Genomic DNA, 57,671 nt, shown 5'->3' with positions numbered 1-57,671 from the left:
TAAAAAGTGATGCAATGATGGCAGAAATCAAAAGTGATTTCCTGCAATCTGACGAATGTGGATTTCGCTTCGCCTCCTCATCTCCTGTGCAGCCCGGATTCAACATCTCTCAGCTGCACGATCCCGGATCAGCTGCGTTTCCTTCAGCCGGAGAACGGGATTCCAATCACTCTCACCCGGCCCGCACACTGATCACAGACATCGTCCGGGAACAAGTGAAAACACGTTTCTCGAGTTTCCCCTTGTTATCGCGACAGTCGCCAGGTTCTCGCGCAAGCGCGGACTTTGGCTCGTTGTTCGCGTAAATCATAAAAAGTTGCCGTACGCGGACACTCACTGCACGCGCACGGCAACTGATCAAGTTCTCACTCTTCCGTATTTTCCTTCTGTTCTTCCTGCTGCCTTTCTTTCTCAAGCTCCTGCTGCTTCAAAGTCTCCGAAAAATCCACCCGGATCTCCGTTCCTTTTCCTGCCTCGCTCTCCAGGGAAAGCTTCGCACCGTGCTGTGCCACGATATGTTTGACGATCGCAAGGCCAAGTCCCGTACCGCCGGTCGCCTTCGAGCGGCTCTTATCAACACGGTAGAAACGCTCAAAAATCCGCTCCTGATGCTCCGGCGAGATCCCGATCCCGGTATCCTTTACAGAGAGGAAGGTATGTCCGTTCTCCGTTCCCGTCGTCACCGTCACCGATCCGTCCTTCTTGTTATAACGGATCGCATTGTCGCACAGGTTGTAGATCAGTTCCTCCATAAGCTGCCGGTCCGCAAAGACAGGGGCAGCCCCGCCGCGGACGCTGATCGTCACATTCTGCTTCTTCGCGTTCATCTGGAGCATGTCCACGCATTCCTTTGCAAGCGGGAACAGATCCAGATCTTTATACTCCACATCCTTTTTCCCGCCATCGAGCTGGGAAAGCTGGATGATATCGTTGATCAGTGAGAGCAGTCTCGATGCATTCTTGTGGATCTCCGCGGCGAACCGCTCTGCGTTGTCCCCGGCCATCCCATGTTCGATGAGCTCCGCGTATCCGGAGATTGCCGTGAGCGGCGTCTTTAATTCATGGGAGACATTTGCCGTGAATTCCTGGCGCACCTGGGAACTTTTTAAGATGTCCTCATGCTGCTGCCGGATCTTGTTCATAAACGGGACCAGCTCCTTGTAGGCAGCCTGCGTCCCGGGTTCCGAGAGATTCTCCGCCATCTTCTCGATCGGTGCCACCAGATTCTTCGTAAAGTAATTGGACATCAGGATACAGAAGAAGAACAGGAACACAAACACGCCGACAACTGTCAGCATCATGTTCTGGGTCAGAGCAAAAATATTGTCGCCTTCCCTTGCGATCCGCAGGATCCGGCCATTGTCCAGACGGATCGCGTAATAGAACATGTTTTTATCCAGTGTGGTCGAGCGGCGGGTATCGCTTCCTTCCCCGTTTTCCAGCGCCATATGGATCTCCGGACGGTCCTCATGGTTCTCCATCGCGGTAAAGTCCGCATTGCTGTCAAAGATCACATTTCCGCTGGCGTTGATCACCGTGATGCGCAGCGTATCGGGATTCAGATCATAGGCATCCGGGTGCAGATCCGAGATACTGTCAAAGATATGCATATTTTTCATGACAAGTGCATCCGCCTTCAGATCCCCGATCACCTGTTTCTGATAGACCCCGTAAAAAACGAATAAAACACACAGCAGTGTCAACAAGATTGAAAACACTGCCGTGGCAAGAAGTTCTATATGGATTTTTCTTTTCATTCGATCATGTACCCCACATTTCTCACTGTACGGATCATGGAACCCGCCTCGCCGAGTTTCTGTCTGAGCGTCCGGATATGCATATCCAGAGTTCTCGACTCTCCTTCAAAATCGATGCCCCAGACACGCTCCAGGATGATCTCACGCGTCACAACGATCCCGGCATTGTGGAGCAACAGCTTTAAGAGTTCATATTCCTTGAAGGTCAGGCTGCATGGGGCATCCTTCACATACACCATGTGCTTCTCATCATCCAGGAAGATATCCCCCAGGGTCAGGAACTTGTCCTCCTCCATCGTTCTTCTGAGCACCGCCTTCACTCTCGCGATAAGCTCCATCACACCGAACGGCTTTGTCAGATAATCATCCGCGCCGACATCGAGTCCCTTCACCTTGTCGATCTCGGTGCTCTTTGCCGTCACCATGATCACCGGAAGTTTCTTCGTCTCCGGGCGGCGGCGGAGCTTCGCTACGATCTCCAGTCCGTCCTCATCCGGCAGCATGATGTCCAGGAGGACAAGATCCGGCTGCTTCTCTTCCAGCTTTTTATAAAAATCATGAGCGCACTCAAAGCCCTCTACCTGATATCCGCTGTTTTTCAGTGCGAACATCTCAATTTCCAGAATATTTTTATCATCTTCCACTGCATAGATCAGAGCCATGTTCTTCTCCTCCTGTCTTAATTTCTGTCATTTTCCGTCATCGGCCTGATTCAGATCATGATTTTTATTTCACGATCCATAGTGCCGGACAGCTATGCGTTCCCACGGCATACCGCCCTTTTCTCCTACTATCTTACTACACATTTTCCTAGACTGGAAGCGCGTATTTATCACGATACTGTTCCACCATCGCCGCAAACTGCGGATCTCCGTCTCTCTTTAAATTTTCCAGATATCCGTGGGCATCAAAACCATCGCGCTCGATCTCGATCACGCTGATCGCGATATTGGAACAGTGATCGGAAACACGCTCCAGATTCATAGAAATGTCAGAGAGGACAAAGCCCTGCTCGATCGTACATTTTCCCTTCTGGAGTCTCTTGATGTGATTTGCCTTCACCACGGTATTGATATCGTCGATGACTTCCTCTAACGGCTCCACCTTTGACGCCTCATCCGTATTATTCGTCTCGAACGCATCAATGGACATGTCCAGGATCTCCTTGACGGCATCTAAAAAGATTTCCAGCTCTTTGTCTGCCTTGCTTGAAAAATGCATCTCTTTCTCTTGCATCTCCTTCGCGGAATCCTTTAAATTCATGCCATGATCGGAAATACGCTCAAAATCACCGATGCAGTGAAGGAGCAGGGATACCGTATGGCTGTCGTTTCTGGACAGATTTTTTCCGCCGAGCTTTACCATATAGGTTCCGAGTTCATCCTCATAACGGTCTACAAGGTTCTCCAGCGCCTCCACGCGCTCTGCCTTTTCTTCTGAAAATTCCTTTAAAAGTTCTACTGATGTAAAGAAGCATTCCTTCGCCAGCTTTGCCATCTGGATCGTTGTCTGACGGCACTGCTCTACTGCGAAACCAGGAGTGTCGAGGAAACGCGGGTCGAGAAGACGGAACGCACTCTTTTCCTGCTCTGCGACAGGAACTTCCTTCTTCTGCTCATCCGGGATCGTGAGACATGCCAGTTTTACAAGTCCGTTGCCAAACGGAAGGAGCAGGATTGTCGCCGCAATGTTGAAGCTGCTGTGGATCACTGCGATCCCCATCGCATTTGCCGCTGTATCGAGGAACGAAAAATGAACGACCGCATTGATCGTGTAAAAGACGATCATAAAGATCACGGTGCCGATAATATTAAAGTACAGGTGAACAAGCGCTGCACGTCTCGCATTTTTGGAGGCGCCGATACCGGAAAGCATTGCAGTCACACATGTTCCGATATTCTGTCCCATGATGATCGGAAGAGCCGTGCCGAAGTTGACTGCTCCCGTTGCACATAACGCCTGAAGAATTCCGACCGATGCAGAAGAGCTCTGGATGATCGCAGTGAGGACAGCTCCGGCGATCATTCCAAGGACCGGATTTGAGAACATGGTCAGGATCCCTGTGAATTCCGGTACATTCGCAAGCGGTTTTACAGCACCGCTCATGGTCTCCATTCCGGTCATCAGGATCGCGAAGCCGATCATGATCGTTCCAGCATCTTTCTTCTTCTCCTTTTTGGAGAACATGATAAGGCAGACACCGATGAGTGCAAGGGCCGGTGAGAACGATGTCGGTTTTAAAAGACGTACAAAAAAGTTTCCGCTCTCAATTCCTGTAAGGCTCAGGAGCCAGGAAGTAGCAGTCGTTCCGATGTTGGCGCCCATGATGATGCCGACCGCCTGCGTCAGCTTCATGATGCCCGAGTTTACAAAACCTACGACCATGACGGTAGTCGCGGAAGATGACTGGATCACCGCTGTGACTCCGGCACCTAAAAGGACCGCCTTGATCGGATTTGATGTCAGTTTTTCAAGAATTCTTTCCAGTCTGCCGCCGGAAAGCTTTTCGAGACCATTTCCCATGGTCTCCATTCCGTAAAGGAACAGCGCGAGCCCGCCAAGCATCGTCAATACTCCAAAAAAGTCCATAAAATTCCCCTCTTCAAAATTTTGATCATTCATTAACTTTTTACATTTCTTTCTTACCATGTATCAGAATATCAAGGAAATGTAAAATGCTTGACAGGGATTATGTAAAATCTGTGTAAAATTGTGTGTTTAAAAAATGAGATGTTTTTATACTGGAGTCGATTGATAGAATCTGTAGATTATGGTAGAATTTTCTCATGGTGTCACCATAACGGTAGGCGGTTGGTCCCCGAATTACATAGAACCTGTAAATGCAAAAAAATAACCGCCCCGACCTAGCAAATCGAACGGTTATTTTTTTACTTAATGTCTAGGATCACCCGTCTATCGGTGACACCTCTTTATAAACAATATAACATACTCGCAACAACATTTCAATATGTTTTCGTTTGCTATCTTTATCTCTCAAGCATTTTCCCCACATCCAACAGTCCCCATCCCTGCTGGTTTCTCGGCAATCCGATATCCACCGAACTTTCCCGCAGTCTCAGTTTCACATCCTTATTTGACATGTCCGGAAAGCGTTCCAATAAAAGAGCGACAGCTCCGGAGACGATCGGTGTGCTCATGGAAGTGCCGCTCTTGATCGTATACTTGTCGGCTCTGCTGGAGCAGCTCACAACGCTGCAGCCCGGTGCAACGAGATCCGGTTTGCAGATGCAGGCCGCCGTGGGGCCGCGGCCGGAATAATCCACCATCCGGTTTCCACCGACCAGTACCTCCCGGTCATCGTCCGAACAGCCGACCGTGATCACCTTCCGGCTGATCCCCGGCGTCGTGATGCTCATGGTCCGCGGCCCATTGTTTCCGGCCGCCACCACGACCACAAGCCCGGCGTCCCATGCCCGGTTCACGCCTTTCACGAGGGCGGAATTCTCACTCATCCCGCGTTTCGAGCAGGCGCCCACCGATATATTTAAGATCCGGATGCCAAGCTGTTCCTTTCTCTCCAGAACCCAGGAGATCCCCGCCAGAACATCCGAAGAATAGCCATTTCCTTTTCGGTCCAGGACTTTCACCATGATAAGATTACACCCCGGTGCAATCCCGCTGTACCGCCCGCCGGACATTCGCCCGCTGCCGCCGATGATCCCGCAGATATGCGTCCCATGCCCGCAGTCATCATACGCAAAATTCCGCCGGTTCACCATATCCGCGAAACCGGTCACCCGGCTGTCAAAATCCCGGTGAAGAAAGATCCCGGTATCCAGAACGGCCACGCCGATCCCCTTCCCGGAAAGCCCCATCCGATATGCGCGCTCACAATGGATCTGATCTTTGATATGATTCACATGCAGGATTCCTCCATGCATTCTCTCTTACTTATAAAATATTCTGTCTGCCTGTTTTGTGCGCCCTGCCGCTTTCCGATCAGTCCGAATCCATCACCGGAACTTTCCGGTCTGTGCATATCTTCTGACAGCATTCCCTGTCTTTTCTTTGTTTTCCACATTCTTCAGAATTACGGTCAAATCTTAAAGAAATCTTAATAATTCATTCAAAGAATATACAATCATTTTCCGGCCCGGTGTGCTATACTTTAACCATAAGAAATGCACGAGATATTTTAAATCCTTTATCCTAAACCTTTTTGAAATTGAAATCCTAAATGATGAATCCCTGTACGAGATGTACAGGGTTTTTTCATATCTTTTTGTTCTGGCAGACCTGACACCCACAAGACAAAGCATGATTCTCTATTGCCCATGCGGTCACCTGAAATCGGTCCCAATTTCGCGTAAACGACAAGAGACGGTACCGTTCACCAGGAACCATACCGCCTCTTTTTTCTTTTAACTGACCGCCTGTCATTTTTCAGATCCTGCCCGCCGGCATGGATCCGGCCGCACACCATCTCATATGATCAGGCTTTTCTTTTTTCCCTTACACGTTTCTGACATTCTTAAGAATATCGCAGAAATCAAATGTAGCAAAGTAATCCTTCGGAGTCTCTGCACGGCGGATCATCTGAACGCTGCCGTCCTCCTTGAGGAGAAGCTCTGCGCTCTTTAACTTTCCGTTGTAGTTGTAACCCATCGCGAATCCATGTGCACCCGCATCGTGGATGAATAAAAGGTCACCCATATCAATCTTCGGGAGCATGCGGTCGATCGCAAATTTATCGTTGTTCTCGCAGAGGGAGCCTGTCACATCGTACTTGTGATCACACGGCTCGTTCTCCTTGCCCATCACAGTGATGTGGTGGTAAGCGCCGTACATTGCCGGACGCATCAGGTTTACCGCGCAGGCATCCACACCGATATACTCTTTGTAAGTGTGCTTCTCATGGATCGCTCTTGTGACAAGCGCACCGTACGGAGCCAGCATGAAACGTCCAAGCTCAGTGAAGAGCGCAACATCGCCCATTCCTGCCGGAACGAGAACTTCCTCGTAAACTTTTCTTACGCCCTCACCGATAACCTTGATATCGTTCGGCTCCTGGTCCGGTCTGTACGGGATTCCGATTCCGCCGGAGAGGTTGATGAACTTGATGTCAGCGCCGGTCTCTTTCTTTAACTTCACGGCAAGCTCAAAAAGAACCTTCGCGAGAAGCGGATAATACTCATTTGTCACAGTGTTGCTTGCAAGGAACGCATGGATACCGAAGTTTTTCGCGCCCTTTGCCTTTAAGATCTTGTAAGCCTCCGTGATCTGGGCCTCCGTCATGCCGTACTTCGCATCACCCGGGTTATCCATGATATCAGTTGTTACCTTGAATAATCCGCCCGGATTGAAACGGCAGCAGATCGTCTCCGGGATCGTTCCGATCGTCTTCTCCAGACACTCGATATGTGTGAAATCATCCAGGTTGATGATCGCACCGAGGTCGTAAGCCAGTTTGAACTCTTCCGGCGGGGTATCGTTGGAAGAGAACATGATGTCATGACCAGAAAAACCGCATGCATCGGACATCAGAAGCTCTGTCTTTGAGGAACAGTCCGTTCCGCATCCAAGCTCCTGCAATGTTTTTAAGATGAACGGGTTCGGGGTTGCCTTTACTGCAAAATACTCTCTGAAGCCTTTATTCCAGGAAAATGCTTCCTTTAATTTCATCGCATTCTCACGGATTCCCTTTTCATCATAAAGATAGAAAGGAGTCGGATAGGTCTTTGCGATCTCTTCCAGCTGTTCCTTCGTTACAAACGGTTTCTTCTCCATGTACGTTCTCTCCTTATCAGTCAATATATTCCGCACCCTGAGACGCTCGATCCTGTGCTGTATACACCATGCACTACAGACAGCCGCGCCCGGTGCAAAGCCCGGCAGGCCGGACTCTTTCTTTTAGTCGATATTTACTACACGCATGATATTGGTGGAAGCCGCTGGCTCATGTCTTCTCGCATAATCCACAACTCCCGCAGTCACGACCGCGATATCGCCTGTTTTTACAATACCATTCTCTTTTAAAATGTCAATACTGTTCTCAATTAAAGTGTCAGTGGATTCCGCTCTCTTTGCCTGGAACGGAGTTACACCCCAGTAGAGCATCATCTTTCGGACTGCGGAGATACTCGGGGACATTCCTACAAGTTTTGTTGACGGATGCCACTTGGAAAGCATTCTCGCCGTATAGCCGCTGATGCTCGGTGCAATGATAACCGCTGCATCAAGGGACTGTGCCGTTGCGACGGACGCATAGCTCACCGCATTGGAAATATTGTGGCGGTTATCATCGGATACGGTTCTCTTCTCGTAGAAATCACCGCTCATATGGGACTCGGTCTCCTCAACGATATGAGCCATCATCTTTAATGCCTCGACCGGATATTTACCGTTTGCAGTCTCACCGGATAACATAACGACGTCTGTTCCGTCATATACAGCGTTCGCAACGTCAGAAACCTCCGCACGGGTCGGTCTCGGGTTACGGATCATGGAATCCAGCATCTGGGTCGCTGTGATAACGACCTTACATGCGGCGCTGCACTTTTTGATCATCATTTTCTGAAGGTGCGGAAGCTTCTCCGGTGCAATCTCAACTCCCAGATCTCCGCGGGCTACCATGATTCCGTCGCTGGCCTCGATGATCTCGTCAAGGTTCTCAAGTCCCTCAGCGTTCTCGATCTTCGCGATGATTCCCATTGAGGAACCGCCCTCGTCTAACATCTGGCGGATCTCACGGATCGCATCTGCGGAACGGATGAAGGAAGCCGCGATATAGTCGAACCCAAGCTCGATACCGAAACGGATATCTTCCTTATCTTTATCTGTTAACGCCGGAAGCTTGATCTTTACGTTCGGAACGTTTACGCCCTTTCTCTCTCCAAGCTCGCCGCCGTTCATGATCCTGCAGTAGATCTCGGTTCCCTCAACACGCTCAACATGAAGCTCGATCAGGCCGTCATCGATCAGGATCACGTTGCCCTCTGTTACGTCCTCATTTAAGCCATTGTAATTGATGTGGACTCTCTTTGCGTCACCGACGATATCCTCTGTTGTAAGGATGATCTCCTCGCCTGCTGTCAGGGTTACCTTCTTTCCGTCCTTTAAAACACCGGTACGGATCTCCGGTCCCTTTGTATCAAGAAGAGCTGCTACCGGTTTTCCAACCTCTTCCGCAACCTCGCGGAGCTGTTTGTAGCGGGCTCTCTGCTCATCGTGTGTTCCGTGGGAGAAGTTAAAACGGGCAACATCCATTCCGTTTAAGAGCAGCTGTTTCATGACCTCTCTGTCATCGCTGTTCGGTCCCATGGTACAGATAATTTTTGTTTTCTTCATGTTATGCCTCCTGATTGCTGTTTGCCTGTCTTGGATCCATCCCGCCTTTTGTTACATGTTTGTGGGTATACAGGTGGTCCTGACAGTATTCATAGTCGCCTTCGCACTTGGAGCAGTAGCGGAATACAAGATTCGGGTCGTCCTCCTCGGTACGTCCGCATACAGCACAGCGGTGGCGTCCGATCTTTTCCGCTGTCTTCTGCGCCTCGCGCATCTGTGAGTGAAAGACCTGTTTTCTCCGAATTTCCTTTGGATTCAGACGGCTCCCCCTGGACATGAAGAGGTATACGATAAAATTAAGTAAAGACATAACGATCGCAATTCTCTGCGACATGCCGCCGAAAAGGAATCCATAGACGAAGTAGAGTCCATCAAAAAGTGCCAGATACTTCGCCTTGATCGGAAGTACAAAAAACAGGTAAAACTGCATTTCCGGGAATGTGGCCGCAAATGCAAAAAACAGGGAAAAGTTCAGATAATCTGTGGTGAGAATATAGACCTGCCCTGTAATGATGTAGATCAGCAGCGCCGCAAGGACATGGCCGATCACACCCATAAAAAAGTACACATTAAACCGGAAGGTTCCCCAAACCCGCTCCAGAGTCATTCCCAGATTGTAGTAAAGGTAGATCGCTATCAGGTTGAAGAAAAGACGGCCAGACGGCGGCCAGATCATAAATGTAACGACTCGCCAGATCTGTCCGTGAAGGATCGCCCTCGCATCCAGCATCAGGTACTGGATGTAGAATGCCGGTGCCATCATCTGGACCAGTACGCCCACCGCATACAGGATCACGATATAATACATGAGATTCGGAATCGCGTACCGTCCGAATTTCCGCTCCATCTTGTTCATAAAATTCATTGAAGCTTTCCTTTCCTAATAGAAATATCTATTTCTCCTACGCCCCGTATTATAATTCCCAACCGTTTCTTTTGTCAAACGCTTTATGATATCGTTACTGGAATGTCTATCCATCCCCGCAACGCTTTCTTCTAAAATCTTTACACATTCTTTACAGAATTTTAACCGTTTTTAACCTCAAGATGCCAGTTCCGTCAATTGTATTTCCTTTTTTAATGTGTTATACTATGTGCGGAATTTTGACATAACAGTTCAGCTATGTGCCGATTCCGGCAGAAAATTGTATGGCTGAACGGTTCGGCATGTTGATGCCCGCATTCCGGCTGGCTGCCTGCTTTTTGCGGACGGCTCGTTTTTTTCTGTTGAAAAGGAGGTATGGGGAGAACTCCCCGCTCGTATGAATCAATGCTATCGTCTTGGAATCGATATCGGTTCCACTACAGTAAAAGTTGCCGTGATCGACGACAACAACAAAATTTTATTCGCGGATTATGAGCGGCATTACGCCAATATCCAGGAAACCCTGGCCTCGCTTCTGAAAAAGTGTAAGGGAGAACTCGGTGAACTCTCTTTACGGCCCAATATTACAGGTTCCGGCGGACTCACTCTGTCGGGTTACTTACATATTCCATTTGTCCAGGAAGTCGTAGCGGTTGCGACCGCACTTCAGGACTACGCTCCGCGGACGGATGTCGCCATCGAGCTTGGCGGCGAGGACGCGAAGATCATCTACTTTACAGGCGGGATCGACCAGCGTATGAACGGGATCTGCGCCGGCGGTACCGGTTCCTTTATCGACCAGATGGCTTCCTTATTACAGACGGATGCTGCCGGTCTGAATGAATATGCAAAGAATTATAAGGCGATCTACCCGATCGCTGCCCGCTGCGGCGTGTTCGCAAAGTCCGATATCCAGCCGCTGATCAACGACGGCGCGACCCGTGAGGACCTTGCAGCCTCTATTTTTCAGGCGGTTGTAAACCAGACCATCAGCGGTCTTGCCTGCGGAAAACCGATCCGCGGAAACGTAGCGTTCCTCGGCGGTCCGCTGCACTTTTTACCGGAGCTTCGAAACGCCTTTATCCGCACCTTAAATTTAACCGGTGATGCGATCATCGCCCCGGACCACTCCCATCTTTTCGCTGCCGTCGGCGCTGCCATGAATGCGAAGGATCGCGCGGAGATCTTCTCTCTTGACAAGCTGATCGCAGATCTTTCCGGCGGCATCAAGATGAAATTTGAAGTAAAGAGAATGCAGCCTTTATTTAAGGATGAGGCAGATTATAAGGAATTCACCGACCGCCATGACCAGTACAAGGTCCGCCGCGGCGACCTCGCCACCTATGAGGGAAATGTATTCTTAGGAATCGATGCCGGTTCCACCACAACGAAGGTGGCACTCGTCGGCGAGGATGGTTCCCTGCTCTACAGCTTTTACAGCAGCAACAACGGTAGTCCGTTGGCGACCGCGATCTCTTCCATAAAGGAGATCAAGTCCCTGCTTCCGGACAGCGCAAAGATCGCCTACTCCTGCTCCACCGGCTACGGCGAGGCCCTCTTAAAGGCGGCCTTCATGCTGGATGAGGGCGAGGTCGAGACGATCTCCCACTACTACGCGGCGGCATTCTTCGATCCGTCCGTAGACTGCATCCTCGATATCGGTGGTCAGGATATGAAATGTATCCGCATCAAGGACGGCACCGTGGACAGCGTCCAGCTCAACGAGGCATGTTCCTCCGGCTGCGGTTCCTTCATCGAGACCTTCGCAAAATCCTTAAACTACAGCGTTCAGGATTTCGCAAAGGCGGCACTTTTTGCCCAGAATCCGGTGGATCTCGGAACGAGATGTACCGTATTCATGAACTCCAACGTAAAACAGGCGCAGAAAGAGGGGGCTTCTGTTGCGGATATCTCCGCCGGCCTCGCCTACTCTGTCATCAAAAATGCCCTGTTTAAAGTCATCAAGATCACTTCCGCCGGCGACCTCGGAAAGAATGTCGTTGTCCAGGGCGGAACCTTCTACAACGACGCAGTCCTCAGAAGCTTTGAACGGATCTCCGGCTGCGAAGCTGTCCGCCCGGATATCGCAGGTATCATGGGTGCCTTCGGAGCTGCTCTTATCGCCCGTGAGCGCTATATGCACCGCCCGCATGAGACGACAATGCTCTCCCTTGATGACATTATCAACTTAACCTATACGACCACCATGAGCCGCTGCCGCGGATGCGTGAACCACTGCGTCCTGACGATCAACCGCTTTGAGGGCGGCCGTCAGTACGTTTCCGGAAACCGCTGTGAGCGCGGACTCGGTGTGGAAAAAGCAAAACGCGATATCCCGAACCTGTTCACCTGGAAATACCACAGAATCTTCGACTATGAGCCGCTGACTGCCGACAAGGCGACAAGAGGCATTGTCGGGATCCCGCGTGTCCTCAACATGTACGAGAACTTCCCGTACTGGGCAACTTTCTTTAAGGAGCTCGGCTTCCGCGTGATGCTGTCCCCGCAGTCCAGCCACCAGATCTATGAGCTGGGCATCGAGACGATCCCGAGTGAGTCCGAATGTTACCCGGCAAAACTCGCACACGGCCATATTTCCTGGCTGATCAAGCGCGATGTTCCATTTATCTTCTATCCGTGTATCCCGTATGAGCGGAAAGAAGTTCCGGGTGCCGGAAACCACTACAACTGCCCGATGGTCACCTCCTATTCGGAGAACATCAAGAACAACATGGAGGAATTAAAAGAAAAGAACGTGAAGTTCTTAAATCCGTTCATGGCGTTCACAAGCGAAGAGATCCTTTCCAGGCAGCTTCAGGAAGTCTTTAAGAAGGAATTCGATATTCCAGAATCCGAGACGAAGAAGGCCGCTAAAAAGGCCTGGAATGAACTCGCCCAGGCGAGAACCGATGTGGAGAAGAAAGGCGAGGAAATCTTACAGTACTTAAAAGATACCGGAAAACACGGAATTGTTCTCGCCGGACGTCCATACCACATCGATCCGGAGATCAACCACGGAATCGCCGACATGATCACCTCCTACGGCTTTGCAGTCCTGACCGAGGACTCCGTCTCCCATTTAGGAAAAGTGGAGCGCCCGCTCGTCGTCACTGACCAGTGGATGTACCACTCTCGCCTCTATGAGGCCGCTTCCTTCGTGAAGACGCAGGATAATCTGGATCTCGTCCAGTTAAACTCCTTCGGCTGCGGTCTCGACGCCGTCACCACCGACCAGGTCAGTGATATTCTCACCCGGTCCGGCAAGATCTATACCGTTTTAAAGATCGATGAGGTCAACAACCTCGGCGCGGCAAGGATCCGTATCCGTTCCCTGATCTCCGCCCTCCGTGTCCGCGAGGAACGCCGCTACACGAGAACGATCGTGTCCAGCGCTTACAACCGCGTGATGTTCACGAAGGACATGAAGAAGAACTACACGCTGCTCTGCCCGCAGATGTCCCCGATCCACTTCGAGCTCATCGAACCGGCAATCCGCAGCTTCGGCTACAACCTTGTCGTTCTCCAGAACGATGACAAGACAGCCGTCGATACCGGATTAAAATATGTAAACAACGACGCCTGCTACCCGTCCCTGATCGTCATCGGACAGATCATGGACGCGCTCCTCTCCGGCAAATATGACCTCGACCACACGGCCGTGATCATGAGCCAGACCGGCGGCGGCTGCCGTGCGTCCAACTATATCGGCTTTATCCGCCGTGCTCTCGAAAAGGCCGGCATGGCACAGATCCCTGTCATCTCCATCAACGCAAACGGCATGGAGACCAATCCGGGATTCAAGTACACGCCGTCCATGCTCGTGAAGGCCTTACAGGCCGTTGTATACGGTGATGTATTCATGCGTGTTCTCTATGCGACAAGACCTTACGAGGCCGTTCCCGGCTCCGCAAACGCTCTCCACGAGAAATGGAAGAATATCTGTGTCAAAGCACTCTCCACAAAGAGCGCCGGAATGATGACCTTTGTGAAGAATATCCGCGGCATCATCCACGACTTCGATAACTTAGAGCGCACGAATGTCCACAAACCGAAGGTCGGAATCGTCGGAGAGATCCTCGTGAAATTCTCACCGACCGCCAACAACCATATCGTGGAGCTCTTAGAGTCCGAGGGCGCTGAGGCGGTAATGCCGGATCTCATGGATTTCCTGCTTTACTGCTTCTACAACAGCAACTTCAAGGCAGATAATCTGGGAATGAAGCGCTCCACGGCGCATCTCTGCAACATGGCGATCTCCCTTCTGGAGTACATGAGAAAGGCCGCAAGAATTGCTCTTGAAAAGAGCACTCACTTCACTCCGCCTTCAAGGATCAAGGATCTGGCAGTGATGGCAAACGGCTTTGTCTCCCTCGGAAACCAGACCGGTGAGGGCTGGTTCCTGACCGGTGAGATGCTGGAGCTCATCAAGAGCGGTGTCAACAACATCGTCTGCGTCCAGCCTTTCGGCTGCCTGCCGAACCATATCGTCGGAAAAGGTGTCATCAAGGAGCTTCGCTACGCGAACCCCAAGGCAAACATCATCGCCGTCGACTACGATCCGGGTGCCAGTGAGGTTAACCAGCTGAACCGTATCAAGCTGATGCTTTCCACAGCACAGAAGAATCTTGAGAAAGAGGAGTATGTAGATCCGAATCTGGCGAAGACGTTAAAAAAGGTGGAAGAGCTTTCTTCCAAGCGGGTCAATAAGTGCCGGTTGTAATTTCACATTCCATAGACTTCTAAATACAAATTCGTCTCAGTCGAAAACTGACTTCCACTGAGACGAATTTGCTGTTACTACCACCTGAAAAAGGTGGGATTCTTATCGAACCTGAATAAAGCACATAAAAACAGCGGCAGATATCGTTTCAGATACCTGCCGCTGTCTGTTATCTTCCGATCAGCGCCCCGGATGCTCCGACATGATAGCCATCCGGCGTCACTGCACTTACGTACATTGCGCCCTCCGGTATCGGATTTCCACCCGGATCAAGGACTCCTGCCATCGGATTCAGGTAATACCAGACTCCGTTCACAAGGATCCAGCCGATCGCCATATCTCCGTCCGCGTTCAGATAGTACCAGCGTCCGTTCACAAAGATCCAGCCCGCTGCCATATCTCCGTTCTCATTCAGATAGTACCACTTTCCGTTCACGGATCTCCAGCCTGTTGCCATTCTTCCGTCCGCATCCAGATAATACCACTTTCCGTTCACGGATCTCCAGCCTGTCGCCATTCTTCCGTCTGTGTCCAGATAGTACCAGCGTCCAGATGCATCGAGCAGCCATCCGATGTGGGTGTATCCGTCTGCGTCACCGTAATACCAGTGACCGTTCTTAAATACCCACTCATTGCGCGCCAGCGTTCCGTCCATCTTCATGAGTCTCTTTCTGCGGGCTGTTCCATTTCCAGACCCCGCCGCAGAATTGCGCTCTTTTGCTGATCCACCGCTTCTACCCTGCGTAAGTTCTACCGGAATCGTAAGCATACTCTCATTTCCTGTCTCATCCCACGCTCTAAATACTACATTGTATTTTCCCGCATGATACAGGGTGATTTCAGCAGTTCCGTCATCCTCAAGCTCCAGATCCTGCTCTTTTTGATCATATTCCTGATATGTCACTTTCGCAACATCTGTCAGATCATCTAAAATACGGATGCCGATCTCATACGGAGTCAGAGTCCAGCGGCTCGCATAGATCTGCTCGATCTTCGGCCCGGTGCTGTCCACGATGATTCCCTGGCTGTTGATGATAATATAATTTCCTGCATCATCCGTGATTCTCGCATAGACGATGGACTTGCTGTCCGCTTCAATGTCAGCCCATGCCCAGTCTTTCCATTCCACGTTCGCCAGCTCTTCTCTTGTAAGCCCTTCCACTTCTTTTCCGGTTCCTTCCGGCACCTTGTACTCGTAGTGCTCAATGGATGCCACATGGTCGTTGTCATCCGCAATGATCTCAACTTCCACATTTTCCTTAAACAGCAGGCCGAAGCTCACTTTATTTAAGAATGACTTCCAGGAATTCTCCCCGAGTATCAGCTCACCGGTCGGATCCTCCACATCCCGGAAGACTGCTTCCAGCTCTGTGGACTGTTCCATGGTCATTGCGAGCTTCTTATCCGTGCTCAGATAATTTCCGTCTGTTCCGGCAATTCTCCACCCGAGGAATACAAAGCCTTTTCCTTCGGATGCCTCTGATTCAAATATCTCCCCTTTCTTCAATAACTGGCTCTCCTGCGTTACAGTTCCGCCATGATAATTCACAACCTTCGCCTCGCAGAGCTTCGTCACATGGAATTCCTTCTCCTCCGACATGCTGCCCGCAAAAGCACCTGTCGCTGTGGCCTTCACTTTCACATCGCCCTGATCCTTCACAGTGAGAATTCCCGTATCCTGGTCCACAGACGCGATATCCGCACCGGAGAGGATCTCATACGTGTAAGTCAGCGGCGCTGCCATATGACCGGCAACATCACAGGTCTTCCGCTCCGCCTTCGGCTCCAGCGGGATCTCCACGGTGTCTTTATCCGTCTCGATCGTCTGATCGTCTTCCCCGGCGATCGTAAGTCCGTCAAATCCACAGGTGCATCCATCTACGGTAAAGCGGAACGTGTAGATCCTGGTCTGTCCGTTTTCTTCTACCATGATCTCTGCCGTCCGCTTATCCTGCGAAGCTTCTGCCTGACGGATCGTAACGGTTCCCCGTCCTGTCAGGCTTTCCGCCTTCTCAATCTGTGGGATCACAGGATTTCCGTCCTGATCCTTTCCTACATTGATGCGATAGCTTGTGATCTCCGGTGTAAACTCGGTTCCCCAGGTGAGACCTGTTGACGAAAATTCGATGTTTCGAAGCTTCGCCTGATTATCATAAACTTTCTGTGCTGTTTTCTTTCCGTCAGCGGTCGTTGCCCTGAGAATAAAGTAATTTTTGACCTCATCCGGAATCTTGATGTAATTTTGGATATAATCCGTCGGATCATCACTCTGACTCAACCGGATCTCATCCGCACCTCCATCCGGAGCGTCGCTCTCTACAAGTTCCCAGGTAACCTTTTTCTCCTCTTCCTCAGCGTCCGGAGCAACCACTTCCATGTAGACCTTATCTTCGCCGTCTTTCTTGATCCACATAACATTTACAACCGGTTTCTCAAGATCGATGTCTGCCACAGGAATGATCTGCAGCTGCGTAAGTCCGTCACGATTTGTGGACCGGACAATATACATACCATTTTTTGCAAGTGCAAACTGATATGAGTCCTCCTGCTCTGCCAAAACCTGCTTCTCGCTGATCGATTTTTTAGAAGAAAGCTCCAGCTCAGATACCTTTGCAGTATCGGTTGCATCCGAGCTTGTGTATACAAGATACGCATTGCCCTCATCCAGCTTTTCTCCGTCTGCCGGTTCCTTTCCGTCCTTATCCGTGATCTCCACGGTGCCCTCCGGCCAGGAATCATTCTTTAGTGTTCCATTCTCATCAAACCAGTTGACCTGCAGCGTCTCCCTCGTCTCAAGTCCCGCCGCATCGCGGACAAGGATCTGATACGTTCCGTTCTTATTGATCGAAAGCTCAGATTTCGCAAGCCGGTTTCCGGTATTGGATACGAGATCTGCTGTCTTTCCGTCAATCGTCGCTGCCTGGATTCCCGTATTGTCCGCAAACCATACCGGAAACTTGATCGTCTCACCGGTCTTTACCGTGCCGGCTTTCGGGATACTCTTTCCATACAGGATCAACGGCTCCGCCGTATCCTTATTCTTTTCGATCTCCTCCTGAAGATTCTTATCGGAATCAAGTCCCCGCGGTCCATAAAATTCCACATATTTATCGAATTCTGTCATCTCACCGGTAACTGTGACTTCCACCTTGCACTTTTTCAGTTCATGGTTTCCAAAGTTCACCGCAACCGGATTGAAGAAGCTGTCGCTCTCATATTCCGTCTCGATAAAGCCGAAATCATTTCCGCGGATCGCAACCTTTACCTTTCCTTTAAAGTAGAGATCCATGTTGTCCGCAAAGGTTTCGAATGTAAATTTTCCATTCTGATATCCCTTACAGGTGTCTCTCATATACGGGAATACATCTGTGAAGGTGCTGTAGGAGGTCTCATCCCGGAACGGCTCCTTTCCATCCGTGAATGTCAGTGCAGGGTTTGTTGTCACGATGTTGACACCCTCTGTGTTGACAGCGAATGCCATATCAGTAAACGAACCTGTTTTCAGATCTGCGATACGGATAATTCCGGTTCCCGTCTTCTCCGGTGTGATGGTAAGCTTCTTTGTATCCGCGTTGTAGAAGAGACTTCCAAGATACTTCTCCTCTCTTCCGTCAGCACCGCTGACCTCACGGACCGTCACGGACGGTTCCTCCGTCACTCTTGTATTGCTGATTCCCACCGGGATCTCCACGGTATTTCCAAGGATCAGGTTTAAGGTATCCGGAACCTCAAAGAGGCTGACCGGCTCCAGACTTCTGTAAAGGCTGTTATTGTCGGTTGTGTACTCATAGCCCTCTGCCTCGTCCCCGGCAAGAATCGTAAATCTGAGATTCATGGACTTTGTCGGGTCCTTCTCATCGTAGCAGGAAACCGGAAGCTTCATGGTTCCTGTCACGTTGATCGCGGATCTTGCACTCAGGGTGTTGACCGCATGTCCGTCCTGATCCTTCAGAGTAAAGATTCCATCGCTGCCGGCGCTCCTTCTAAAGAGACTGAAGAGAGAGGTTGCCTTGTCAAGCTTCCACTCCGGTCCGGCGATCAGGGCTTCTCCCTCTGTATCAACCGGATACCAGACCGTCTCCTCAACACCGGCTTTCTCCTCGATCTTCGAATACTCGACCTTGATCTTCAGACCCTCAGCGTTTTCCGTACCGGTATTGTTGATCTGCATATCCACATAAACCTCAACCGTCGGCTCTCCCGCCGCTCTTGTCCGGCTTCTTGTCGTGATCGTCGTGTGACCTTCCGCTCCGACCTTCAGATAGCCAAAGCCAAGCTCCGGTTTTTTCCCGACAACATAGCTTGCATTTGCCGTTCCGACTGAGCTCCAGGAGAACGCGTTATCATGGAAATAGCTCTGATCCTCCGAGATCGTAAAGTACAGGGTCATCTCATCGATCCCTGCCGGAAGTGCTTTCGTCTGGGCTTTCAGACCGGACGCATCCACAAGCTCCGAGGTATCTGCCTTCGCGCCTGCGAGGATATTCTCCTTCACCGTCCAGCTCATGAGCTCCTTCGCCTCTCCGTTTACGGAACCATCCTCGTTAAGCTTCGCTGCCATAAGTCTGATGGTTGCAGGATTTGCCTCGCTCGCACGGATCGCCGTATCTCCGCTGTTCCGGAAAGAGATCTGAGGTGTCAGGCATGCGCCCTCCACGAAATTGTAGGAGTCAAACTTCAGGGAAGCTTCCCCGATCTTCTGGGTTCCGATTCCGTAGGAAATCGCGTAATAACCGGTATCAGATGCCATGCGGCCGTTTCTTGTCGCCGGGATGATCTCCGTTACCTCTTTACCTTCACGGTTCTTATACGGTTTCGCCTTAGTAAGTTCCGTCAATGTACCCTTTGTCACGATAAGAAGAGTTGCCTCTTTCGCATCCTGTAAAACATCGGCCACATCGCCGTCATCACTGCCGGCTGCTGTCTGTCCCGCCATGCCGCCGTTTTCATCATCTCCTGTATCAGGAGTGATCACTGCCGCGGACTTTTTCTGTCCGAGAGCGATTGACGGTGCCGCAAAGAGGAACCGGTTCATGCCGCCATTGTGGGTTTTATCGAAATAGTAGTCCCGGATTGTCTCATGATCCAGTCCGCTTCCTGCAGTATCCTCATAGACCTGCATGTGGTTCATCGCCAGCATCACCGGCGCACCCCAGGTTTTGACCTTTGCGTCATAACGGCTGATATACAGCGCATTATTGACCGTATCCGGAACAGTATCCGTATAAACTGCTGAAATATTTCCATCTCCGTCTGCCCCAATGATCACATCGGAGCGGACATCGGCTTCCTGGCGCACGGTTCCGTCGGAATCCTGATAGGTCGACGGGGTAAAGAATGGCTTCACAGATACAGTGCCGTTGCCATTCAAAAGTGTCTCCACACCACGCTCATCAATCACATACGTATTTCCGTTCATGCCGAACAGGAAGAAATCTTCCGCCTCCGGCGTCGTTCCATCATCGGACATGTGAAGCGCCCCATGAAGGAAGTTTAAGTTCGTAAAATACGGATTTTCGAAGGATTCCACAAGACTTCCGCCGCTGTAGCTTCCATCTTTTGTTGAATCCTTATCGTTATCCACCAGTGTGTACAGAAGAACCGGCGTGCCGATTTCCGGTACACCGCCATCCGGATCAAACGTTACCTTCTGCAGGAAGAGCTGCTTTACATTGCTCTTCTCGCTGTCTCCATCCACCTGTGTGCCTGTCGTGCTGTATGCAAGGTAGTAAACACCTTCGCCTTCTGCCTTCCGCATCACGATGCTGTCGATTCTCGTGTAATTCTGCTTCCATGCATTGGACGGGCTTGCCACATAGACCTTCCAGTCTCTGGAGGCATCGGATGGGCTTGCTACTGCAAAGTTTAAGAACGAATAATCTCCGTATACACGGTCGATATCATAGTTGACCGCCGCATTTGCCGCCGCGTGCGGATCCCCGCTTCCTTCCGTGTGATCTTTGTCGATTGTCTCGCCGTCCCGGGTATTGAAGTACTCGTCATACGCATTTTTCCGCTCTTCAAGCGCATTCGCATCGTACGGATGTGCCTCGGAGAATACCACAAGATCGTCACCTGCGGAAACCGGCTGGAAGCGATAGCCGTTGGAATCGCTTGCTTTCCACTCCCGTACGGTCTCTGTTACACGACCATTCTCATCTTCCAAAGTTCCGCCGAGCTGAATCTTCGTTGTTTTTACAACCGTATTCCGGCTCATGAGATAAGCTGCATTGGACGGGGACGCATTCTGCGGGAGCAGACCTGTTCCCTTATAGCTCGCCCATGAAACATGGAGCGTTCCGTCTTTGTCAACAGAACCGTAAAAGTCCAGATCTCCCGCTGCGTCCGGAGTTCCGAGATTTTTGTCTACAACGACATACAGCTCATTGTCATCCGGCTTAAACGGATTTACAAGACCAAGCCCCGTATTTCCTGCTTCCGATTTTGATACAAGCTCTGAAAGGACAAGCTTACTGTCCTGCATGTTGTTGTCGCGTTCCTTACTGTCCTTTGTCAGGTCCTTGCTGATCACATAGAGCAGGTAGTTATGGTCCTCTCCCTGATCGTCCGTCCAGGTGAGAAGCTGGTATCTTGTACCACTTCCAAGATTTTCTGCCAGCTTATAGGCACTGGCGGAAGAACCGAAACCGCTGACCTCAAACGGCATATCATTTAACTGGATCGCTCTTGAGGACGGATCAGGAAGATTGTCCTCCGGCGCATAGATCCACTGGTCGTATTCCCGATCCTCCGGCCACAGGATGTGGATTCCACGTTCCTCGTAGGCATCGTCGATGCTCTTTCTCGATCTTATGAGACTTCTTGTCCCGCCGCCGAAATTCTCTCCAAGCGCATGCCAGCGGAAGAACCATGTGTTCTCTCCGTCATCAGATCGGCTCTTATCATAGCCAGTCTCATAGCCGATGAGATCCATCTCATAGCTTAAGAAAAGAAGTGTGATCCTCATGCCGACTGCACCGGTCGTTACAAATTTATCAAAGCTTGCTGCCGCGTCTTTTGTTCCAAAGGATGCTGCGATCGCCACAGAGAACTTCAGGTAAAGCTCTACATTTGCGACCTCCACGCCGACACCGCCGCCTGCCTCGATATAGACCGTCGGGCTGATCTCAACACCGGAGAAGATCACCTTACTTCCCCTTGTGCCATCCGCCTTTGTATACTCCTCGACCTCCAGCCCTGTCTGGACTTCAAGATCTGCGCCAAATACAACAAACACATATACAATATGGACAGGCTCCGGATAGACTGTCATCTTCACAGAACCGCCCGCCGCCAGAAGGAACGCGGCCTGCTGGAATTCAAACTTGTTGCTGATCTGGCTGTATTTCCACAGGAAGGTCATATTGAGGGCAAGATCAAAGCCTTTCTCACTGGTCTTTCCCTGTGGTTTGACATAGTTCGTACCGTATGTTCCGGTTGTCTGGGTATTCGATTTCCTGCTCGCCGCGTCGCGAAGCTGGGAGATCGCGTTTTCCCCCTTTTCTCCAAATCCAACCGCATTCTTCATATCATTCAATGCGTCTCTGGATTCCGTAAAGGTATTTCCCGTCTTTGTCTTACTGATCTTCTCAATCTTCGGTGTTTCCTTGGAATTTGGAAGATTGTTTCCCTTCTCCACATACTCGGTTTCCGTCTTCTTACTGTAAAGCGGAATACCGATGGAAAATCCGACGGTATCACCATCCATGATCAGCTCCGCAGGACCAAAACCAAGGTTCAGGTTCGGAAGCTTGATCTTCGGATCTGTCTTTGAGAGATTTGAGCCCTGACCGGACTGCTCGATATCCGGATCCGCCTGTACCACCGGCATCTCATCCTGATTGAAGGAGAAGGATCCCTTGGACGGTCTTGCATAAAAGCTTCCGAGTCTGGAATTTTCCAGCTGATCCCGGTAGAGGATCGTCAGCGCATATGTATCATTTCCATGGAAGCTTCCGAGATACGCATTGATCTGGTCTTTCTCCGTTGCCGCCGGATACTGGTCCGTGGTCATCATCGTATCATCCAGCCGGATCTCGCCCGGGTTCTCAAAATCCTTTAAGAGCGCTCCGTGCCACTCCGGCTTCCAGACATATGCATTCTTACTGTCAGCCGTGTTTCCGCTATACTCTGCCGGATTATAATCACCGCCAAGCGGGAAGGAAACGTAGCCTACCGAAGCTTTTTCCGTATAGATCTTCTGTGTCATCGTGTCGCCGCCGTTGATCTGGCGATAAGACTGCATTTCCTTTGTGAGACGTGACTTCTGCTCCTCGTTTGTCACGATCGTCGTAAAGTTCGGAACGATCTGGCAGGTCTCATCCGCAGAAGCTCCCGGCGGAACTCTCAAACAGCGCGGGATCATATTGTAGCGGACAAATACCAGCTGGTCATACGTCTTTCCTTCGATGACCACCGGTTCAAGGGTTCCGATATCATAGCTGTCGTCCACAAGTGCCTGAACGAAGAGATCTGTCTTTCCGTCAACCTCATCCAGTTCATAGAGACCTGTCTCCGGATTCAGCGTAACATCGACCTTTCCGTTCTCATTATAGTCTACATAAAGAGCTGCCTCCGCGATGCTGCCGATCTCCATCGGGCGTACATGTCCAAGAACGGTGTAATCGTAAAACTGGAATTCCAGCTTCGTCATGGAAAGCTCCGCAAGACTTACCGGGATCTCCTCGTCGCCCTGATACAGTTCACCGTTGAACAGGATCACATCGTCATGCTTCAGATGGAAATTGACAGACTTTAAGTTCTTCACACCGGACAGGAAGAAGGTGTTATCCTTTACTGTAAGACCTTCCAAGGCAACCGTCCGGTCCTTATAATATTTATGGGTCCCTTCTGTAAGATTCTTATCGTACACGCCCTGGGTGATCGTTGCATGTTTCAGCATACTCTCCAGACCGGACTTTGTGGACTCATATTCCTCAGCCGTCTTATTTCCGTCATTGTCCTTATCGATGGATGCGGAAAAGTTTAAGACGAAATTCTGCGTTCTGTCTAACGGAACGTCCACATAGTAATTATCATTTCTGTTTGTCAGCTCATTGTCATTCCGCAGTAATGTGATCGACGCTGACTTTCCATCCGGCATTGCCGTATTCACGATCTTCTGGCTCCGGCAGTCGATCAAACGTACCGTGTCATGGAACTTATAGATGCCGCTCTGGCTGTTTTCCGTCAGCTTCAGCCGGCTGCCTACGTACAGATTTCCCCATTCATCCGTACCGCCGTCCTCGATCCTGACGGACGGGGCAAGCTTGTTCCGGATAAATCGATCCGCCGCTTCGCTCTTTGCATCGGAACCAAAATTGCGAAGATCGTCCAGCATCTGGTCATCCGCCGTATGGATCCGCAGGATCGGGTTGTCCGTAAACGCATTTCGTTTTAAATACGCATTCCTGATCTGCTGTCTTCCGGTAATGTTCTTGTTTGCCTGGGACTCAACACGCATGTACAGATAATTGTAGTTTTTCAGTGTATCATACGACACACTTCCGCTTGTCACTGCCTGCCACAGGTTTACGGTTGCTTTCGTGTTTGATGTCCTCGCATCACTTCCGCATCCGGCCTGTCCGCCGAGATAGAATGCTTTTCGCTTATAATTTCCGGAATTTTCTGAGATAAAGGTACCATCATTCCGGAACATGACATTGCTGTCCGCGGCTTCATTTCTGAGAAACCTTTTTACATTGTCCTGTCCGTCACCATAGGCCATATCCTTCGGATACTTATCATTCAGGTTTCCGACATAAGCAAAGGTCGCATTGTATTTTCCCGCTTTTTTGTGGGATGTATAGTCACTGTCCACATAGAGTGACTCATATTTATCATACAGATGATCGATATAGAGTCTCGCGTAGATCGTATTGTTTGTTGCGATCTTCCATCCGTTGTCGGAAAATGTGAAATTTGTCCTATCCCTATCTGTACCGGAATCCACATACCTTCCGTACTTCCAGTACCAGTTGGAGCCTCCTTCTCCCTCCTTCCGTCTGGAGTCCGCGTTTGCGTATCCATTTACATCGTCAGATGCCCCCGGAGCCGAACCGGCGATCCGGGCATACTGCTTCCATGATCCTTGATTGCTTCCAAACTGGAGCGCGTCCCCGTAGAGGAATGTCCGTGTCATCGGCTGGCTCTCGGCATCACCGAGAACCGGCGTAATATCGAGCGCTTCCACCGTTTCCCCGGCATTCTCAACAACCTCTGCCAGAACGGTATCTCCCTCTGCCGGAGCAAGTGCCTCATCACTCATCACAAGACGATCTGACGCGTCCTCCGCATCCGGAAGGTAGGTCAGCGTCGCAAGATTTTTCCTGTCGGCACTGTTCGTATTATAAAGGGAAACTTCGATGGTATCCCCACCGTCCGCCAGTGTCGCCGCCTTCGGATTCTTCAGATGGACTGTAAATGTCACATCGTCCGCCTCATCAAGAGAAGCTTCCCCGTCATTGATCAGCTCCACGGTGATCGTCGTCGTATCGATCCCGCCCGCAAATCCGGTGCTGCCTTCTGCCTTCACATAGTCTTTTCCGGCTTCCGCAGTTCCATCCTCTGTGTAATAATCCACCTGGCTCACATACTGGATACCGCCGGTGCGTTTTAAGACAAGCTGTGCCTGTCCCTCTGACCGGTCCACACGGAGGTCCGACACTTCAAAGCCAATCTCACTGTCGATCGCTTCTTCATTATCGGTAACGCATACCGTCAGACGGTTTGCGGAGTCGTTAAATTCCGCCCCGGAGGCGTCATAGATCATAGCCAGAAGAAATTCCTCTGCCTCATGCTCATCATCGTCCACTGCGGAGATCAGGATATCCTTTACCCACTCACCATCCGCAAAGGTAAGGTCAACGAATAAGGTGCCAAACGGGTCCTCCGCCTCTGTGTCAAGCTCCGTGTAGGACACTCTTGCAGCCTCCGCAGAGCTCGAAGTCGCGATCCATTCGGTACCGACCGGATCCTCCACCCTAAGCTTCACATCGTTCCAGCTCACTGCGTTCGCGGTGTTTAATTCTCCTCCATCTTCCTCCATCTCTGCCGCAGCAGGTGTCAGGGCGATATGGGCAGTTGCCTCCCCATCCCGGCCGCCGAGACGGTACACCGTGAGCTTCTTTTCCTTTTTCTCTCCCTCTTTTAAGTAAACTGCATTGTCCTTAAACGCAAAGACACCGTTCGGAAATGTTTCGATCCAGTCTTCCGTCTCACTGATCCCTGTTCCGTCATTTCCGGCTACGGTCTGTCTGCCGCTTTTCGGTTTGATATAACCGTATGCCGGCATACCGCCCTCGGCCGCCATAGCAACCGCAAGAAGGACTGCTGTCCCCTGCCTCAGCCGCGATTTCCATTTCTTTCTCATATGATCCCTCCCCAAAATCTGATCTCCTGCTGCATAAAAAAGAATCTACCTTTTTGTGTGTTTTGGAATTCTTCAGAAGCTGTTGCACAAAAAAAGCCTCTATACATATATTGTACAGAAGCTTTCTTTTCATGTCCTCACCCCTAAGTAGTAACCTTTGAGGGATTTTTTTCACTGAAAAAGCTTTTCCAGCTGCCGCCTTTTATCGCGGCTGCTGCCGCCGATCTCCAGCTTTGCATAGATGTTTTTCATGTGGGTCTTTACTGTGTTTTCGGTCAGGAACAGGCGTCTGGCAATCTCCTGGTTGCTGATGTATTCCGCTGCCAGTCTGGCGATCTCGAGCTCCCGCTCCGAAAGCCCTGAGAGATCATGTCCGGGAGCTCCCGGGAGCGTCATTCCCTTATAACGCCCGCAGATCCCGGCGATCTGCCGCAGATCATCCTGATAAGCCGACACATCCGAAAGGGTTTTCCACAGCTTTGCCGGGATCTGATCCAGGTTTTCCACAAACGGCATGTAGATCCTGTCAACAAAGGCAAGTTCCGCGGCTTTCTTTAGCGCCGTTTCCGCCTCCTGTTCCTTTCCAAGGTGTGAAAATGCCGCTGCAAGCTGGATCTCCAGATAGATCGCAGGCATGACATAGACCACCCGGCTTCCGAGAAACTGCTTTTCCATGCTTTCTTTTCTCGCCGCAAGCTTTGAGTATTCTCCCCGCGCCAGCAGAACCTGATGGTAGATCGTAAACGCTGATGCCATCGCTGCCCCTAACACGGAGGAGCTTTCCAGGAGACCATTCGCAACCCACGGCACGATCTTCTCCGTCTCCCCGCGCAGAGCCGAAATAAAGCTGTCGCAGAGATCCAGACTGTGGATCATGATATACTGGCGGTTTTCCATCAGCTCCCGGCGGAAGCTTTTCCTCTCCTCCTCGAGCGTCTCAAACCCGCCATTCTTTTCTGCCATCCGCATCTTCAAAAAGAGACAGCAGGTCCGGATCCCCCACTGGCCGTAGCGCTTTGCCGCGTCCACTGCCTTTTCCATGGCGATCAGCGCATCTGCATCCATCCCCCGGTCAAAAGCAGCCTCCGCCGCCATCATGTGCTCTGCCCCCTGTCCATGTCCCTGTGTCAGGCGGTAATAATACGGCATGCACTCATACATCTCGTCCATTTCCCGGTCAAGGGATCCGCTGCCGCTGTGATACAGCCACAATACCGACGGCGAACCAAACGTCCAGCTGTTGGTGGTATCAAGCGTCACCGCCTTCTCCCTCATCAGGCTTCCCGCTTTCCGGTGAAGGATGCTCATAGCGGAGATCTTGTTGTATTCCAGGAAGCTCATATTCATATAAAATTCACCGAAATACTGGTTTCTCTGTTTTTCGTCGATATCTTCCGGCTCTTCCATGCAGGAAAGGAAAAATTCCTTCATCTTCATCATCTCCGGCATCATTCCAAAGAAAAAGAACCGCCGCATACAGATGATCTGAGCCAGATAATGCTTCTTTAAGATCTCCGGCGGACAATGTTCCAGCCAGACCTTTAACCGGTTCCGGTACTCATTGCTCTGCCAGGAGGACTGGGTCGTCTCCAACGCCCCAAGCATGGAATCATAGTCTCCGGCACGGTAAAACGTCTCGATCGCCTCCGGGATCTCTTTATTTTTCATATACCAACGGCCAAGATTCCGTAAATACTGATCCTGCTCCGTTTTTGGAAGCTCACAAAACGCCTCCCTCGCACATGCAAGCAACATATGATGATAGCGATAGATTCCCGTCGTCCGGTCGCAGCTGATAAACGCGTTTCCCGCAGTCAGGTCCTCCAGAAGCTTTTCACAAGAAGCTCCCCATAAAAACTCCGCCTGTTCCGCGGTAAATCCGTCTGACACGGACATGACCCGGAGAAATTTTTTATGAAGCTCGTCTACCGTGTCAAAAAACAGCTTTCTCATTCCATCATAGATGGACTCTCCATCCGAAAGCAGCCGTCCACTCGAAGAAAGCTCCTTAAAATTCAGATAGATCATGGAGATCCAGCCCTCTGTCATTTTGCTTAAGTTCTCTCCCTGAGCTTCACTTAAATCGACAGAACAGTGCTTCGCGTACTGAAAGATCTGCTGTTTTTTCAGGCACAGATCCTCTTTCCGGATCTCTAAAAGCCGGCGTCCGAGCTCCTGCTTTTCCTGTCCCTCAAAGACCTCACTCCGGCTCATGATGATAAGGCGGAACTGTTCCGGCAGCTGTTTGATCAGAAACAGGAGAAATTTCCGGATCGGCTCTTCTTTTACAAGATGGAAATCGTCTAAAACCAGATAGATATCCCGCGTCTCACTCTCCAGACCGTCAAGCAGGATCTCAAGAAACAGCGCTCTCGCCGCATCATTCTTCGGCATTCCCATCTCGACGAATTCCTGTCTCAGCTTTGGAAAATTCCGAAAGCTCCGGCAGAAGCTGCTCCAGAAGATACTGCCCTCATCCGCCAGCATGTTCAGGCGGAATATAAGCGCAGAGCTCCCAAGTCCCTTTAAAAAGCTGGTGACCGCCGTGGTTTTTCCGTATCCCATCGGGGCAACCACCGTCGTCACCGTATATTCCGGAATACTTTCCAGGATTACCTTCAGGCTTTCCTGTATGTAAATATCGTTCAGTTTCCCCATGTCCATGCTCCCTGTAATACCGAAATGATCTGGTTCCATTTTATCATATCCGGCAGCGTTTTGTGAACATAAAAGATCGTGCTTTGGCACATTCTCGCGCCTCGCGCGGTCGCTTGCGACAATCTACAGTTTCACGCAAGTGTGCATCATTGGCACCGTCAGGGTCTTTTGTGTAATAGGGAATTCCTCAGAATTTCCTGTTACATAAAAAAAACAGCATACATTTCGCGGAAACCGATCCGAAAAATACATGCTGTTCTTTTATTCACAGATGTCCGCCAGCCCCAGCCGGACACCCTGCCATATTCATATGTTATGTAAACCTACATTAAGCCTCCGGCTTCTCGTAGCTGCGATGCATGGAGAAGGAATCCATATCGTAATTCTTTAAGTTCTCCCATACTCCGCGGCCGTCTGCTTTGGCGATCACAGCGTCGCGGTCTTTCTTGAATGTCATCTCCTGTTTCAGGTTGCTCGGTCCGCCTACGCAGCCGCCCTGGCACATCATACCCTCAATGAAATCTTCCGGAAGTCTGCCGACCTTGAGAAGAAGAAGGGCTTTCTTAACCTCAGCCGCACCGCTGCAGCGCGCAACCTTAACGTCAGCGCTCTCACCTTTTTCCTTGAAGCACTCGATCACTGCGTTTGTCACGCCGCCGCCATTGCCGAAGCGTTTTCCGAAGACACTGCCTTCCTGCTTTGTCTCCTCAGCCGGCTCAAGCTCAACTTCTTTTCCGCGCAGCATTTCGATGGCCTCACCGAAGGTCAGAACATAATCTGCATTGTTCTCGATGGACTTGTCAGCCGCCTCAGACTTCTTTGCCATACACGGTCCGATAAATACGGTAACGGTCTCCGGATCGATCGCTTTTAACATTCTGGATACCGCACACATCGGGGATACCGTTGTGGACATATTATCGATCAGAGTCGGATAGTGTTTCTTGATCATATTTACGAATGCCGGACAGCAGGAGGTCGTCATCTTCTTGCCTTCCTTAAATGCCTCTGCCCATTCCATTGCCTCGTACGCTGCTGTCATATCAGCACCGGCGGCAACCTCTACCATATCGGCAAAGCCAACCTTCTTTAATGCAGTACGCCAGCTCTCCATTGTGATATCCTGGCCGAACTCACCTTCAGCAGCCGGAGCAACCATGGCAACGACCTTCTTGCCGGCCTTGATCGCCTCGATCACCTGTACAACATATACCTTGGAGGAAATTGCACCGAACGGGCAGCTTCTTACGCAGGCACCGCACTGGATACATTTCTTTTCATCGATCTGGCAGATTCCGGTCTCCGGATCCATTGTGATCGCATCTACCGGACATGCACGGCGGCACGGACGGATCAGCTCAGCGATCGCATTGTACGGACATGCCTGAGCACAGCGTCCGCACTCTTTACAGACACTCGGATCAATATGGGCACGGTCACGGCCGATCGAGATCGCACCAAAGTTACATGCGTTCTGGCAGGCTTTACCCATACATTTCTGACAGTTATCGGTTACAACGAATCTTGTGATCGGACACTCCTCACATGCAGAAGAGATGACCTGAATGATATTGTCGCTCTGTTTGTCACTCGGACATTTTCCCTCCGCGAGACGGATTCTCTGACGGATGATCTCTCTCTCCTTGTATACACAGCAGCGGAACTGTGCCTTCGGGCCCGGGATCAGTTTGAACGGGATATTGTCTCTCTCTTCCTCGAGTCTGCCCTCGAAAGCCAGCTTGGAAACTGTGCGCAGCACGTCATACTTGATCTTAAGCAGTGCCTCATCGTTGGTTTTCATACCATTTCCTCCTCGTATAATAAGTTCGTAGGCAAGAAATATCGCTTATGAACTTATTCTTTTTATGGGTATAGATGGTAAGGACATCCAAGAGGAACTCCCCTCATCCTGAATCCCATCCATACGGTCAACAGTTACTTTTTATATGATTCATCCTGTGTTATGATATCAGGCAGAGTCTGATGTCCGAAGGCACTGCTTTTCCTCCTTTCAGCCGGCTTTGGCCGTGACTGCTTTTTTAGCATTCAGCCTGGCACATATGGCACATTCCGCTAACACAGAATTTTCGTCCCCCGCCGTAGCTCCAGCAAGAAAGGCTGGCCGGGTGCATGCTCATTGCGCGAGGCTTCGGTCACCATATGCAGCACAGGATAAACCTTTTACTTCAGGCTCCACAAATCCAGATCGGAAAGGATGTGATATCTTGTTAAAGATCAACTATATGTCCACCTTGTTTGTAGGTATTGATGTAAGCTCAAAATCCAATGCGGTCTATGCCATGGATTTTGAAGAAAACAAGTACATCTCATCCTCATTTGGCAACAATCAGCCCGGCGCTGATGAACTTGCCGATATGATCGCTAAATGCATGCAGAAACATAAAAACCTTGATACAATCATCGTTGCTTTAGAGTCTACCTCTGTTTACAGCGTCCATATCGCAAATTTTCTTTCTACATGTGAGACGCTTATGCCGTACAAGCCCTATGTTTTCTGTGTCAACCCCAAGGCTACATCCAATTACCGTAAATCCTATATCGGAATGGAAAAGACGGATCCTATCGATGCTTTTCTCATTGCTGACTTCGCAAGGGTCGGCAGGACGAAAAAGCTTGAGCCTTGGCGCGGCGGCCAGTTTATCGCCCTGAAGCGTCTTACCAGGCATCGCATGCACCTGTCAGAATGCATTACCAGGGAAAAGACCTACATGGTTTCAAACCTGTATCTGAAGTTCAGCGAACTGCAGCTTCTTGAGGGTGATAACAAGCCGTTCAGCAATATTTACGGCGCAACATCTTCTGCCATACTGACGGAGTTCCTGTCCCCCCAGGAGATCATCGACCTCTCAGAGGAAGAACTCCTTTCGTTCCTCGCTGAAAAAAGCAGGAACCGTATTTCTGACATATCCAGGACATCCGAGCTTTTGCGGAAAGCCGCAAGGGACTCGTACCGTTTGGATCAATGCATGTATGAACCACTGAATATTTCACTTGCAAGCTCATTTAACTGCATCCAGGCCTATCAAAAAGAAATAAAACTGATAGAGCAGGCAATTGAAAAGTGCATCAATGGGATGAACCCGAATGCGTTTCTTATCCTGAAGTCCATTCCCGGTATCGGACCGGTATGGGCCTCCGGCATGCTGTCCGAAATAGGCGACATAACTGCGTTCCACTCATCCGATGCACTTGCAAAGTATGCCGGTTTGTACTGGCTGAAAAACGATTCCGGCGATTTTATTTCCGAGGACAATCAAGTCTCAAAAGTCGGGAATCCGTATCTGCGCTATTATCTGGGAGAAGCGGCTAACAGCGTCAGGAAGCATGTGCCAGAATACACTGAGTATTATGCAAAAAAATATGCTGAAGTTACCAAGCATCAGCACAAAAGAGCACTCGCGCTTACATCTCGTAAACTTGTACGGCTTGTTTTTGGATTGCTGGTCAAAAACCAACTGTACACCGGCGAAAAGCTGGACACTCAATCAAATATCAACAAGAACTGATGTTCGCCTTTGGATTTTCCGCCGAAGGTCTATTAAAGTTACCCTTTTTCCTGAAAAATATATCAAAATCTTTTTTAAAAACTCTTGACATATCACCAGAATGCTAAATTTTGAATCCTCTATCTTACCTTAATTTTTAATGTTTTCGCATCATATTATCGCATATCCCCCTTTGCAAAGCAAGTCGGAAATTGTATATAATCCAACGCATTCCGAGGAAAAACCTTATTTTCTTAAATTGTATACAATAAAGTACAGGCAGCGAAATCCCTCGTATTTTCCTGGGTTTTTCTGTCTTTCTGTGTCGGATATTTGTTCGCAGTATGCGGCTGCCCAGCACCGATTTCTTTGTCTCTTTTTTTCACAAAGTCAGGTTCGGGTTCCGCCTCTTTCCCGTCGCTCCGCTTCCGATTATTTTTCGATTTGGCATATGCAGCCTTCGCCTTTAAAACATGTTTTTCCCCAATCTCATGTTGGATTGACATTCTCAAATCCCCATGATATATTCTATTTAGTTCGGTCGTGCTAACCCCAAAGGTCATCTGTCCTGAGGGAAAAGACGAAAAGAATCTGTTCCGGGAAAATTCTGCCATGGCAAATACCCCCCAGTATGCTCTTTTCGTGTGCATACCGGGGATTTATTATTTATGCAGACAATGAGAAAAGTCCATGTCTGTCAGATTTTTTTCAGGAGGAACTAAGTATATGAGAAAAATGTTATCCGTCATGATGGCTGCCGCGATCGCGGGATCTCTCCTTGCAGGCTGCTCATCATCCACAACCGAAACAACAGCTGCCGCTTCTTCCGCGGAGGAGACAACGACGGCTGCTGAGGAAACCACAACGGAAGCTGCTTCCGAGTCCGCCGCTGAAAACACCGGCGATGAGACCGTTGTCCGTGTCGGCGGTTTAAAGGGTCCGACAACCATGGGACTTGTAAAGCTCATGGATGAGGCCGCAAACGGGGAGTCCGAGAACAGCTACGAATTCACTATGGTCACCGCGGCTGACGAGATGACCGCCATGGTCGCAGGCGGAAAAGTCGATATCGCCCTGCTTCCGGCGAACGTCGCAAGCGTTCTCTACAATAAGACAAACAAAAATATCTCCGTGATCGATATCAACACTCTCGGCGTTCTCTACTTCGTATCTGCCGACAGCTCCGTGACAACGATCGATCAGTTAAAGGGAAAGACCGTATATCTTCCGGGAAAGGGAACTACTCCGGAATACGCACTCCGCTATGTGCTCTCCGCCGCAGGACTCGGAGAGGATGATGTAACTCTTGAATTCAAGTCCGAGGCATCTGAGGTTGCTTCCGTCCTCGCTGAGGATCCGAACGCCATCGGTCTTCTTCCGCAGCCTTTCGTAACTGCCGCTCTCGCCCAGAACGAAAAGCTCTCCATCATCATGGACCTCACAAAAGAGTGGGATAACGTCCAGGGTGACGGTTCCGGAAGCCGTCTTGTAACAGGTGTTACCATTGTAAACAATGATTTCTTAAAGGAGCACGAGGATCTCGTCGATACGTTCTTACAGGAACATGAGGCATCCATCGCCTTCACTGCGGAGGATCCGGATGCCGCAGCCGAGCTCATCGCAAAGGCTGAGATCGTCGCAAAGGCTCCGATCGCGAAAAAAGCGCTTCCTTACTGCAATATCACCTTCATCTCCGGTGATGAGATGAAAACAGCACTTTCCGGTTACCTTCAGGCTCTGTACGACCAGAACTCGGCCTCCGTCGGCGGTGAGCTGCCAGATGATGGATTCTACTATATAAAGTAATTGTGACTGCGAAAGTTCTCAACAGTTACAAGCATTCATGCCGACTGTGAAAAACGAGGTATGGCTGGCAAAACAGTCATACCTCATTTCTATATCGCCGTTTATTCTCACGGAATTTAGTTTACATAAGTCAGTTTAATAGCTTGAGCCATGAGAAATATCTGTTATAATTTGTAACTGTTCAGTAGGTCTGCGCACTTGCTGCGCTGACCGTAAGAAAACATAGGCTGGAAGGCAAAAATCCCATCAGCGAAGCTGATCTGGAATGGATTTTTGCACGTAACTATGAAGGCACTGAATAGTTACTATAATTTTATTATTACGATTACATGAAGAAATTCAACCGCTGGAAAACAGCATTGATTTTTATTACACTTTATGAAAGGAGACAGCCGCCATGGATCATCGTTTTCCCGGATTTCTCCGCAGGCTCTCGATCATCCTGTTCTGGATCATCCTCTGGCAGACCGCAGCCTCCCTGATCCGGAATCATATTTTCCTTGTTGGACCTGTCGATACGCTGCGGGCGCTCTGTGAACAGATCCTGCTCCCGGATTTCTGGTCCGCCATCGCGTTTTCTTTCTGGCGGATCAGCATCGGATTCTTTCTGGCGTTTTTTCTGGGACTTTTCACCGGATCTCTGGCGTACCGTTTTCCCATCGTGGACGAATTCTTAGAGCCGCCGGTGCAGCTCATGAAGACGGTTCCCGTCGCGTCCTTCGTGATCCTGGCACTGATCTGGACCGGCTCTAAAAACCTCTCCGTCTTTATCTCGTTCCTCGTGGTCTATCCCATGATCCATGTGAACACGAAAGCCGGGCTGATATCTGCGGACCGGGAACTTTTAGAGATGGCGGAAGTCTTCCACGTCCCGTTTATCCGCCGGGCGTTCTATATCTACCGCACAGCACTCTACCCGTACTTAAAAAGCGCCTGCCGCACCGCCCTCGGCATGGGATTTAAGTCCGGGATCGCCGCCGAAGTCATCGGTGTGCCGGACGGTTCCATCGGCGAGGGGCTGTATCTCGCGAAGATCTATCTGAGCACCGCGGAGCTCTTCGCGTGGACGGTTGTCATCATTCTTGTGAGCAGTCTGTTTGAAAAGGGATTCCTGTGGATTCTGAAGAAATGTGCCGGAAAGGGGGCCTATGTGAATGAGTCCGATAAATAAAAAAAATGACACTGCTCTCGCGCTCCGCTCCGTCACCAAATCCTACGACGGACAGCCGGTTCTCTCCGATCTCTCCCTAGAATTTTCCTCCGGAACTTTCTACTGTCTGATGGCACCATCCGGAAACGGAAAGACTACAATGTTCCGTCTGGTCCTCGGACTTGAAAAGCCGGATTCCGGTGTGATCCTGTTCGGTACACCGGCAGAGAATCCCGGCAATAACGATATAAAAGCATCTTCCGGCACGGTATCAAAATCTGATCCCTGCAAGATCCGGGGAATGCGTCCCCTGATCTCCGCAGTTTTTCAGGAAAACCGTCTTCTGGAAGGCTATACCGCCATTGAAAACCTCCGCTTCGCTCTTGGAAAGCGATATTCCAGCGAAGCTCTGACCGCATACCTGCTCCGTCTTCTCCCGGAAGACGCCCTGAATAAGCCTGTCTGTGAATTCTCCGGCGGCATGAAGAGGCGTGTCGCGATCCTGCGCGCGATCCTCGCACCGTCTGAGATCATTCTCATGGATGAGCCTTTTACCGGACTGGACGCCGATACAAGGCAGCTCACGATCGATCTGGTCAAAGAGCTCTGCGCCGGAAAGCTCCTGATCATCGCTACCCATGCGGAGGATGACGCAGAACTTCTGGGGGCGAAGATCATTCACTTATAAGTCAGGAAAAGCGTTCCAACTGACTTATAACTTCTCAACCAGATCATCTGATCTGCAGGTCTTTAACTTTAAAAAGCGTTCTCCTGTCCGGGCATCTCATCAACTGATATACCGCAGGAAAACGCTTTTTTATTATTTACGAACGATGCAGACAGTAACAGTTTTTTCTCTCTATCTTGCCGCAAACAGCTTATCCATCTTCCTCATATGGAAGAAGTAGACCACGAACATTGAACATCCCGTAAACAGCCAGGACGCCACATACACATTCATCAACATATCATAAGTCGTGAACATGCGGAATATCGTTGTGAGCCAGATCAGGCGGAATACGACCGTACCGAGGATCGTGATGACGGATGGCTCCAGAGACTTTCCAGTTCCTCGCAGGCAGGAACTGGCAACCTCATATGTCGCAGTTAAACCTTCCAAGGCACACACACGATCCATTCGTATGATCCCGTATGCCGCCACCGCAGCGCTCGTCGTATAGATGCTGACGAAAAAATCTTCCCACACGATAAAGATCACGCTGAGGATCTCCGTAAATCCGAATCCAAAGAGCAGGCAGAGCCAGAAGATCTTTCTGCATCTCTTCATGTTGCCCGCACCAAAGTTCTGACTTGTAAATGTAACCGCCGCCTGGGCAAATGCACCTGCAATATCATATGTAAAATACTCAAAATTCAGCGCCAGGGATGAACCCGCGATGGCCGCCTCACCGAACATGTTGATCCCACTCTGGATAAACACGTTGGAAACAGAAAAGATCGCACCCTGAATTCCTGCCGGGATACCGATCGCCAGCACCTTTTTCAGCTCATTTGTATCGATCCGCATCCTGTCAAACCGGAAGCTGAACTCATCATTCCTGCGGTACAGATGGGAGATAATGAGGAATGTGCTGACCACGTTGGAGATCACCGTGGCGATGGCAACGCCCGCAACTCCCAGATGGAATCCGATCACAAGGAGCAGGTTTAAAATTACATTCAGCACGCCGGACACGATAAGGTAGCACATTGGTCTCCTCGTATCACCGTAGCTTCTGACAATGGCAGCACCAAAGTTGTACGCGACCATAAACGGAATTCCCACAAAATAGATCCTGATATATAAGAGTGCCTGATCCAGCACTGTCTCCGGCGTTCCGGATGCCACAAGGACCAGTCTTGCCACCAGCACTCCGATCACGAGAAGCGCAATTCCGAGAACCGCACCGAAGGTCAGGATCGTGTGGACCATGCTGTTGATCTTACCGCGGTTCTTCTGGCCAATAAGGTTCGCCAGCGCTGCATTCGGTCCCACAGAAAGTCCTACGATCAGGTTCACGAAAATTCCAACCAGCGCCACACAGCTTCCCACAGCCGCCAGCGCCTGTTCCCCCGCGAATCTTCCCACAACGGCAACGTCCGCTGAATTAAACAGCTGCTGTAAAATACTGCTGAACGCTAACGGTATCGAAAACAGGATCAGTTTTCCTGCCAGTCCTCCGTTTAACATATCCATTTCCTTTGATCTTACTGATGTTTCCAATGGCTTTCTCCTCTTTTGCTTCCATGTGCTGACCTGACCAGTAAATTTTTTCATATCCTCCACAGTATACCACACTTTTCTTATCTTGACACTTCAAAAGATCCATGCTATCATGATGGTAACCTGATACGCACGAGTGGCTCAGTGGTGGAGTATCGCCTTGCCAAGGCGAGGGTCGCGGGTTCGAATCCCGTCTCGTGCTTTCAATGATACAAAAAAGGAGGTATCCGCTGGATATCTCCTTTTTTTGTATGTTCAAGCCCTGCCGGGCTCGAACGGTTCGATTGTCTACGCTCCGCGACGTCTCGTTCTCTCACACTAAATCAAAACGCACATCTTCTTTCTCCCATATAATTAAGGTAATTGAAAGCATGATGTGCGTTTTCTTTATTCTCTCTATTTAGTTTCCCGGAAATCCCGCAATATTTCCAATGGCTTCCGTCGGCGCCGCTGCAGTTGTTTCATCACCCGGGCCGTTTGGCGCGGCTGCCGTCGTTGCTTCTGTCGCCGGTGCAGCCGTCGTCGCTGCCTCAGTCGCTGCCGCTGTCGTCGATGCAGCCGTTGTCTCACTGTGTGTGCCCTTCGTCTCAGATCCACCGGTGGATACCGCTGTTGTCGATGTGCCGGAAGAACCGGCTGCGGTTGTCGCAGCGGCAGAGCTCTCCGGCGCGACGCTCTCGCCCGGAACGTATCCGTCCGGCATTCCGTCTACGGCTGCGGCGGACGTGGACTCAACGGCCGTCGTCTCATCCGGTGAAACCTTCACGGTTCCCGTATTTCTGCGGATCACAGCTGCATGTCCCTTGTAGGTTTTCGCGTGATCTTCTGTCTTCTCGATAACGGTTCCGTTCTTTGAAACGATCTTATAGGTAACCCAGCGGCTGCCGTTCGTCGCTGCCTTCTGTGTCACCTCGGTGCCCGGATCCAGCGTCGGGTCTTCCACATAGGTCGGCTCCGGCGGCGGAAGCTCATCCGTCTTCTCAGACTCCAGACTCCAGGTGATTCCATCTTCCAGAACCGGTACTCCGTAGAAGGAGACCGTCATCTTCCGGTTGCTGTAGTTCGCGCGGATACCGATCGCCGCCTTTGATGTATTGATAAACCGGAAATCCGGAATATCCCAGCTGATCGCCGCATCCTGTCCCGGAGTTACGTAGTTCGGCTCAAAGGTATGGGATCTTCGGAACGTGATCTGCATACCGGACTGGAATGCCACACGGTACATCGTCGAAGATACCTGGCATACACCACCGCCCGGTTCCTGTACGACCTCGCCTCCACTGTAGGCAGCCGCTTCCTGATATCCCTTTTCCGCCGTGCGCTGTCCTACAACCTTATTAAAGGAAAATTCCTCACCCGGCCGCACGATGGTTCCGTTGATAGCTCTGGCCGCAAGCTTTACGTTTGTATTTCTCTTCTCGTTGGCGGTCGTCTCCGTCGTAAACGTAGAAAGAGTCTTATACTGCTCCTTCGCGTTCGCTGCGGAAAGCTCCGGCTGGCTCTCATTGACCTCAGCCTGTATCACGGCGTCATAGTTTCCGCTTGTCGCAGCCTCCACGAGGTCCTTTATAAGCTTCTCCTGGTTCACAGCCTTGCCCGGAGCTCCGTCCGCAAACAGGAACTTATCCGTCGCAGCGTCATACTCGGAGATCGAGCCGTTCTTTGCCTTCACATCCCACTTCGCCGCCGCGTCCGCTGCTGCCTCTGCCGCTGCGGACTGCAGATCTTCAGAATCTTCCACCGAGAATGTATATTCTCCGCCATTCTTGTCAGCAGAAATCCCGTCCAAAAAGGCATCCAGCTCGGTGTCGATCATATTGTCCGCGTCCACGCTCTCCCCGTTGTAAGAGATCTTCACATTCCACGGAAACTTCGCCTCGATGGCAGCTTTCGCCTCACTCTTTGTCATTCCCTTTAAAGAAATCCCGTTGACGCTGATATCGGATGCCTGGAATGTGGATTCCTCCGCGACCGTATCCGTTGTCTTCTCTTTTCCATGCCCGAACAAGCCGGAAATAAGCCGGATCACTCCGATGATCAGGATCAGGCAGATGATCGCTCCGCCGATCATGATCCGCCGTCTTAAGATCTGTTTTCTCTTCCGCCTCTGCGCCCGGATCCAGGCCGGGGAATGCTGCCTGTACTCGTCTCTCTGGTCTCTCTGGGTTCTGGGATCTCTCTGGTCTCTCGGTCCCCTTGATCCCCTCTGGTCTCTCTCTCTGTTCATGTCTGTATTTTCCTTATTTTACTTTATCAGAATTTATCAGGATGCAACGACAGGGTCCGCACCGAAATGGTGCCGAACCCTGATATATATCGGTTATGATCATGTAATACCGTTCCAATTACGGTATTTTTACAAAATCTCATCTGTCTGTATCAGACAATTATTCATTATATCGGTACCGGAATGCCTTGTCAAGAACGCCGGACAACAAAAATTATGCCGATGCTCCGCATTCCGAATCGGCAAAATCCGCACTCCAACGGTATCATACGGAATTTTCAGTTCAGAAAATTCCTACCCGTGAAAAGTAACCTCTTAGTCCAAAAATGGACCCCCGGAAGTTTTCTCTCCCAAAGATCTATTTTTTCAACTTCTTTATCTGTTCCGGTCCTCTCCTGCTGCCGTTTTTTCGTGATCCGGCCGCGCTTTTCAGGCTCAGCCAAGGAATCCAAGATGCTCCAGCAAAATCTTGATCCCCATGAGGACCAGGATCAGTCCGCCGACAAACTCTGCCTTCGACTTGTACTTCATTCCGAATACATTACCGACCTTCACGCCGATCGCCGACAGGATAAATGTCGTACATCCGATGAAGGTCACTGCCCAGACGATGTTTACATGTAAAAACGCAAATGTCACGCCGACCGCAAGCGCATCGATGCTGGTCGCCACCGCCAGGGCTAACATCGTCTTCACGTCAAAGCTGGCGTTCAGTTCTTCGTCCTCATCCTCTCTGGCTTCCTTGATCATATTGATTCCGATGATCCCGAGAAGAACAAATGCGATCCAGTGGTCGATCTGTGTGATCATGGACTCAAACTGGCTTCCGAGAAGGTAGCCGATCGTCGGCATCAGAGCCTGGAATCCGCCAAAATATGCACCGCAGATCAGCGCGTGCTTCGGTTCCATCTTTTTTACCGACAAGCCCTTACAGACAGACACCGCGAACGCATCCATCGACAGTCCTACAGCAAGGATAAAAAGCTCTAAAAGTCCCATAAGTCATGTTCCTCCTAAAAATTGCTTATTTTTTCTGATAAAAAGGAATCCGCTTTCCGGTTTCCCGCGCCGAGCACGCTTTCCTGTGCGATCCTTCCGCCTCGCACATTGCGCATCTCAGGCACGCAGTGCCTTTTTGTTTAACAGAACGTTCCATCGGGATTTCCTCTTAAACAAAAAAAGAGACTCTCTCTGTCATTTTCGACAGATAAGTCTCATCATTTCAAGTAAAGCCAGGAACATTTCCAGTATGTTGACCTTACTGCGCTTTCCGGCGCCGACTACTCCCTTATTCTGGTAAGTCCGTAACTGTATTGTATCGTCACAGTTACATGAGTATCTTTTTGTCCTACAGAAGAGTGCGGATGAAGGGATTTGAACCCCCACGGTTGCCCGCCAGCTCCTAAGGCTGGTGCGTCTGCCAGTTCCGCCACATCCGCGCATTCTCCGATAGACTCTCATTATAGCGTGTTTGAAAAGAATTGTCAATTATGGATTTTCTTCGTCTCCTCATCGTAGTCATCCAGGAAATTGTAACTCCAGTCTCCCTTGTGATATCCGATGACCGTCTTCAGATTGATGTTGTGAACACTGTTGAAGATGTTCATGTCGATCGTGTCACAGCGCTTTCTGAGCTCCGCGATCAGCTCCTTCATCTCGTCGCGCTTCGATCCCTTTTCGCCGCCGCATGTCGCGCAGCGCTCCGTGAAACGGCACGCACACTGGATAAAGTGGAGGTGATTGTAATCTCTCCACGCCTTGATATCCGCCTCGCGGACCATGTACATCGGACGGATCAGCTCCATGCCCTCAAAGTTCTTGCTGTGGAGCTTCGGCATCATGGTCTCGACCTTTCCGCTATACAGCATTCCCATCAGCGTCGTCTCGATCACATCGTCAAAATGATGTCCAAGCGCGATCTTGTTGCAGCCGAGCTCTTTCGCGTGGGAATAAAGATATCCGCGGCGCATTCTCGCGCAGAGATAACACGGGCTCTTATCCACGTTGGCAACGATATTGAAGATATCGCTGTCAAACACCTGGATCGGGATTCCCAGAAGCTTCGCGTTATTTAAGATGATATTCCAGTTGTCCTCATTATATCCCGGATTCATCACGAGAAATACAAGGTCAAACTTCACTTTTCCATGAAGTTTCAGCTCCTGTAAGAGCTTTGCCATGAGCATCGAGTCTTTTCCGCCGGAGATGCAGACCGCAATCTTATCTCCTTCCTTGATCAGCTCGTAGTCATGGACTCCCTTTGTAAACCGTCTCCAGATCGATTTGCGGTATTTTGTGATGATGCTGCGCTCTATTGCCTTCGTGCGCTCCGCGACCTCCTCCTCGTTCATGACCATCATGGACAGGGACAGGCGCAGGAAGGAGCGGTATCCGCCTTCCACGCTTCCGGCGTCAAATCCGGCATCGTCCAGAAGTTCCGCCACATACAGGCTCTTGTTTCCCGTATGGCAGAGCACCCAGACCGGCTTGTCCTTCGGGATCGCCGCGAGAAGTTTTCCAACATTTACGCCCTCTTCCCAGGCCTTTCCCTCTCCGATCGTTCCGGACTCCATGTCCGCCTCCTCCGGATTCTCCAGGTATTCCACCAGCTTGTCCTCCGGGATATTTAACGCGGCATCCATGGACCCCTTTTTATATTCCTCCGCCGGGCGGATGTCGATGATCGTCCGGTCAAACGTTCTTCCATTGATCAGCTCTGCAGCTGTGATCGTCTTAATCATTCTCTTTCTATTCTCCATTTACGGCTGTCGCCCTGATCCGGGCACCGTCTCCTGCTGTTTTTACTTTTCTAAAATATCCGTAACTGTTCAGTACCCTCACACCTACGGGAACCTCCCCCGGAGCTTCCCTTCGGATGCATGGCAAGTTACGAGCAAAAATCCATTCCAAATCGGCTTCGCCGATGGGATTTTTGCCTTCAAGCCTGTGTTTTATTACGGTCAGCGCAGCAAGTGCGCAGACCTACTGAACAGTTACAAATATCCTTCAACATATAAACCCTGTTGAACGGGAATGAAAAATAATATCCGTCCGCGAAGTCCTCCACCAGCTTCATGACTTCCTTCGCAAGCTGGATGCCCACGGCCTCGCCTTCCTTCCGGCTGGCTTTTTCAGGGTATCTCGCGACGATCTCATCCGTCACATTGACGCCCGCGATCTCATTTTTCATGAACATCGCGTTCTTTCTGCTGATGAGCGGCATGATCCCGCAGAGGATCCGCGCCCCGGTCTCATCCTTGATCCGGCGCAGTCTCGCCGCGTCCTCCTCCGTGAATACCGGCTGGGTCAGGAAAAACTCCGCTCCCTCTTCCATCTTCTTCTTTACACGTCCGATCTCCACGTCCAGGTTCTTTCTTCCCTGGTTGATCGCACCACCGTAGCAGAGCGGATTCTTCGCGAAAACATCCTCGTTCATCTCCTTCGCGATCTTCATAAGCCCCGTGGAATCCGAGTTGAACACCGCTTTGACCGTCTGTCTCGCCGTCGACGGGATCGGATCTCCCGTGATGATCAGGAAGTTGTAAATATCATTGATGGCAGCTCCCAGAAACAGGGACCGCATCGCGATCGCATTCCTGTCACGACAGCAGATATGCGGCATCACATTTAATCCCGTCGCCTGGCGCACCTTGTTCGCCATGAGGACGGAATCGACTCTCGTTCTTCCGGACGGGGAATCCGGGAATGTGAGGACATCCACGCCTGCATTCTTTAAAAGATGGGCGGATTCCAGGAGTTTCTCATCATCCGCGTCAAACGGCGGCGCCAGCTCGACCGCGATAAGCTTCTTCTCTTTTCTGTTTCCGTTCTCATCATAGAGGAATCCCTGTCTTACCACATGTTCACTCTGTCCGCTGCTCTCCGCCTCTTTTTCCGGAGCACTTTTCTTCAGGATTCCGTCCCGGGCGGACATTTCACGGATAAATTCCGGATCCGTTCCACAGCAGCCGCCGAGAATGTCAGCACCGAGCTCCTGAAGCTCCTTCATCTTCTCCGCAAAATATACCGGAGTGTTGCCAAACTGAAGTTTATTTCTCGTCAAAGTCGGATATCCCGCGTTCGGGATCGCCAGCAGGAATTTATCCCCAGGACGTCCCGCTTTTTCCAGGATCTGGCGCATATGAGCCGGTCCCACACCGCAGTTTAAGCCCACCGCATCGATCTCCGGAACAGCCGCCGCGTCCGCCAAAAGGCGCTTCGCGCTGAGTCCTGCCGCGCTGTAGCCGAACTGGTTCACGGAAAAAGAGACTGCGATGAACATGTCATACTCGGCACGGATCTTTTTGATCGCCGGAAGGATCCCGTCGAGGTCTGCAAACGTCTCAAAGTCCAGGACTTTGACTCCTGTCTCCGCAAACGTCTTTGCGATCTGATAATACTCGTCCGCCGCTGCCGCCGCGTCCTCCGTCCCATTCACCGGGATCGGACCGATATCGCCTGCGATCCAGACGTTCTTCCCGTCCGCCGCGCTCCTTGCGATCTCCACCGCCGCGCGGATGTTCTTCTCAACTTCCGGAAAGCTCTCCTGCAGCGTCTCTGTGTTCGCCGCAAAAGTATTCGTCCGGATAAAATTTGCTCCGGCATTCAGATATTCCTCGTGGGTCTTCTTTACTTTCTCCGGGTCCGAGAGATTCGCAAGCTCCGGGATTTCCTGCGTCTGGTATTTTGCTGCAAAGTAAGTTCCGAACGCGCCGTCGGTGATGAGGTTGGTTTCTTTCAGATATTCACGTAAATTCATGCTCGTCCTCCTGGGGGTAAAAAAAGAATGGGCCTTGGCACATTCTCGCGCCGAGCGCGGTCGCTTACGACGATCTTCATCTTCGCGCGAGTGCGCATCTTAGGCACGCAGTGCCTTTTTGTTTAACAGGAAATTCCGACGGAATTTCCTGTTAAACAAAAAATCGGACCTCTAAATCCAGAGGTCCGACGCTTCAAAAAGCGGGTGATGGGAATCGAACCCACGTATCCAGCTTGGAAGGCTGGTGTTCTACCATTGAACTACACCCGCGTATAAACAATGAGAGGCAGCTGCTGATATGAAAAAATTTTCGTTGGGAGCTCGCTCACATAAGAAAATTTTCTCATATCAGCAGCTATCGCCGTTGCAAACGGCGATTATGGAGCGCAGCTCCATAATACCTCGGAGCCACCCTAATCATCGTCCCATTCCCTTGACATTCTCATCTCTTCAGGTCTTTGCTACCAAAATGGGCGGAGGTGGATTCGAACCACCGAAGCAAGTTGCAGCAGATTTACAGTCTGTCCCCTTTGGCCACTCGGGAATCCGCCCATATCATTCTGACAAGTCAAAATGATACCATACATCGATTCAAAAATCAAGCATTTTTTATGACCAAATGCCCTTGAAAACACTGCGTATTACAGTCCCGGCACACGCACCATGATCGCCATCTACTCGCCTTTACTCCCAATAAAGATCATCGCCCCATTCGCCGCGATCTCCACTTTCATCACACCGTCCGTCACCGGATACCGCACAGTGCCCGCGTTGTACCGCTCCGCATCCGTCGCCATCACGCGGTCCATAAAATCGCCGTTCACTTCCGCTTCCCACACCGGAATCCGGATTCTCTGGGAATAATCCTCACTGTTCACAACGACAACTCCCTGGCCGTCCGCATCAAAACGTCCATACGCGATCACACCATTCTCAGCCAGCAGCGGCTTTAACGCCCCGCGTCGGAACGCCGGAGTCCTGTTCCGGATCCCCGTGAGATACCGGTGAAATTCCGTGAGTTCCAGGTCTTCCTTTCCCCAGGGGAATGTTCTCCGGTTATCCGGGTCCGTCCAGCCAAAGACGCCAGCCTCATCACCGTAATAGATCGTCGGTGCCCCCGGCCATGTCATCTGGATCACCGCGCCGGAGCGGAAGGTTCCGTAATTCACGCCGATCTCCGCTTTCTCCGCATCCTCCGGCTTATAAAGCCGTCCCACGACGCGGTTCGTCCTCGTGAGGAATCGCGAATGGTCATGGTTTGAAAGTTCATTCATCGCCGCATAGAGAGATCCCGTCTGCATCCGGCTCATGTTGGAGAGCATAGAGCACATGAACGCCTGACTGTTGTGCAGAAGGTGGTCATCCTTCCGCTCGCTGTGCTTTTCCAGACCGGTCAGGAACCAGGATACCGGTTCCATGAACGCGTCATAATTCATCACCGTATCCCACTGGTCCCCGGAAAGCCATGTTGTGGCATCCCCGTAATGTTCCGCCAGGATCAGCGCGTCCGGATTCGCCTCCTTTACGACCTTCCGGAAATCTCTCCAGAACCGGTGGTTCATCTCCGGCGAATGACCGAGATCCGCCGCCACATCGAGACGCCAGCCATCGATCGAGTACGGCGGGGAAAGCCACCGTTTCGCGATATCGAGCACATACTGATACAGCTTTTCCGATCCCTCATAATTTAATTTCGGCAGCGTGTTATGTCCCCACCAGCCTTCGTAGGAGTCATTGTCCGGCCAGCCGTTCGCATCCTTAAACAGAAAGAAATCCCGGTACGGACTGTCCGCTGAGAGGTATGCACCCGGCTCATACCCGCCGTCCTTCTCATAGATCTTCTCACGGTCCATCCACTTGTTGAAAGACCCGCAGTGATTAAAAACTCCGTCCAGGATGATCCGCATGCCCCGCTTGTGGACTTCCTGCACAAAACGGGCAAAAAACGCATCACTCGCCGCCAGGTTCTCCCGGTCGGAGGTCCGCACGGAATACCGCTTCGCATTGCGGTTATCCGACGCATCCGCCGCCACAAGTTCCCCTTCATCCTTCACGATCACCCCGTAATGAGGATCGATATGTTCATAATCCTGGCAGTCATACTTGTGATTCGACGGGGACACAAACACCGGGCTCAGGTAGAGCACTTCCACCTTCAGGCTCTGCAAATAGTCGAGTTTGTCCCAGATTCCCTGGATGTCGCCGCCGTAAAACCGGTCCACATCAAGGACGGAAAGCCGCTCATTCCATTTTTCCACCTTCGCCACCGGAAATCCGATGTAGACATATTCGTCTCCCAGGACATCGTTCGTCGGATCCCCGTTATTAAACCGGTCCACGAAGATCTGGTACATCAGAGCGCCTTTCGCCCACTCCGGTACATGGAATCCAGGTGTGATCACAAACGGAGCGTCCATCCCTCCCGGCTCCGACACACCGAGGCGGTTATAGTGACAGACTTCGTCTCCTTTTACAACCTCAAAATCATATATCAACGGGGTCTCCCCCAGTTGGATCGTTCTCTCATAAAAATCAAATCTTCCGGCCGTCTCCGCCTTCTCAAGCTCCAGCCGCCTGCACTCATTCCGGTTTCCGCCATCACGGATCACCGCGTATACATGGTCCACGTCCCCGGCCCCGGTCCGGAATCTTATCTTAACATTCTCCCCGCACTCCGGCTCTTCCGGGATGCGGTACTCTCTCGTTCCATCGCTGAAAAGTGCCGCCTTCAACATTTTGAATGGCCTCCTTGTTGGTCTGATGCAGCCTCTCTTGCGATATCCGGGCTGCATTTTCTGTATCTGTTCTCACTCATTTCTCACAAATGTTATTATACAGGATTATATCCCCATTTGCACGTTTTTTCTGAAAGTTCACTCCGGCGATCCTCAAAAACTGTTTTTGCAGATTAAAAAGAATGTGCCTCGGCACATTCGGGCGCCTCGCGCGGTCGCTTGCGACAACCTTCATCTTCGCGCGAGTGCGCATCTTAGGCACGCAGTGCCTTTTAGGTTAACCGGAAGTTCCATCGGAATTTCCGGTTAACCTAAAAATCTGAAGCTCCCGCACGGCACAGCAGGATCCTCAGATTTTTTCTTTAAAAATGGGCAGAAAGAAAGCCAGCGGGGGGAACCACTGGCTTTCTTCCGGAAAAGGTATTATGTCTCTTATGGGGTATAGCAAAAACTATATAATGTATTGGGGGGTTACGAGTAGTAATATAGCATAGGAGTCCGGATAAGTGTGCACAAACATTTAAAAACATGAAAATTTTTTTTGTTCATATTGCCACCGCCCCGGTTTTCTTTGTGCATTTTTGTTATTGTAAGTAAAAAATCGACGTTTGCCTGCATTTCTTTTGCACAAACGTCGATTTACTTAAGTTTCTAAAATTTTCTGTTGTGAGATCTTCTGTCGGGGTGCAAATCCGAAACCTTACTCTAACTCCGTCTTCTCCGTTCCCTCAACGAACAGGCTGTCAAACTCTTCCTGTCCGATCTTTTCCTTTTCGATCAGAAGAGCGGCACACTTATGAAGGATGTCCTCATGTGCCAGGATGATCTCCTTCGCCTTCGCATAGCACTCATCGATGATCCTCTTGACCTCGCTGTCGATATCGGAAGCAACACGCTCACCGTAAGATCTCGTATGCGCCAGATCTCTTCCGATGAAGACTTCGTCATCGTCGCTGCCGTAGTTGATCATTCCGAGCTTCTCAGACATTCCGTACTGGGTTACCATCGCGCGGGCGATCGCAGATGCCTGCTTGATATCCTGGGATGCCCCCGTCGTCACGTCTCCGAGGATGATCTCCTCCGCGATCCGGCCGCCGAGAGAAACCATAATGGTCTCCAGCATCTTATTCTTTGTGTTGAACATCTCGTCCTTCTCAGGAAGCGGCATCGTATATCCTGCCGCGCCCATTCCGGTCGGGATGATGGAGATCGTGTGGACCGGTCCGACATCCGGGAGTTCATGGAACAGGATTGCATGACCTGTCTCATGGTAAGCTGTGATCTTCTTTTCTTTCTCGGAGATCACCTTGCTCTTCTTCTCCGCGCCGATCCCGACTTTGACGAACGCCTGCTCGATATCAGCCTGGAGAATATAGCGGCGCGCCTGCTTTGCCGCAAGGATCGCAGCCTCGTTTAAGAGGTTTTCCAGATCTGCTCCGGTAAATCCGGCCGTCGTCTGTGCTACTTTCTCTAAGTTCACATCGTCGCCCAGCGGTTTTTCCTTCGAGTGGACCTTTAAGATCTCCTCGCGTCCGCGGATATCCGGTTTTCCGACTCCGACTTTCCGGTCGAAACGGCCCGGACGCAGGATCGCCGGATCCAGGATGTCCACACGGTTTGTCGCCGCCATCACGATAATTCCTTCATTGACTCCGAAACCATCCATCTCAACGAGGAGCTGGTTTAACGTCTGCTCACGCTCGTCATGTCCGCCGCCCATACCGGTACCGCGGCGTCTCGCAACGGCATCGATCTCATCGATAAAGACGATGCACGGAGCGTTTTTCTTCGCGTCCTCAAAAAGATCGCGTACACGGGAAGCGCCGACGCCGACGAACATCTCGACGAAATCTGATCCGGAGATCGAAAAGAACGGAACTCCCGCCTCACCGGCAACCGCCTTCGCGAGAAGTGTCTTACCGGTTCCCGGAGGTCCTACCAAGATCACGCCCTTCGGGATCCTGGCACCGACATCCGTATATTTCTTCGGATTTTTCAGGAAATCAACGATCTCTTCCAATTCTTCCTTCTCCTCCTCGAGTCCTGCGACCTTGGAGAAATTCACGGAATTCGTCCGGCTCATCTTCGCACGGCTCTTTCCAAAATTCATCATCTTGGAGTTTCCGCCGCCGCCCCCGCCGACTCTCGCGTTCATGAACATAAACATGAACATGATCACAACGGCGCTCAAAGCGACCGGGATAATGACAGACATCAGGTAGTTCTCCTGTGGGACATTCTCAACGACGTAGTCGATGGAATTGTCCTGGAGAAGTTTTTCCGCGTCCTTGACATCGGATACTGCAACCGTTGCCCGGTCCCCGCTCTTTAAGAGGATATCCAGGGTACCTGTCGGCGGCTGCTGGTTCTGATTGATCTCCACGGATTCGATCGTCTTATTCTCGACGGCCACCATAAATTCCTGGTGGGTCATCTCCTGGCTGAATAAGCTCCCCTGGCTCGTCAGGCTGGACGCGAACATGATGAGCGCGATCACAAGCAGGACAAGGCCAAGTCCGCGGAACTGCTGGTTCTGTTTCAACTTGGGGTGCCTCCTTACTGCTGCTCCACAACGCCGATGAACGGAAGGTTGCGGTATTTCTGGTCATAATCGAGGCCATAGCCTACAACGAACTCATCCGGGATCGTAAAGCAGGTGTAATCAACCTTCACCTGTTTCTTGACACGGCGCTCCGGTTTGTCGAGCAGTGTGCATAAGTGGATGGAATTCGGATTTCTCTTGTGTAAGATATCGATCAGGTATGCGAGAGTCCGTCCGGAATCGATAATATCTTCGACGATCAGGACATTCTTTCCCTCTAACGGCTGATCTAAGTCTTTTACGATCTTTACAACGCCGGAAGACTGGGTTCCGCTTCCGTAGCTGGATACGGACATAAAATCAAGCGTTACCGGAACGGTCAGGCGTTTTGCGAGCTCGCAGGTAAAGAATACGCCGCCCTTTAAGATGCAGATCAGGTGAACTTCTTTTCCTTCATAGTCCTTATTGATCTGGTCCGCGATCTCTTTGATCCGCTTGTCTACTTCTTCTTCACTTAATAATACACGAATTTTATCAGCCATGGTCTTCTCCTTTGCAATTCCAGATGCCTGCTCTCCCACCGCCGTCTTCCGACCGGTCTCCCCCGTCAGGCAGGATCATCTCCGCCTCCAGGACACGTTCAGTCTCATCTGTTATTTTATAATAATCACTGATCCGGTATCCGATCACCCATAATATATGGTCTCCGTCCGCCAGGACCGGAATTCGGTCCCGCTCTTTTTCCGGGATCTTTTCATCGATCATAAACCTTCCGAGCTTCTTTTTTCCTCCGCCGGAAAGTGTGAAATAATCCCCGTTTTTCCTGTATCGTATGGATAATCCATCTTTTATTTTATCATAGTCAAACCATTTCGTATACTGGTTTTTCGGAATTTCCAGTTCTTTTTTCCGTTGGGTGACATGAAGGCGGATCATGGTCGGACCGAGCTGCAGGATCTTTCTCTCTCCCGCTTCCGGATCGATCTTCTTTTTTTCTGTATCCAAAAGCGCTTCGCAGGATAAAGTTTTCAGACCTGCCATTTTCACCTCTGTGCATTCCAGGTCCTCTGCATTTTTCCTGAATTTATAGGCCGAAATGTCCCCAGTCTTCTCTCTTCTTTCTTTTTCTCCCACCTGGCACACTTTCCGGATCTCCAATGTCTCATACCCGCGGACCGCCTGCAGACCATACGGAAGGTCCGCAATACAGCCGCCGCCCGGACCGGAAAGATCCATGACCAGCCGGATGTGACGCTCCGTGATGTCTTTCGCCTTCCCGGCGGCATTTAAGATCATTCGGCGGATGATGTAGGTTTTTAAGATTTCGGGCTGGGGATCAAGGATTTCGGTGCGGATCTTTACAGAATTTCCGGTTTGGCTCTTTTCCTTCCGCTCACTTTCCCTTAAGACCCGCTCCGCTTCCGCCTCGAAATACGCATCCGCTTTGGCAGCAAACTCCGACACCGCCAGGATATGTTCCGCCGCCCGGCTGTTGATGTTCTCCGTCACCCAGGGCAGGAGCTCGTTGCGGATCTTATTTCTCGTGTAATCATTCTCCTTGTTTGTGGAATCTTCACACCAGGAATGTTCCCGTGATGTCAGGTATTCCTCGATCTCTTTCCGGGAGACGCATAATAATGGGCGGATGATCTCCGCTCTCACCGGCCGGATTCCCGAGAGCCCGGGAAGTCCGCTCCCGCGGAAGAGATTTAAGAGCACCGTCTCCGCATCATCGTCCTCATGATGGGCGACGGCGATCTTCGCACAGCCGTATTTTTCCGCCGTCTCCTTCAGATGGCGGTAGCGCAGGATCCGCCCGGCTTCCTCTGTCGACAACCCGTGATCCGCGGCATATGATCCTACTTTCTCATGCACCACGGTAAGCGGAACCCCCATCCGCCCGCAGAGTTCCTTCACGAACCGCTCATCCCGGTCCGCCTCCGCGCCGCGGATCCCGTGGTTCATATGAAACGCAAAGACATGGATCCCAAGTTCTGCTGCCAGTTCACACAAAAGCAGTAACAGGCAGACGGAATCCGCACCGCCCGATACCGCCGCCAGGACCCCGTCTCCCCGGTCTGTCATATGATTTTTTCGCATAAAGGCAAGAACCTTCTGCCGGAACCGACCGATTCCTGCATTCATTTTTTCGTTCATTTTTTTCTCCGTTTTTCTTTTATCGCATTGATCCTATCTCTTCATCCTCAGCTTTCCCGGATTTTCACCATTCATCACACGACGGATCCATCCTGTTCCAACCTGGTCTATGAAGTTTTTCACCTGCGCTTTTACGCTCAGATCAGTAAACCCGCCTTCTGAGGGCAGCTTCCATTTCCAAATTCTTCCCGCCGCGTATCACCCGTAGATCCCGCCGACCAGCACCGTCATGTCATCACGCGGCTCTCCCTCAAACGACAGCGCAAACGTCAGGATCATCTCCGCCGTCTCCTGCACACCGGCGTCGGGCAGCCCGTCGAGGAAATCCCGGAAAGTCTGCTCCTTTTCCGCCCCCGGCATCGCATCGAGAACGCCGTCGCTCACCAGGATGATCTTGTCCCCGTCCCAGAGTTTCCGCGATATCATCACCGGCTCCACGGGATTCAATACTCCTGCTGGAACCGTCTCCGACTCCAGGATCTCCGCCTCCCCGCCGGATCTCCGGTCCGGCAGGAGAAAGGACGCCGCCGCCCCGAGTTTCATCATCTCCAGAACGCCCGTGTAAAGATTTACAAGTCCCAGATCCAGCGTCGCCGGCCGGTCGCCCATCCCGCTCAGCAAAAGCACCGTATTGATCAGCTTCAGCGTCGATCTCGCGGAGAATCCCGTGTCGAGAAGCTGTTCCGCGAGCTCCATGACCCGCCCGCTGTCCGCCCCCGCCGCCGGTCCGCTCCCCATTCCGTCTGAGAGGCTCAAAGCGACCTGCCCTGGGAGTGTGTTCCGGAACATATAGTTGTCGCCGGAGACCTCTTCCCCCTCTTTCGGGGTCCTCGCAGCTCCAAACAACAGCCGGTAATTTCCTTTCTCGATCAGGCGCACCGTGGAAGTTTTTCTTGTGACCAGCGTCTTTCCGTTCCGCGATGAGACAAACTCCGCTCCGGCAGCCTGTCCGAACAGCGCCGCCATGTCCTTCACAGTTACACAGCGCCCGTTTGCTGTCCGCACCGTAAGGAATGCTTCCCGTCTTCCGTCCCCATACTTCAGGACCAGCATGTCCTCCAATGCAATCCTGCGTTTCCGGAATGCAGACCGGACCGCCGGGATCAGCGTCTCCGTCACGTCCGCCGCCTGCTCCATCTGTCCGGAAAACTCCCCGAGGATCCCCGCCATCTCCTCAAACTGCAGCATGACTGCGTCCCGGCTCTCGAGGAACCGGTTCTTCCAGGCGAGATTCATCGTGGAGCGTCCGAGACTCCGGTTCAATTCTCTGAGATAATCCGTCTTTTTCCGACACCTGTCCAGAAACTCCCTGGGCATGTCCGGGTACTCCAGCGCACCTTTTTTCTCGAATGCGCGGAGCAGATAATATAGGAAATAATGTTCCCCGTCCTGTTCATCCAGGCACTCCTGCTTCATGCCGCACCTGTCGCAGCTCCCACAGACCATTGATGCCGCCGATTCCAGTGCCGCGATCCCGTCCTCTCTGGAAAGTCCCGGATCTTCACCGGAATTTTTCATGATCTTTGCGAGCTGCCCCAGTGAATCCGAGATCTCCGCGAGTCTTCCCGCCGCATATCCCCCGGCTCCGGACAACTTTCTATGTATCTCCCGATCTCCAAACACAAAAATTCCCTCCTAACCTGCGTACCCTGTCACGAAAGACCATCCAGGTCTCCATGACCAGCCAAACGACGCGGAATACGCCATTTTATTATATGCAGGCAGGCGGGAAATATTTGTCGGATTCCCGTATTCAGTTTTTAAAAATTTACGACATCATCTGCGCTGATTTGAGCCAGACATTCATCCACTGTCATTTTACAGATGATGCGGCATACAAGTCTTTCAGATGATCCGCCATGAACATCAGTTGGATTCATCCGCTTTAAAAAGGATCTCATCCTTATTTACAAGTCCCAGTTTTTCTTTTGCGACTTTCTCGATATACTGTTTCGTCTGGACATACACACGGTACTCTTCGAGTTCGGCGGCTCGCGCCTCCTCCTTCGCCAACGTCTTCTCGAGTGCCTGTTCCCGCGCCTGGTATTCCAGATCACGTTCTCTCAGGGAAGTTCCGCCGATATGGACAACCACAGCAAGGCTTCCTACGACCACCGTGATCCCGATCAGCGCCATCCGGTTACCCAGACTGTTTCTCGATCTTCTTTTGTTCCGTCTGTTCCGGTTTTCTCCCATGACTCCTCGCTTCCTTCTTGATCTTACCTTCTATCCTGATCAACCGGTCCATTCCGTTTCCCGTGCATGAACGCTCACATTCATGACAGGCAATCCATTTTCCTGTGGATTTTCCACACTCCCACATGTTTCCGGGAATGACCTTTTATTTCTACATTTCAGACTGCCTGTTTCTTCTCTTTTCTGAGGCAGTCTTTCTTTTAATTTTATACCATTTTTTCAGCTTTTTCAATAGGTGGAACACATTCCTGCTGATGATTTTATCATAAAAGATCATGCCGAAAAACACGCAGGCGATCACATAGGCACGGACGATCCCGCTGTTCTCATAAAACAGCAGAAGAAAGGTCATGACAGCTGCGCAGATCCAGTAAAAAAAGTCCTCTATCCCCGTCCAGACCAGCCCGTGCGGAACAAAAAAGCGGAACCATCTTAACAGATCATAGCTTGCCATCAGAATGCATCCCAGCACGAAACTCATCCAGACAAGTCTCACTTCCATGGCAAGATATGTGCTCACTCTGCGATTCCTCCACAATTAAAAATCCATTCCGCATCGGCTTCGCCGATGGGATTTTTGCCTTCCACCCCATGTTTTATTACGGTCAGCGCAGTAAGTCTGCAGACCTACTGAATCGTTACTATTATTTAAACAGTTTCGCCCAGAAGCTTCCCCCGCTCTTCGTGCCGCCGCCCGCCGAGTACACAAGGCTGTCTGTCCTGCCCTCAATATCGATCTCGCCCTTTTCCAGGCTCAGCCTGTTCACATGGAGGTCTTTCCCCTTGATGGTCAGAAGTCCCATGTCCGTGTCCAGCACGATGGTATTCTCGTCGAACGAGATCACATCCAGGATCCCCGTGAGATTTCCCTGATCCCGGTTATTCAAAACGATCTTATGCGCCATTCCCGGATTCTCTTCCATAAAGCACCTCCCGCATGTAAATCTGCCGCAAGCGACCGCGCCCGACGCAAAAATGCGCCGGCGTACATTCTCTTTTATATATATGATGGGAATAAAAATTTATGCCCACAGGCAGCGATCTCCGGGACGCCTTTTTCCCGGGGCATAAAGAAAACCTCACAGACTTATCGCCGTGAGGTTCCTTATTAAATATATTCGAACATTTCCTTCGTATCTTCCTTGCGGATCGTCTCCTGCACACTCGTCACACGCACCTTCACGGCCTTTGTTCCGAATGCGACCTCGATCACATCTCCGACCTTCACTTCCGCGCTGGCTCTCGCGACCTTGTCATTTAACATGACACGACCGCTGTCGCACGCCTCGTTTGCCACGGTTCTCCGCTTGATGATACGGGATACTTTCAGATATTTGTCTAACCGCATAACTGCTCCTTTTCGCGGCGATACCGCCGCCAGAATTCCTGCTGCCCGCCCCGGGCGGACACGTTTTCCCGGAAACAATAACCCCTCCGCAACGCACGTTCGCATCACAGAGGGGATTCACATGACCTGTCAATCGATCAGGTCAAATTTATAAGTCAGTTCATTCCGAAAACAGAATTAAGCGTTTACCATATCCTTTAAAGCCTTACCAGCTTTGAATTTCGGGTTCTTGGAAGCTGCGATTGTGATCTTCTCACCTGTAAGCGGGTTTCTTCCCTCTCTTGCTTCTCTCTCGGATACTTCGAATGTACCGAAACCAACTAACTGTACTTTCTCACCTTTAACTAACTCTGCTGCAATAACATCTGTGAAAGCCTTCAGTGCCTTCTCAGCATCTTTCTTGGAAAGTTCTGCCTGCTCAGCAACTGCTGCGATTAATTCTGTCTTGTTCATTTGTTTTATTTCCTCCTAAAATTCATTTCAAAACCCGCGGACAAAGCCTGCCCGAAGGACCTTTGCATTGCACTCTTACATTTATATATGTTTCTGCATTCTTTGTCAAGGAGTTTTGCCCGATTTTACCGTGTTTTTCAGCGTTTTTCCCTTCCCGTACACACGTCTTCCCGGACATGCACAGGAACCGCATTTTGTCAATGCTTTCCGGCTTTTTTCTTCATTTCCCTAAAATGAAAATTTAAATTCCACTTCTCCAAAGGGCGGTGGAGTTTACTCTTGCACAGTTGATATTTACTCATGCATACTGATATGATACTTTAATCGTCCTTCTGACAGCAGTAGAAGGAGTTTGACTATGAGTAAATATATCCCAGGCAACCAGAAGCATCTCACCATAGAGGATCGTATCTATATCCAGAATGAACTGGATAAGGGTACATCCTTTAAAGATATTGCCCGCTTTCTCTGTAAGGACCCTACTACGATTTCAAAAGAAGTGAAGGCCAGAAGAGCCTCCGATTGGTTTCACAAAGGGACTTTTCTTAATGCGAAGAACTTCTGTACCAAGCGTTTCCGTTGTAAGAAAACGAATGCCTGCAATAAGATCCTTCTTTGCGGCGTTAAATGTGCTTCCTGTCCCACCTGTAACCAGACCTGTCCGGATTTTCAAAAAGAATGCTGCAGCAAACTTGATCGGGCTCCCTACGTCTGCAATGGATGCAGTAAAAAGATCAATCATTGTACGATTGCCCACAAATATACCTACAATGCCAGGTTCGCTGATCGGAAATACCGGGAGTGTCTCAAGGATTCCAGGTCCGGAATCGCTATGACCAGACAGGAACTCCACAAAAAGGATAAGATCATCACTCCTCTGATCGATCAGGGCCAGTCTCCTTACCAGATCGTTGCAAACCATCCGGAATTGAATCTTTCCGTCCGCAGCGTTTACAACTACCTTGATATGGGACTTCTGACTGCCAGAAACGTTGATCTGAAACGTAAAGTGAAGTTTAAACCCAGAAAAGTCCATAAATCACAGATATCTGACCGCCGTGTCTTTAATGGCAGAACTTACGCTGATTTTCAACAGTTGCACCTGGAATCTTTTGTAGAGATGGACACCGTCCACTCCGCTGTTGGTTCCTCTAAAACACTGCTTACCTTCTTTTTTACAAGGGAAAAGCTGTTTCTTGCGTTCCTCATGAACCGGAATACGGAAGGATCTGTACGACTCGTTTTGGACCGTTTAGAAAAGCGTTTTGGTACCTTCGATTTCCTGACTCTGTTTGAATATATCCTCACCGACAGAGGCGCTGAATTCGGTGATCCTGATTCTCTCGAAACCGGTGTTACCGGTATCCAGAGAACCAACATTTATTACTGTGATCCCATGAGAAGCGGACAGAAAGGCGGCATTGAACAGGCACACACCATGCTCCGCATGATACTGCCGAAACGAACTACCTTTGAATTCCTGACTCAATGGGATGTGAATCTAATCACCAGCCACATCAACTCAACACCGCGGGAGAGTTTGAATGGGCGTACACCGTATGATGTCGCCCTGGAGGCTTTTGGGGAAGACGTCTTAAAAGCATTTCAGCTTAGGCGTATTGACCCTGACAAAGTCATCTTAACACCTAAGCTGATCCGCTATAACCACTAACCCATGAAGAAATCTGCTGTCAGACTGGAAGTAAACTTTTCACATTTTTCAAATGTGGCTGGTGGAATTTAGTCGTGCACACCGACCTCCAGCAGCTTGTTTGCCATACAGAAAAACAGAAAATTTCGCCATAGATTACTTGTATTATAGCATAGATTCCGCTTTTCTTCTTAAAAATCACTAGATTATAAGCAACTTTTAAAAGAGCGGTGGAATT

General features: G+C 50.7%; 32 protein-coding genes and 4 tRNA genes. 7 read left to right on the top strand and 29 right to left on the bottom strand.

Translation table 11 applies throughout. The features are described from left to right. Positions 1 to 365: 365 nt before the first annotated feature. The 7 genes from ACI3EW_RS02175 to ACI3EW_RS02145 all read right to left on the bottom strand — a co-directional run bounded on the left by ACI3EW_RS02175 (position 366) and on the right by ACI3EW_RS02145 (position 9,930). The gene (locus ACI3EW_RS02175; RefSeq protein WP_405579086.1) at positions 366 to 1,757 is read right to left on the bottom strand and encodes a sensor histidine kinase; all 1,392 of its coding nucleotides are present in this window, start codon (positions 1,755 to 1,757) and stop codon (positions 366 to 368) included. Beyond that, positions 1,754 to 2,419, bottom strand: a complete 666-nt coding sequence (locus tag ACI3EW_RS02170; RefSeq protein WP_405579083.1) for a response regulator transcription factor — start codon at positions 2,417 to 2,419, stop codon at positions 1,754 to 1,756. The genes ACI3EW_RS02175 and ACI3EW_RS02170 overlap by 4 nt, the downstream gene beginning before the upstream one ends. Positions 2,420 to 2,567: 148 nt before the next feature. Beyond that, positions 2,568 to 4,346, bottom strand: coding sequence for a Na/Pi cotransporter family protein (locus ACI3EW_RS02165; protein ID WP_118530258.1), 1,779 nt, complete (start codon positions 4,344 to 4,346; stop codon positions 2,568 to 2,570). A gap of 398 nt (positions 4,347 to 4,744) precedes the next feature. Beyond that, the gene (locus tag ACI3EW_RS02160; protein WP_118298300.1) at positions 4,745 to 5,638 is read right to left on the bottom strand and encodes a S8 family peptidase; all 894 of its coding nucleotides are present in this window, start codon (positions 5,636 to 5,638) and stop codon (positions 4,745 to 4,747) included. Positions 5,639 to 6,230: 592 nt separating this feature from the next. After that, entirely contained in the window at positions 6,231 to 7,505 is a 1,275-nt protein-coding gene (locus ACI3EW_RS02155) for a diaminopimelate decarboxylase (protein WP_118530260.1), read from the bottom strand. A gap of 123 nt (positions 7,506 to 7,628) precedes the next feature. Continuing rightward, positions 7,629 to 9,065 (bottom strand): pyruvate kinase, encoded by a 1,437-nt coding sequence (gene pyk / locus ACI3EW_RS02150; protein ID WP_118530262.1) that lies wholly within the window; start codon positions 9,063 to 9,065, stop codon positions 7,629 to 7,631. 1 nt (position 9,066) lies between these two features. Further along, the gene (locus ACI3EW_RS02145) at positions 9,067 to 9,930 is read right to left on the bottom strand and encodes a rhomboid family protein (protein WP_405579075.1); all 864 of its coding nucleotides are present in this window, start codon (positions 9,928 to 9,930) and stop codon (positions 9,067 to 9,069) included. A 397-nt stretch (positions 9,931 to 10,327) separates the two neighbouring features. Between ACI3EW_RS02145 and ACI3EW_RS02140 the strand changes: the two genes are divergently transcribed. Further along, positions 10,328 to 14,650, top strand: coding sequence for an acyl-CoA dehydratase activase-related protein (locus tag ACI3EW_RS02140; protein ID WP_405579072.1), 4,323 nt, complete (start codon positions 10,328 to 10,330; stop codon positions 14,648 to 14,650). A gap of 169 nt (positions 14,651 to 14,819) precedes the next feature. Here ACI3EW_RS02140 and ACI3EW_RS02135 read toward each other — a convergent pair whose 3' ends face one another. From ACI3EW_RS02135 to ACI3EW_RS02125, 3 genes are all read right to left on the bottom strand, one after another. After that, entirely contained in the window at positions 14,820 to 26,021 is an 11,202-nt protein-coding gene (locus tag ACI3EW_RS02135; RefSeq protein ID WP_485663260.1) for a Calx-beta domain-containing protein, read from the bottom strand. A gap of 171 nt (positions 26,022 to 26,192) precedes the next feature. Beyond that, positions 26,193 to 28,679 (bottom strand): helix-turn-helix transcriptional regulator, encoded by a 2,487-nt coding sequence (locus tag ACI3EW_RS02130; RefSeq protein WP_485663259.1) that lies wholly within the window; start codon positions 28,677 to 28,679, stop codon positions 26,193 to 26,195. A gap of 328 nt (positions 28,680 to 29,007) precedes the next feature. Further along, positions 29,008 to 30,480 (bottom strand): 4Fe-4S dicluster domain-containing protein, encoded by a 1,473-nt coding sequence (locus ACI3EW_RS02125; protein WP_215702174.1) that lies wholly within the window; start codon positions 30,478 to 30,480, stop codon positions 29,008 to 29,010. A gap of 424 nt (positions 30,481 to 30,904) precedes the next feature. On the opposite strand from ACI3EW_RS02125, the gene ACI3EW_RS02120 reads away from it, so the two are divergent. Beyond that, positions 30,905 to 32,206 carry an IS110 family RNA-guided transposase gene (locus tag ACI3EW_RS02120; protein ID WP_227117340.1) on the top strand — a complete coding sequence of 434 codons (1,302 nt, stop codon included), beginning with the start codon at positions 30,905 to 30,907 and terminating at the stop codon, positions 32,204 to 32,206. A 233-nt stretch (positions 32,207 to 32,439) separates the two neighbouring features. Here the strand turns inward: ACI3EW_RS02120 and ACI3EW_RS02115 are convergent, their stop codons facing one another. Further along, on the bottom strand, positions 32,440 to 32,799 hold the full coding sequence (locus tag ACI3EW_RS02115) for a hypothetical protein (RefSeq protein WP_405582066.1): 360 nt from the start codon (positions 32,797 to 32,799) through the stop codon (positions 32,440 to 32,442). Positions 32,800 to 32,911: 112 nt separating this feature from the next. On the opposite strand from ACI3EW_RS02115, the gene ACI3EW_RS02110 reads away from it, so the two are divergent. From ACI3EW_RS02110 to ACI3EW_RS02100, 3 genes are all read left to right on the top strand, one after another. Continuing rightward, positions 32,912 to 33,991 carry an ABC transporter substrate-binding protein gene (locus tag ACI3EW_RS02110; RefSeq protein WP_405582069.1) on the top strand — a complete coding sequence of 360 codons (1,080 nt, stop codon included), beginning with the start codon at positions 32,912 to 32,914 and terminating at the stop codon, positions 33,989 to 33,991. A gap of 397 nt (positions 33,992 to 34,388) precedes the next feature. Continuing rightward, positions 34,389 to 35,162, top strand: coding sequence for an ABC transporter permease (locus ACI3EW_RS02105; protein ID WP_405582072.1), 774 nt, complete (start codon positions 34,389 to 34,391; stop codon positions 35,160 to 35,162). After that, positions 35,146 to 35,829, top strand: coding sequence for an ATP-binding cassette domain-containing protein (locus ACI3EW_RS02100; protein ID WP_405582075.1), 684 nt, complete (start codon positions 35,146 to 35,148; stop codon positions 35,827 to 35,829). The genes ACI3EW_RS02105 and ACI3EW_RS02100 overlap by 17 nt, the downstream gene beginning before the upstream one ends. 171 nt (positions 35,830 to 36,000) lie before the next feature. On the opposite strand, the gene ACI3EW_RS02095 is transcribed toward ACI3EW_RS02100, so the two are convergent. After that, on the bottom strand, positions 36,001 to 37,365 hold the full coding sequence (locus tag ACI3EW_RS02095; protein WP_405582078.1) for an MATE family efflux transporter: 1,365 nt from the start codon (positions 37,363 to 37,365) through the stop codon (positions 36,001 to 36,003). 130 nt (positions 37,366 to 37,495) lie between these two features. On the opposite strand from ACI3EW_RS02095, the gene ACI3EW_RS02090 reads away from it, so the two are divergent. Continuing rightward, positions 37,496 to 37,567, top strand: a tRNA-Gly gene (locus tag ACI3EW_RS02090). 198 nt (positions 37,568 to 37,765) lie between these two features. Here the strand turns inward: ACI3EW_RS02090 and ACI3EW_RS02085 are convergent. The 17 genes from ACI3EW_RS02085 to ACI3EW_RS02005 all read right to left on the bottom strand — a co-directional run bounded on the left by ACI3EW_RS02085 (position 37,766) and on the right by ACI3EW_RS02005 (position 55,782). Continuing rightward, the gene (locus tag ACI3EW_RS02085) at positions 37,766 to 39,592 is read right to left on the bottom strand and encodes a VanW family protein (RefSeq protein ID WP_405582081.1); all 1,827 of its coding nucleotides are present in this window, start codon (positions 39,590 to 39,592) and stop codon (positions 37,766 to 37,768) included. Between the two features lie 435 nt (positions 39,593 to 40,027). After that, complete coding sequence (locus ACI3EW_RS02080; protein WP_405582084.1) at positions 40,028 to 40,591, bottom strand: manganese efflux pump MntP; 564 nt, start codon at positions 40,589 to 40,591, stop codon at positions 40,028 to 40,030. A gap of 360 nt (positions 40,592 to 40,951) precedes the next feature. After that, positions 40,952 to 41,031, bottom strand: a tRNA-Leu gene (locus ACI3EW_RS02075). Between the two features lie 45 nt (positions 41,032 to 41,076). Beyond that, positions 41,077 to 42,333, bottom strand: a complete 1,257-nt coding sequence (locus ACI3EW_RS02070) for a PP-loop family protein (RefSeq protein WP_405582087.1) — start codon at positions 42,331 to 42,333, stop codon at positions 41,077 to 41,079. Positions 42,334 to 42,530: 197 nt separating this feature from the next. Beyond that, positions 42,531 to 44,351, bottom strand: coding sequence for a bifunctional homocysteine S-methyltransferase/methylenetetrahydrofolate reductase (locus tag ACI3EW_RS02065; protein WP_405582090.1), 1,821 nt, complete (start codon positions 44,349 to 44,351; stop codon positions 42,531 to 42,533). A gap of 199 nt (positions 44,352 to 44,550) precedes the next feature. Beyond that, positions 44,551 to 44,621: transfer RNA gene (locus ACI3EW_RS02060), tRNA-Gly, on the bottom strand. A 200-nt stretch (positions 44,622 to 44,821) separates the two neighbouring features. Further along, positions 44,822 to 44,903: transfer RNA gene (locus ACI3EW_RS02055), tRNA-Tyr, on the bottom strand. Positions 44,904 to 45,025: 122 nt separating this feature from the next. Then, on the bottom strand, positions 45,026 to 47,086 hold the full coding sequence (locus tag ACI3EW_RS02050; RefSeq protein WP_405582093.1) for an alpha-glycosidase: 2,061 nt from the start codon (positions 47,084 to 47,086) through the stop codon (positions 45,026 to 45,028). A 700-nt stretch (positions 47,087 to 47,786) separates the two neighbouring features. Further along, a complete protein-coding gene (ftsH, locus tag ACI3EW_RS02045) occupies positions 47,787 to 49,628 on the bottom strand; it encodes an ATP-dependent zinc metalloprotease FtsH (RefSeq protein WP_405582096.1) in 1,842 nt (613 codons plus the stop codon). Positions 49,629 to 49,642: 14 nt separating this feature from the next. Continuing rightward, complete coding sequence (gene hpt / locus ACI3EW_RS02040) at positions 49,643 to 50,170, bottom strand: hypoxanthine phosphoribosyltransferase (RefSeq protein ID WP_118298322.1); 528 nt, start codon at positions 50,168 to 50,170, stop codon at positions 49,643 to 49,645. After that, positions 50,163 to 51,785 (bottom strand): tRNA lysidine(34) synthetase TilS, encoded by a 1,623-nt coding sequence (gene tilS, locus ACI3EW_RS02035; protein WP_405582100.1) that lies wholly within the window; start codon positions 51,783 to 51,785, stop codon positions 50,163 to 50,165. Before tilS ends, hpt begins: the two co-directional genes overlap by 8 nt. A gap of 198 nt (positions 51,786 to 51,983) precedes the next feature. Then, on the bottom strand, positions 51,984 to 53,408 hold the full coding sequence (locus tag ACI3EW_RS02030) for a SpoIIE family protein phosphatase (protein ID WP_405582103.1): 1,425 nt from the start codon (positions 53,406 to 53,408) through the stop codon (positions 51,984 to 51,986). Positions 53,409 to 53,651: 243 nt separating this feature from the next. Then, positions 53,652 to 53,981, bottom strand: coding sequence for a septum formation initiator family protein (locus tag ACI3EW_RS02025; protein ID WP_118298325.1), 330 nt, complete (start codon positions 53,979 to 53,981; stop codon positions 53,652 to 53,654). Between the two features lie 151 nt (positions 53,982 to 54,132). Continuing rightward, on the bottom strand, positions 54,133 to 54,501 hold the full coding sequence (gene yabQ, locus ACI3EW_RS02020) for a spore cortex biosynthesis protein YabQ (protein WP_243106524.1): 369 nt from the start codon (positions 54,499 to 54,501) through the stop codon (positions 54,133 to 54,135). A 124-nt stretch (positions 54,502 to 54,625) separates the two neighbouring features. Next, positions 54,626 to 54,904 carry a sporulation protein YabP gene (yabP, locus tag ACI3EW_RS02015; protein WP_118298327.1) on the bottom strand — a complete coding sequence of 93 codons (279 nt, stop codon included), beginning with the start codon at positions 54,902 to 54,904 and terminating at the stop codon, positions 54,626 to 54,628. 185 nt (positions 54,905 to 55,089) lie between these two features. After that, the gene (locus tag ACI3EW_RS02010) at positions 55,090 to 55,329 is read right to left on the bottom strand and encodes an RNA-binding S4 domain-containing protein (RefSeq protein WP_118298407.1); all 240 of its coding nucleotides are present in this window, start codon (positions 55,327 to 55,329) and stop codon (positions 55,090 to 55,092) included. 177 nt (positions 55,330 to 55,506) lie between these two features. Further along, a complete protein-coding gene (locus ACI3EW_RS02005) occupies positions 55,507 to 55,782 on the bottom strand; it encodes an HU family DNA-binding protein (RefSeq protein WP_015552342.1) in 276 nt (91 codons plus the stop codon). A gap of 358 nt (positions 55,783 to 56,140) precedes the next feature. Between ACI3EW_RS02005 and ACI3EW_RS02000 the strand changes: the two genes are divergently transcribed. Beyond that, a complete protein-coding gene (locus tag ACI3EW_RS02000) occupies positions 56,141 to 57,454 on the top strand; it encodes an IS30 family transposase (protein WP_405578622.1) in 1,314 nt (437 codons plus the stop codon). Positions 57,455 to 57,671 lie beyond the last annotated feature (217 nt).

Origin of the sequence: Pilosibacter rotomagensis, assembly GCF_045062245.2 — a bacterium.
Lineage (GTDB): Bacteria > Bacillota > Clostridia > Lachnospirales > Lachnospiraceae > Pilosibacter.
The sequence above is the reverse complement of the archived record's forward strand: the minus strand, read 5'-3'. Positions and strand labels throughout refer to the sequence as shown.

Excerpts from the sequence above, each read along its gene's own strand:
- ACI3EW_RS02175 (WP_405579086.1), bottom strand. The coding sequence starts at position 1,757 with ATGAAAAGAAAAATCCATATAGAACTTCTTGCCACGGCAGTGTTTTCA.
- ACI3EW_RS02170 (WP_405579083.1), bottom strand. The coding sequence starts at position 2,419 with ATGGCTCTGATCTATGCAGTGGAAGATGATAAAAATATTCTGGAAATT.
- ACI3EW_RS02165 (WP_118530258.1), bottom strand. The coding sequence starts at position 4,346 with ATGGACTTTTTTGGAGTATTGACGATGCTTGGCGGGCTCGCGCTGTTC.
- ACI3EW_RS02155 (WP_118530260.1), bottom strand. The coding sequence starts at position 7,505 with ATGGAGAAGAAACCGTTTGTAACGAAGGAACAGCTGGAAGAGATCGCA.
- pyk (WP_118530262.1), bottom strand. The coding sequence starts at position 9,065 with ATGAAGAAAACAAAAATTATCTGTACCATGGGACCGAACAGCGATGAC.
- ACI3EW_RS02145 (WP_405579075.1), bottom strand. The coding sequence starts at position 9,930 with ATGAATTTTATGAACAAGATGGAGCGGAAATTCGGACGGTACGCGATT.
- ACI3EW_RS02140 (WP_405579072.1), top strand. The coding sequence starts at position 10,328 with ATGAATCAATGCTATCGTCTTGGAATCGATATCGGTTCCACTACAGTA.
- ACI3EW_RS02135 (WP_485663260.1), bottom strand. The coding sequence starts at position 26,021 with ATGAGAAAGAAATGGAAATCGCGGCTGAGGCAGGGGACAGCAGTCCTT.
- ACI3EW_RS02130 (WP_485663259.1), bottom strand. The coding sequence starts at position 28,679 with ATGGGGAAACTGAACGATATTTACATACAGGAAAGCCTGAAGGTAATC.
- ACI3EW_RS02125 (WP_215702174.1), bottom strand. The coding sequence starts at position 30,480 with ATGAAAACCAACGATGAGGCACTGCTTAAGATCAAGTATGACGTGCTG.
- ACI3EW_RS02115 (WP_405582066.1), bottom strand. The coding sequence starts at position 32,799 with ATGGCAGAATTTTCCCGGAACAGATTCTTTTCGTCTTTTCCCTCAGGA.
- ACI3EW_RS02110 (WP_405582069.1), top strand. The coding sequence starts at position 32,912 with ATGAGAAAAATGTTATCCGTCATGATGGCTGCCGCGATCGCGGGATCT.
- ACI3EW_RS02105 (WP_405582072.1), top strand. The coding sequence starts at position 34,389 with ATGGATCATCGTTTTCCCGGATTTCTCCGCAGGCTCTCGATCATCCTG.
- ACI3EW_RS02100 (WP_405582075.1), top strand. The coding sequence starts at position 35,146 with ATGAGTCCGATAAATAAAAAAAATGACACTGCTCTCGCGCTCCGCTCC.
- ACI3EW_RS02085 (WP_405582081.1), bottom strand. The coding sequence starts at position 39,592 with ATGAACAGAGAGAGAGACCAGAGGGGATCAAGGGGACCGAGAGACCAG.
- ACI3EW_RS02080 (WP_405582084.1), bottom strand. The coding sequence starts at position 40,591 with ATGGGACTTTTAGAGCTTTTTATCCTTGCTGTAGGACTGTCGATGGAT.
- ACI3EW_RS02070 (WP_405582087.1), bottom strand. The coding sequence starts at position 42,333 with ATGATTAAGACGATCACAGCTGCAGAGCTGATCAATGGAAGAACGTTT.
- ACI3EW_RS02065 (WP_405582090.1), bottom strand. The coding sequence starts at position 44,351 with ATGAATTTACGTGAATATCTGAAAGAAACCAACCTCATCACCGACGGC.
- ACI3EW_RS02050 (WP_405582093.1), bottom strand. The coding sequence starts at position 47,086 with ATGTTGAAGGCGGCACTTTTCAGCGATGGAACGAGAGAGTACCGCATC.
- hpt (WP_118298322.1), bottom strand. The coding sequence starts at position 50,170 with ATGGCTGATAAAATTCGTGTATTATTAAGTGAAGAAGAAGTAGACAAG.
- tilS (WP_405582100.1), bottom strand. The coding sequence starts at position 51,785 with ATGAACGAAAAAATGAATGCAGGAATCGGTCGGTTCCGGCAGAAGGTT.
- ACI3EW_RS02025 (WP_118298325.1), bottom strand. The coding sequence starts at position 53,981 with ATGGGAGAAAACCGGAACAGACGGAACAAAAGAAGATCGAGAAACAGT.
- yabP (WP_118298327.1), bottom strand. The coding sequence starts at position 54,904 with ATGGAAGAGAATCCGGGAATGGCGCATAAGATCGTTTTGAATAACCGG.
- ACI3EW_RS02010 (WP_118298407.1), bottom strand. The coding sequence starts at position 55,329 with ATGCGGTTAGACAAATATCTGAAAGTATCCCGTATCATCAAGCGGAGA.
- ACI3EW_RS02005 (WP_015552342.1), bottom strand. The coding sequence starts at position 55,782 with ATGAACAAGACAGAATTAATCGCAGCAGTTGCTGAGCAGGCAGAACTT.
- ACI3EW_RS02000 (WP_405578622.1), top strand. The coding sequence starts at position 56,141 with ATGAGTAAATATATCCCAGGCAACCAGAAGCATCTCACCATAGAGGAT.